This window comes from Bifidobacterium coryneforme, from assembly GCF_000737865.1.
Lineage (GTDB): Bacteria > Actinomycetota > Actinomycetes > Actinomycetales > Bifidobacteriaceae > Bombiscardovia > Bombiscardovia coryneformis.
This window is the reverse complement of sequence record NZ_CP007287.1, coordinates 1669861-1727531: the sequence shown is the minus strand read 5'-3', so window position 1 is coordinate 1727531 and position 57671 is coordinate 1669861. Positions and strand designations below refer to the sequence as shown.

Annotated in this window: 45 protein-coding genes and 1 riboswitch (2 of these 46 only partly in view); of the genes, 27 read left to right on the top strand and 18 right to left on the bottom strand. The window is 60.5% G+C overall.

Going from position 1 to position 57671, the window contains the following annotated elements; translation table 11 throughout:
• Positions 1-1546, bottom strand: partial view of a serine/threonine-protein kinase gene (locus bcor_RS06995; RefSeq protein WP_051875749.1) — the 5' portion only. 575 nt of this gene lie to the left of the window's left edge; the window shows 1546 of its 2121 coding nt (coding positions 1-1546); the start codon lies at positions 1544-1546; the stop codon falls past the left edge of the window.
• Between the two features lie 231 nt (positions 1547-1777).
• Here bcor_RS06995 and bcor_RS06990 point away from each other — a divergent pair, with 231 nt between their 5' ends.
• The 3 genes from bcor_RS06990 (at position 1778) to bcor_RS06980 (ending at position 5316) form a co-directional block, all read left to right on the top strand.
• Positions 1778-2176, top strand: coding sequence for a carboxymuconolactone decarboxylase family protein (locus bcor_RS06990; protein ID WP_033498470.1), 399 nt, complete (start codon positions 1778-1780; stop codon positions 2174-2176).
• 330 nt (positions 2177-2506) lie between these two features.
• Entirely contained in the window at positions 2507-3634 is a 1128-nt protein-coding gene (locus bcor_RS06985; protein ID WP_033491057.1) for an ABC transporter ATP-binding protein, read from the top strand.
• 200 nt (positions 3635-3834) lie between these two features.
• On the top strand, positions 3835-5316 hold the full coding sequence (locus bcor_RS06980; protein WP_081870425.1) for a DUF4032 domain-containing protein: 1482 nt from the start codon (positions 3835-3837) through the stop codon (positions 5314-5316).
• 78 nt (positions 5317-5394) lie between these two features.
• Here the strand turns inward: bcor_RS06980 and rlmB are convergent, their stop codons facing one another.
• The 4 genes from rlmB to bcor_RS06960 form a co-directional block, all read right to left on the bottom strand.
• A complete protein-coding gene (gene rlmB, locus bcor_RS06975) occupies positions 5395-6378 on the bottom strand; it encodes a 23S rRNA (guanosine(2251)-2'-O)-methyltransferase RlmB (RefSeq protein ID WP_033491245.1) in 984 nt (327 codons plus the stop codon).
• 217 nt (positions 6379-6595) lie between these two features.
• Positions 6596-7177, bottom strand: coding sequence for a dCTP deaminase (dcd, locus tag bcor_RS06970; protein ID WP_033491059.1), 582 nt, complete (start codon positions 7175-7177; stop codon positions 6596-6598).
• Positions 7178-7912: 735 nt separating this feature from the next.
• Entirely contained in the window at positions 7913-9316 is a 1404-nt protein-coding gene (locus bcor_RS06965) for an MFS transporter (RefSeq protein ID WP_033498469.1), read from the bottom strand.
• A gap of 11 nt (positions 9317-9327) precedes the next feature.
• Positions 9328-10320, bottom strand: coding sequence for a nucleoside hydrolase (locus tag bcor_RS06960; protein ID WP_033498467.1), 993 nt, complete (start codon positions 10318-10320; stop codon positions 9328-9330).
• Between the two features lie 318 nt (positions 10321-10638).
• On the opposite strand from bcor_RS06960, the gene fbaA reads away from it, so the two are divergent.
• The 4 genes from fbaA (at position 10639) to ilvC (ending at position 15737) form a co-directional block, all read left to right on the top strand.
• Entirely contained in the window at positions 10639-11700 is a 1062-nt protein-coding gene (fbaA, locus tag bcor_RS06955) for a class II fructose-bisphosphate aldolase (RefSeq protein WP_033491066.1), read from the top strand.
• A 258-nt stretch (positions 11701-11958) separates the two neighbouring features.
• Positions 11959-13257 (top strand): adenylosuccinate synthase, encoded by a 1299-nt coding sequence (locus bcor_RS06950; RefSeq protein ID WP_033498466.1) that lies wholly within the window; start codon positions 11959-11961, stop codon positions 13255-13257.
• Positions 13258-13348: 91 nt separating this feature from the next.
• The gene (locus tag bcor_RS06945) at positions 13349-14362 is read left to right on the top strand and encodes an FAD:protein FMN transferase (protein ID WP_051875747.1); all 1014 of its coding nucleotides are present in this window, start codon (positions 13349-13351) and stop codon (positions 14360-14362) included.
• A gap of 271 nt (positions 14363-14633) precedes the next feature.
• A complete protein-coding gene (gene ilvC / locus bcor_RS06940; protein WP_274518307.1) occupies positions 14634-15737 on the top strand; it encodes a ketol-acid reductoisomerase in 1104 nt (367 codons plus the stop codon).
• 122 nt (positions 15738-15859) lie between these two features.
• Here the strand turns inward: ilvC and bcor_RS06935 are convergent, their stop codons facing one another.
• The 3 genes from bcor_RS06935 to bcor_RS06925 all read right to left on the bottom strand — a co-directional run bounded on the left by bcor_RS06935 (position 15860) and on the right by bcor_RS06925 (position 20977).
• On the bottom strand, positions 15860-17332 hold the full coding sequence (locus bcor_RS06935; RefSeq protein WP_038459332.1) for an amino acid permease: 1473 nt from the start codon (positions 17330-17332) through the stop codon (positions 15860-15862).
• A gap of 272 nt (positions 17333-17604) precedes the next feature.
• Complete coding sequence (locus tag bcor_RS06930; RefSeq protein ID WP_038459329.1) at positions 17605-19119, bottom strand: amino acid permease; 1515 nt, start codon at positions 19117-19119, stop codon at positions 17605-17607.
• Between the two features lie 103 nt (positions 19120-19222).
• Positions 19223-19400, bottom strand: a riboswitch (Lysine riboswitch).
• 86 nt (positions 19401-19486) lie between these two features.
• Positions 19487-20977 carry an amino acid permease gene (locus bcor_RS06925; protein WP_033498435.1) on the bottom strand — a complete coding sequence of 497 codons (1491 nt, stop codon included), beginning with the start codon at positions 20975-20977 and terminating at the stop codon, positions 19487-19489.
• A 305-nt stretch (positions 20978-21282) separates the two neighbouring features.
• Between bcor_RS06925 and bcor_RS06920 the strand changes: the two genes are divergently transcribed.
• The 8 genes from bcor_RS06920 to bcor_RS06885 all read left to right on the top strand — a co-directional run bounded on the left by bcor_RS06920 (position 21283) and on the right by bcor_RS06885 (position 31247).
• Positions 21283-22806, top strand: coding sequence for an amino acid permease (locus bcor_RS06920; protein WP_238548549.1), 1524 nt, complete (start codon positions 21283-21285; stop codon positions 22804-22806).
• 232 nt (positions 22807-23038) lie between these two features.
• Entirely contained in the window at positions 23039-24757 is a 1719-nt protein-coding gene (locus bcor_RS06915; RefSeq protein ID WP_033498434.1) for an FTR1 family iron permease, read from the top strand.
• Positions 24758-24838: 81 nt separating this feature from the next.
• Positions 24839-25477, top strand: a complete 639-nt coding sequence (locus tag bcor_RS06910) for an iron transporter (protein WP_033498432.1) — start codon at positions 24839-24841, stop codon at positions 25475-25477.
• Between the two features lie 183 nt (positions 25478-25660).
• Complete coding sequence (locus bcor_RS06905; RefSeq protein WP_033498430.1) at positions 25661-26935, top strand: Fe-S-containing protein; 1275 nt, start codon at positions 25661-25663, stop codon at positions 26933-26935.
• Between the two features lie 15 nt (positions 26936-26950).
• On the top strand, positions 26951-28270 hold the full coding sequence (locus bcor_RS06900) for an ABC transporter permease (RefSeq protein WP_033498429.1): 1320 nt from the start codon (positions 26951-26953) through the stop codon (positions 28268-28270).
• A 61-nt stretch (positions 28271-28331) separates the two neighbouring features.
• Positions 28332-29756, top strand: coding sequence for an ABC transporter permease (locus bcor_RS06895; RefSeq protein WP_033498449.1), 1425 nt, complete (start codon positions 28332-28334; stop codon positions 29754-29756).
• Between the two features lie 44 nt (positions 29757-29800).
• Entirely contained in the window at positions 29801-30607 is an 807-nt protein-coding gene (locus tag bcor_RS06890; RefSeq protein WP_033498448.1) for an ABC transporter ATP-binding protein, read from the top strand.
• A 19-nt stretch (positions 30608-30626) separates the two neighbouring features.
• The gene (locus tag bcor_RS06885) at positions 30627-31247 is read left to right on the top strand and encodes an FMN-binding protein (RefSeq protein WP_238548548.1); all 621 of its coding nucleotides are present in this window, start codon (positions 30627-30629) and stop codon (positions 31245-31247) included.
• 133 nt (positions 31248-31380) lie between these two features.
• Here bcor_RS06885 and bcor_RS06880 read toward each other — a convergent pair whose 3' ends face one another.
• Positions 31381-32670 carry a class I SAM-dependent methyltransferase gene (locus bcor_RS06880; RefSeq protein ID WP_033491081.1) on the bottom strand — a complete coding sequence of 430 codons (1290 nt, stop codon included), beginning with the start codon at positions 32668-32670 and terminating at the stop codon, positions 31381-31383.
• A 245-nt stretch (positions 32671-32915) separates the two neighbouring features.
• Between bcor_RS06880 and bcor_RS06875 the strand changes: the two genes are divergently transcribed.
• A complete protein-coding gene (locus bcor_RS06875; protein WP_033498445.1) occupies positions 32916-33299 on the top strand; it encodes a DUF4186 domain-containing protein in 384 nt (127 codons plus the stop codon).
• A 68-nt stretch (positions 33300-33367) separates the two neighbouring features.
• On the opposite strand, the gene bcor_RS06870 is transcribed toward bcor_RS06875, so the two are convergent.
• The 3 genes from bcor_RS06870 to bcor_RS06860 form a co-directional block, all read right to left on the bottom strand.
• Positions 33368-35032, bottom strand: a complete 1665-nt coding sequence (locus tag bcor_RS06870; RefSeq protein ID WP_033498444.1) for an MFS transporter — start codon at positions 35030-35032, stop codon at positions 33368-33370.
• A gap of 250 nt (positions 35033-35282) precedes the next feature.
• Complete coding sequence (locus bcor_RS06865; RefSeq protein WP_237742939.1) at positions 35283-35678, bottom strand: VOC family protein; 396 nt, start codon at positions 35676-35678, stop codon at positions 35283-35285.
• Between the two features lie 120 nt (positions 35679-35798).
• Complete coding sequence (locus bcor_RS06860; RefSeq protein WP_033498427.1) at positions 35799-36827, bottom strand: zinc-dependent alcohol dehydrogenase family protein; 1029 nt, start codon at positions 36825-36827, stop codon at positions 35799-35801.
• A gap of 392 nt (positions 36828-37219) precedes the next feature.
• On the opposite strand from bcor_RS06860, the gene bcor_RS06855 reads away from it, so the two are divergent.
• The 3 genes from bcor_RS06855 to bcor_RS06845 all read left to right on the top strand — a co-directional run bounded on the left by bcor_RS06855 (position 37220) and on the right by bcor_RS06845 (position 40722).
• Positions 37220-38104: a helix-turn-helix domain-containing protein gene (locus tag bcor_RS06855; protein WP_033498425.1), complete on the top strand. Its 885-nt coding sequence runs from the start codon at positions 37220-37222 to the stop codon at positions 38102-38104.
• 403 nt (positions 38105-38507) lie between these two features.
• Positions 38508-40151, top strand: a complete 1644-nt coding sequence (locus bcor_RS06850) for an anthranilate synthase component I family protein (RefSeq protein ID WP_051875746.1) — start codon at positions 38508-38510, stop codon at positions 40149-40151.
• The gene (locus bcor_RS06845) at positions 40132-40722 is read left to right on the top strand and encodes an anthranilate synthase component II (RefSeq protein WP_033498423.1); all 591 of its coding nucleotides are present in this window, start codon (positions 40132-40134) and stop codon (positions 40720-40722) included. Before bcor_RS06850 ends, bcor_RS06845 begins: the two co-directional genes overlap by 20 nt.
• Positions 40723-40774: 52 nt before the next feature.
• Here bcor_RS06845 and bcor_RS06840 read toward each other — a convergent pair whose 3' ends face one another.
• The 5 genes from bcor_RS06840 to bcor_RS06820 all read right to left on the bottom strand — a co-directional run bounded on the left by bcor_RS06840 (position 40775) and on the right by bcor_RS06820 (position 46002).
• Positions 40775-41749 carry a siderophore-interacting protein gene (locus tag bcor_RS06840; protein WP_051875745.1) on the bottom strand — a complete coding sequence of 325 codons (975 nt, stop codon included), beginning with the start codon at positions 41747-41749 and terminating at the stop codon, positions 40775-40777.
• Between the two features lie 151 nt (positions 41750-41900).
• Positions 41901-42749: an ABC transporter ATP-binding protein gene (locus bcor_RS06835; protein ID WP_033498422.1), complete on the bottom strand. Its 849-nt coding sequence runs from the start codon at positions 42747-42749 to the stop codon at positions 41901-41903.
• A 5-nt stretch (positions 42750-42754) separates the two neighbouring features.
• On the bottom strand, positions 42755-43834 hold the full coding sequence (locus tag bcor_RS06830; RefSeq protein ID WP_051875744.1) for a FecCD family ABC transporter permease: 1080 nt from the start codon (positions 43832-43834) through the stop codon (positions 42755-42757).
• Between the two features lie 2 nt (positions 43835-43836).
• Positions 43837-44817 carry a FecCD family ABC transporter permease gene (locus bcor_RS06825; RefSeq protein WP_238548547.1) on the bottom strand — a complete coding sequence of 327 codons (981 nt, stop codon included), beginning with the start codon at positions 44815-44817 and terminating at the stop codon, positions 43837-43839.
• Between the two features lie 114 nt (positions 44818-44931).
• Positions 44932-46002, bottom strand: coding sequence for an iron-siderophore ABC transporter substrate-binding protein (locus bcor_RS06820; protein WP_051875743.1), 1071 nt, complete (start codon positions 46000-46002; stop codon positions 44932-44934).
• Positions 46003-46400: 398 nt separating this feature from the next.
• Between bcor_RS06820 and bcor_RS07720 the strand changes: the two genes are divergently transcribed.
• From bcor_RS07720 to bcor_RS06785, 8 genes are all read left to right on the top strand, one after another.
• On the top strand, positions 46401-46529 hold the full coding sequence (locus bcor_RS07720; RefSeq protein ID WP_274518300.1) for a hypothetical protein: 129 nt from the start codon (positions 46401-46403) through the stop codon (positions 46527-46529).
• A 27-nt stretch (positions 46530-46556) separates the two neighbouring features.
• Positions 46557-47465: an ABC transporter ATP-binding protein gene (locus bcor_RS06815; RefSeq protein ID WP_033498437.1), complete on the top strand. Its 909-nt coding sequence runs from the start codon at positions 46557-46559 to the stop codon at positions 47463-47465.
• Positions 47462-48193, top strand: coding sequence for an ABC transporter permease (locus bcor_RS06810; RefSeq protein ID WP_033498418.1), 732 nt, complete (start codon positions 47462-47464; stop codon positions 48191-48193). The genes bcor_RS06815 and bcor_RS06810 overlap by 4 nt, the downstream gene beginning before the upstream one ends.
• 204 nt (positions 48194-48397) lie before the next feature.
• Positions 48398-49138 (top strand): ABC transporter ATP-binding protein, encoded by a 741-nt coding sequence (locus bcor_RS06805; RefSeq protein WP_033498417.1) that lies wholly within the window; start codon positions 48398-48400, stop codon positions 49136-49138.
• A 119-nt stretch (positions 49139-49257) separates the two neighbouring features.
• Complete coding sequence (locus tag bcor_RS06800) at positions 49258-51159, top strand: ABC transporter permease (RefSeq protein WP_158332638.1); 1902 nt, start codon at positions 49258-49260, stop codon at positions 51157-51159.
• A 200-nt stretch (positions 51160-51359) separates the two neighbouring features.
• Positions 51360-54470 carry a cation-translocating P-type ATPase gene (locus bcor_RS06795; protein WP_033498413.1) on the top strand — a complete coding sequence of 1037 codons (3111 nt, stop codon included), beginning with the start codon at positions 51360-51362 and terminating at the stop codon, positions 54468-54470.
• A gap of 152 nt (positions 54471-54622) precedes the next feature.
• Positions 54623-54937 (top strand): ArsR/SmtB family transcription factor, encoded by a 315-nt coding sequence (locus bcor_RS06790; protein WP_033498411.1) that lies wholly within the window; start codon positions 54623-54625, stop codon positions 54935-54937.
• A 144-nt stretch (positions 54938-55081) separates the two neighbouring features.
• The gene (locus bcor_RS06785; protein ID WP_033498775.1) at positions 55082-56446 is read left to right on the top strand and encodes an MFS transporter; all 1365 of its coding nucleotides are present in this window, start codon (positions 55082-55084) and stop codon (positions 56444-56446) included.
• 207 nt (positions 56447-56653) lie between these two features.
• Here the strand turns inward: bcor_RS06785 and bcor_RS07345 are convergent, their stop codons facing one another.
• Positions 56654-57671: the 3' portion of an RCC1 domain-containing protein gene (locus tag bcor_RS07345; protein WP_051875742.1), read on the bottom strand. 2534 nt of this gene lie beyond the right edge of the window; only the last 1018 of its 3552 coding nucleotides appear in the window; its start codon lies beyond the right edge, outside the window — the gene reads right to left on this strand; its stop codon occupies positions 56654-56656.

Genomic DNA, 57671 nt, shown 5'->3' with positions numbered 1-57671 from the left:
CCCGCTTCAGCTCCCGATTGATCTGGCCCTGCAGACTCAGGCCGGCGGTACCCAGGAACCACATCAGCATCCACGCCAGGACCAGGGCGGAAATGGGGGCCACCAGAGCCATGAGGGCCGGAATGAAACCGATGATGACCAGTACCGCTGTGCCGGCATGGAGATAACGGGTCTGTCGGATCAGGGCTGGAGGCTCCTGAGCCGGGGGCTGATCGCCCAGCCAATGACCGGTGTCTTCCGGGGGGAGGGGGCTGGCGGCCGGCAGGGGCGGACCCTGGTAGCTCGTGGCCTGGGCGTCCTCCATATCGGACTGCGGTTGGCGGTCGTCCCATACCCCCTGGGGGAAGGCGTGGGTCTGCAGCATCTGGGTTCCGCCCAACCGGGTGGTTTCCTCGGGGTCGTCACGGCTGAGCGCATCCAGGGTGGCGGTGGCTTCATCGGCAGAGGACCAGGCCATACGGGGATTGCCCTGGGCCGGAATCACGGACGTTCCTGCTTCCAGGGTTCGGGTTTCGGGCTCCACTACCTGTGTGGCAGGTTCCACCACCTGGGTCGGTTCCTCCTGTCCCGAGTCATCCCTTGAAGAGCTTGCGCCAAAAGGGCGCACCCCCTCCTCCCGAGTGCCTTGATCCTGGGCCGGCTGATGTGTTGTGTTGTCTCCTGTGGCAATTCCGGAGCCCCCAGCGCCGGGGTCCATGGCATCCCTGGTGATGGCGCCCAGGAGGTCTTCGGGGCTGCAACGGGAATCGCGGTCAGGGGAGAGGGCCGCCCTGAAGGCCTTCATGGTGTCGAGGGGCAATCCGGACAGGTCGGCATTGCCCGAGGCCTCCCGCTCCAGGACCGCCATCATGGGTTTGCTGCCGAACACGGGCTTGCCGGTGGCGGCGAAGGCCAGGACCGCCGCTGTGCTCCACCAGTCCGTACCCTGGTCGGATTCGGCCCCGTCGATGATTTCAGGGGCGATGAATCCCGGGGTTCCCATGACCAGCCCCGTTCGGGTAACGTGGCTCTCCCCCTGGCCCATGGCGATGCCGAAGTCGACCAGGACCGGCCCCGAGGCCGAGATCATCACGTTGGTGGGCTTGATGTCACGGTGGACGATGCCCGCCCGGTGGACAGCCCTGACCGCATCGATCATCTTGCTGGTCAGCCGTTCGAGGTCATCGCCCGTATAGGGACCATTGGCCGCCACATCATCCCGGAGGTTCCGCCCCTCAATCAGCTCGGTCACGATGAATGCCAGGGCATCATCGAGCTCCATATCGACTATCTGGCAGACCCCGGGATGGTTGATTCGCTTCAGGGACAGGGCCTCGCGGCGCAGGCGCTCGCGGGCGGAGGCTCGGTCGCGGGCTTCGGGACTGTCGGGCCGGTCCTGGTCATCCTCCGTCAGGGACTCCCGCAGGATCTTCATGGCGTAGTCCTGGCCCCCGTCATCCCTGGCACGCCAGACGGACCCCATGGCACCGCCGCCAAGGGGTTCAATCAGGGTGTAGCCCCCAACCAGCCGACCCGGTTCCAGATTCAGCCCTTCAAGATCACTCATATCTCCATTGTGCCCCGACTTGGTGAAAATGACCTGATTCCGGGTTCCGTCGTTTCGTTCCCGCGTCGGGATGCCGTCCCCCTGCGCAAGAACTCGATGTCCGGTGAAGACGGTCCCCGAAAGGCCGGGTGGTCAGGTGCGCTGAGAAGGGGACGGATGATATCTGCAAACAGTCGCTGATACAATATTCTCGAAGGGGAAATCCTTACTACAAAAAGGAAAAGGAAGTTCATGGAAACTTCGCGTTTTGAACAAGGATCACAGGCTCTGGCAGCCATCGATGGCAAGGGAGGTCAGGATGTCATCGACTCCCTGCAGGATATAGCGCCCGACCTGGGTCGTTGGATTGTCGAATTCGCCTTTGGCGACATATACACCAGGGAGGGGCTCAGCCTGCAGCAGCGGGAGCTGGTCACCATAGGCAGCCTGGTCACACAGGGTGATACGGCCCCGCAGCTGGCTGTTCACATCCAGGGTGCCCTGAATGTTGGGCTGAGCAAGGAGTCCGTCATCGAAGCCATCCTCCAGTGTGTGCCCTACGTGGGCTTCCCGAGGGTCATTAATGCCATCAATGTGGCACGGAAGGTCTTCGCAAGTGCCGATGAGGATTCCGCCGAGTCCAAGGCCTGAGTAGGAACGACCACTTCGCACTTGCCTGAGTCGCACCGGCTTGGCAATCCCGCGAACGCAAATCCCCCAGTCGCTGTGATGCACCAGTGACTGGGGGATTTGAATAGTTCGGCTCCAAGGCCGATGAGAGCCGACAAATGGGCGCGAACCGAGATCGATCCTTGGTGTATAGTGATAAGTGGCTCGAGGGAGAGTTTCTCTTAACCGACAAATAAAAACCGTTGTGCGACACGGCCGAAGTTGGCTTGGTCTCAAGACGGAAACCACAGTGAAAAATCAACCCTTCACTACGGATCGTTCGGCACGTACCTGCCGATGAAAGGATGAACAATGGCAGAAGTGGTATTTGACCACGTCACTCGTATCTACCCGGGCAATGATGAGCCCTCGGTGAGTGACCTCAGTCTTGATATCAAGGACGGCGAGTTCCTGGTCCTGGTTGGCCCCTCCGGTTGCGGCAAGTCCACGACCCTGCGCATGCTGGCCGGCCTGGAGGAAGTCAACAAGGGGCGCATCCTCATCGGTGACACGGATGTCACGACCATGCAGCCCAAGGACCGTGACATCGCCATGGTCTTCCAGAACTACGCCCTCTACCCCCACATGACCGTTGCCGACAACATGGGCTTCGCCCTGAAGATTGCCGGGACGCCCAAGGACGAGATTCGCCAGCGGGTCGAGAAGGCGGCTGAGGTCCTCGACCTCACCGAGTACCTGGATCGCAAGCCCAAGGCACTGTCCGGTGGTCAGCGTCAGCGTGTGGCCATGGGTCGTGCAATCGTGCGCCAGCCCAAGGTCTTCCTGATGGATGAGCCTCTTTCCAACCTGGATGCCAAGCTCCGTGTGCAGACCCGTACACAGATTGCCGCCCTGCAGCGTCAGTTGAACGTCACCACCCTGTACGTGACCCACGATCAGACCGAGGCCCTCACCATGGGCGACAGGATTGCCGTCATCAAGCTGGGCATCCTGCAGCAGGTCGGTGCTCCCACCGAACTCTATGACCGCCCCGAGAACGTCTTCGTGGCCGGCTTCATCGGCTCTCCTTCGATGAACATCAACATCCACCCGGTCGTCAATGGTCAGGCCAAGATTGGTGAGGATACCGTCAGCCTGCCCCGCGAGGCTGTCGACAAGCTGACTCCCGAGGACGAGGGCAAGATCGTCGTGGGCTTCCGCCCCGAGGATGCCTCCCTGGCCGGCCCCTCCGAACCTGACGCCTTCTCCCTGAAGGTCGCCAATGTCGAGGATCTGGGTTCCGACGGATACATCTACGGCAACATTCTGACCGACGACAGTGCAGCCGAGCAGGCTACCGTTATGTCCGACCAGAACAAGCTGACTACAATCCGCGTCAGCCCGCGTGCCCTGCCGAAGGTCGGCGATGTGGTGAAGATCCATATCGATCCTGCGAAGATGCACCTCTTCTCTCCGGCCACCGAGCTGCGTCTGAACTGATTGCACCGGGATTCGTGCGGTCGGGTCCAAAGGATCGGATTCGTCCGCACGGTCCCTTTTCCTCTTCCCTTTCCTATTGGTCGGGTGACCAGGAGCCCTGTGCGACAGGTTCGCGCGGGGCTCTTCCCGTGTGGGAGGGGCGACGATTAGATTGGTGAAGCATGACCAGTGTGAATATCAACCGGGCCACCGCAGCCTCCATGGATCCCAGGGCCGTCCAGGCCACATCCATACAGGTGCCGGATTCCTCCCAGCCTGAACGGGAACCCGCCGCCCTGCACATCACCGCCTCAAGTTCCAATCCGAAGATGTTCACCCTCCCCTGGGAGGATCCACTGGCGACCTGGCCCCAGGAGCTTCTGGCCAATCTGCCCCGCGGCATCTCCAGGCACGTGGTCCGCTTCGTCCATGTGGGCGATGACGTATATGCCATGAAGGAGATTACCCAGCGGGTGGCCGAACGGGAGTATGAGCTGCTCCGTAAGCTCCAGAAGCTGGAGCTGCCCACGGTCAATCCGATTGCCGTGGTCACCGGGCGTCACACCCGGGATGGGCAGCCCCTGGAGGCCATGCTGGTCACACAGCATCTGAAGTTCTCCCTGCCCTACCGTGCACTCTTTGCGCGCAACCTCCGCCCCGATACGGCCGAGCGTCTGATTGATGCCCTGGCGGTCCTCTTGGTCAGGTTGCATCTTGGCGGTTTCTATTGGGGTGACGTATCCCTATCCAACGTGCTCTTCCTGCGTGACGCAGATGCCTTCTCGGCCTTCCTGGTCGATGCCGAGACCGGTGACCTCCATGCCAGCCTGACCGATGGTCAACGCGAGTACGATATCGATCTGGCCAGGACCAATATCATCGGCGAACTGATGGATCTCCACTCGGGCAATCTCCTCTCCGGCGATGTGGACGAGGTGGATGTGGGCAACCGTCTGGTCGACCGCTACCACTCCCTATGGAGCGCCCTGACCGACGTGGACAGCTTCGACCCTGACGAGATGTGGAAGATTGAACGCAGGGTCAACAAGCTCAACGACCTGGGCTTCGATGTGGATGAGCTTGAAATGAAGACCGAGGAGGACGGGAACCGTGTACTGGTGCGACCCAGGGTGGTCGATGCCGGGTACGCCTCCCGCAAGCTTCTGCGTCTGACCGGCCTGGATGTCCAGGAGAATCAGGCTCGTCGCCTCCTGAATGATTTGGATGCCTACAGGGCTTCGACCTGGCGGCAGGGCGAAGATCTGGAGATTGTGGCCACCGATTGGATGCGCGAGGTCTTCGAGCCCACCGTTCGGATGATACCGTCCGAGTACCGCAGCCAGATTGAGCCGGCCCAGTTCTTCCATGAGGTTCTGACCCATCGTTGGCGCCTGGCGGAAAAGGCCGGGCATGATGTACCCATGGCCGAGGCCGTGCAGAGCTACATCAAGGAGTCCCTGCCTGAGTACAGGTTGGACTCGGAGGACATGAAGACCATCAACGAAGAAGCCGACTCCGGTGTCGTGGATGATGAGATGCACTGGAAGCAGGGCGGAGACGGAGGGAGGGGTGAAACCGTCGGAAGTGATGACGACCGGAGCAACCCAGTCAATCCGGTCTTCGGGGGCGGACTCACCCCGGGAAGTCTGGAGGCCGCCGCTGACCAGGATGATCAGGATGCTGCGGTCTGGGCTTCCAGCTGATGAATCAGGTCTGATGACAATTCAGCCGACCACGGGGTTGAACGCCCGTGGTCGGCTGAATTGTTCTGACGGCCCTGCCTACTCGACGGACTTGCGGCGGGCCGTGGAGACGGCATAGAGGCTGATACCGGCCGCCACTGAGGCGTTAAGGGACTCGACCGAGCTGGAGATGGGGATGGAGGCCAGGGCATCACAGCTTTCACTGACCAGGCGGCTCAGCCCCTTGCCTTCGGAACCCAGAACCACGATCAGGGGGTCGGTTTCAAAGCCGGTCTCACCGACGATTGCCTGGCCTTCGCCTGCCAGACCAACGGCATAGTAGCCGCGCTCCTTGAGTCCCTGGATGGCCTTGGTCAGATTGACCACCCTGGCTACGGGCATATGGGCTGCCGCCCCGGCCGATACCTTCCAGGCGGCTGCGGTGACCGAGGCGCTGCGCCGTTCGGGCAGGATGACACCTGAAGCCCCGAAGGCGGCGGCAGATCGGATTACGGCTCCCAGGTTCTGGGGGTCTGTCACACCGTCCAGAGCGATGAAGAGCGGACGGGCGTTGACCCTTGCGGCTCCGCTGGCCTTGCTCAGGGCGGAGGCGTGCTTCTCGGCCCTGTCCACCAGCTCCTGCAGGGAGGAGTACTGGTAGGGCTGCACCTTGAGGACCACACCCTGGTGGTTGCTGGACCGGGCGATCCGGTTCATTTCAAGGCGATCGGCCTCAAGGAGGTTCAGGCCCTCCTGCCCGGCCAGGCGGACGATCTCCCGGGTTCGGTCGTCGTGTTCCATGCGCGCAGCCAGGTAGAGTTGGCTGGCCGGTACCCCTACACGCAGGGCCTCAAGTACGGCATTCCGGCCGATGACCAGGTCATCGGAATCCGAGGTGAATCGGTCGGCACGGCGCCGCGCTGCCAGGCGAGGGTCCGCAGCCTGGCGGCGCTGGGCCGCCTGCTTGGCCTTGTATGCCTTGTGATATACGCGATCCTCGGCCTTGGGGGTGGGCCCCTTGCCTCGAAGCTTGTTGCGGTGCTTGCCGCCCGAACCCTTGGTCGGGCCTTTCTTCATAGCCATGTTCTCCATATTAGGGGCAGGCTGGAACCTGCCGGTCCCGTGCAGAGTCTCAACCCAGGGCAGGGCCTCAGGGGTGCAGTGGTCACTTGTGCATCCTGAAGGCGAGTGCATGCTCCTCTGCATGCATACGCCTTCAAGTGGGCTTGAAGTCAAACGAGTGAGTCGAAAACGGGGAATCCGCCCCGCTCCTGGCACCTGGGAGGGTCAGGGATGGGAATCAGCTGGAGACGTCGGCCTTGTAGAAGTCGACATAGGAACGCGAGGGGGTGGGGCCCCGCTGACCCTGGTAGTGGGAGCCGTTGTGCTTTGACCCATAGGGGAATTCGCTGCCCGAAGTGAGCTCGAAGAAGCACATCTGTCCGATTTTCATCCCCGGCCACAGTTTCACCGGCAGGTTGCTGACGTTCGACAGCTCCAAGGTGATATGCCCCTCGAAGCCGGGATCGATGAAGCCGGCCGTGGAATGGGTGAGGATGCCGAGACGCCCCAGCGAACTCTTGCCTTCCAGGCGGGCGGCCAGGGTGGAGTCGATTTTTATGTACTCCCAGGTTGAGCCCAGTATGAACTCACCGGGGTGGAGAATCCAGGGATCGCCCTGGCGCACTTCGAACTGCTCGGTCAGTGCACCCTGGTCTTCGGCCGGATCCACATAGGTGTACTCGTGATTGTTGAAGACGCGGAAGTACTTATCGAGACGAACATCAATACTGGCAGGCTGGACCATTTGCGGTGTCCATGGGTCCAGGGCGAGGTGCCCTTCATCATGGGCTTTCAATATGTCACGGTCGCTGAGCAGCATGTGCCTGTTCTCCTTTTGCAATTCACTCTTAAGCCGATGCCTCTACAATACTGAGATGTTGCGAGATGCGTGAGCATGAGCCATGTATCAGTCTACAGTGCCGGGAGTTGGGTCTGATTCCTGGGGCGCTTTGGCGGTAACCTGCGTACTGCATGCCGGGGCTCGGTAGGCCCTGATTCCGGGTTGTCAGCACTTTTTCAGGTAATCCCATCGTCTTCCCAAGGTCTCCGGTGTTTACTGTAATTGTCGGCAGTTAGTACCGCCGATCGGATGTCATTACGACATTTGCATAACTGATTTCCCTTTCTTCTCTCTGACCCGGCGGACCCAACTCCCGCCGGGTCTCTCTTATATGCGGTCCGTCGTTCTAGCTGGGAAGTTCCATCCTGCCGATTATGCCCGTTTCCTGTCGGACACGTATCGTTGCCCCAATCCCTGCCTGCTCGTGGCGCGTTCGTTTTCCTCATGTCGGAAGGTATGAAAAAGGCCCCGTCCGTTATGGCAATGACGGGGCCTTTCAAAGGGGGAGGGGAGTGGCGGTTACGTCTCCGGCGGCTGAGGGAAGAGGGGGATATTACGATGCCGAAGGCATACCCACCGATGCTTCCTCCCCGGTATACATGGCCAACTCCGCGACAGGGGTTAGTGGGCGGTATTGGGGTACCGCCCACGTCCTGGTCGTGGCGCTGACCAAATCCTGATATTGGTGTTCGTGGGAAGTCTTGTTGTTCTTGGTTACTGGTTCTTGGGGGCCTTGGAAGACATGTTCCGATGGAAGATCAGAACAATGACCAGGGCCAGGGCCGCTGTCAGGCCCATTACCCAGAACATGTTGGCCGCCTGGGCCGGAGCGCCGGGCTCAACGCCAAGGAAGCCGCGTGAACCGAAGCTCTGGTTGGACATCAGCCCGCTGTATACGGCCATACCGATGGAGGCAGAGGTGTTCATCATCAGGTCGCCGATGCCGATGCCGCGTCCGTTCTGGTCCACCGGCAGGGTGGCCGAGAAGGAGTCGTAGAGCGGGGTGTACGACATGGTGATACCTGCGATGAAGACGCATGCCAGGGCGGTCAGGGTCCAGAAACCGGAGGAGATGAAGATGGCCGAGCCGATGCTGCCCACAATCATCAGTGCCGCCGAGAGGACCAGCATGGGGAGCCTGCCGATGGTCGAGAGAATCGAGCCGGACACGCAACCCACCAGGGTGGCCACCAGGTAGACGATGGTCAGGCAGATCGAGACCTGCTTCAGTGAGATCTGGTAGATCTGGTCACCGATCACGTTGTAGATCGGCACGCAGGCGAAGTTGAAGAAGTAGAAGACGAAGAGGGCCAGGAGCACCGACATGTAGGCCCCGTTGGTCACGAACTTCCGGCTCAGGAAGGGGTTGCTGCCCTTCCAGACATAGACCGCGAAGACGGCGATCAGGATGGCCAGCACAGCCAGCATCCAGGCGGCCGGGAAGGAGAAGTAGATGGCCACGAACCCGGCGATCAAGGCGAAGAGGGCGATGCCGAACGCATCGATCCGCTCTCCCTTGACGCTGGTGTCGGGGGTGTTCTTCAGGACCTGGGGAATGAGCAGGACGGAGATCAGGGGGACCAGGAAGAGGTACTTCCAGTCGATGGAGGTGATCAGGCCACCTGCGAAGATGCCCACGGCCGATGAGGCGTAGTAGACGGCGTTGAAAACACCCAGATAGAAGGCGCGCTCCTTGTCGCTCAGGTACTTCATGGCCATGACCAGGAAGACCGAGCCTGCCACCTGGCCGCCTGCGGTCTGGATCATGCGGGCCAGGACCACGGCCCAGAAGTTAGAGGCGCCAAAGAAGCCGAGGAGGCTGCCGATGATCAGGGCACCGACCCCGAAGAGGGTCATCTTTCGGGGGGAGATGTAATCGCAGAGTGTCCCGTAGAGCATGCAGACCACACCCAGGACGATGCCGGGCAGGGTGCTGATGAGGGAGGCATTCGCGGACATTCCAAGGGAGTCGCCTACGTTCTGGAAGACCAGGTTGAAGGCCTGGATCATCAGGGTGCCCAGGAGGAAGATGGTCAGGAGGGCGGGCAGGGCGCGCTTGGTCCTGACCCTGTTCTCATCGGCTTCGGTGGTGTTCACCGTTTCGGCTGTTTCGCTCATCGTTTCCCTTTTCATCGTTCGGTCGTCTGGCCGGTTGCCAAGGACATCAGTCGTTCCATGAACTGGCTGGTGAAGCGCTCGGCATCCACCGAGAGGGCCACCTTGGTGTTCTTGGTCTTGTCTGTGAGGCGGTTGGGGTCGCCGATGGTCCGGGCCCGCTGCGGCCCTTCGGTCTCCACCATCAGGTTGGTGGCGAAGGTGGTGACCAGGCTGGGGTCAATGGCGACGGCCGCGGCAAGAGGATCATGCAGGTTGCACCCGCCGAGGAAGACTCCCTCCTCCTGCTCGGTGATGTTGATGTAGTAGTCGGTCATGTCGGCCAGGAACCGCCCGATTGCGGTGCCTGTACCGCGCAGGGATTCGGTGTCTTCGCGGCTCATCTGCACCTGGGTGGTCACGTCCAATCCGACCATGGTGATGTCGGCCGTGGTGGCGAAGACCTTGTTGGCGGCCTCGGGGTCCTGGTTGATGTTGGCCTCGGCGAAGGGGCCTACGTTGCCGGGCTGGGTCAGGCTGCCGCCCATCAGGACGATTCTGATCTTATCGACGATGTCAGGGGCCTTTTCCAGAGCGGCGGCGATGGTGGTCAGGGCACCGGTGGGAACGATGGCCAGCTCCTCCTTGGGGTAGCGTCGGACCGATTCGATGATGAAGTCGACGGAGCTCTCCTCCTGGGCCTTCCGGTCGGAGTGTGCCGGGATTTCGATGTTGCCGGTTCCATTGGCGCCGTGGAAGATTTCGGAATCCGGGGGCACGGAGAAGGAATCCGCGGTGCTGGGGTGGTCTATGCCCTTGAAAACGGGGACGTCGTCGCGCCCGTACATGGCCAGTAGGTTCAGGTCGTTGGCTACACCCTGCTCGACGACCACGTTGCCGTAGGTGCCGGTGATGCCGATCAGCTCGGCCTCTGGCGATGCCAGCACATAAGAGAGTGCCAAGGTGTCGTCGATACCCGTATCAAGGTCCAGGATGATTTTCCTGGGCGTCTCTTTGGTTGCTGCCACGGTTGCTTCCTTCCGAGGCGGGCGGACCCAAGTCGTCCCCCCGCTTGTCCTCATTGCTCGACTTTCCTGGCTTGGCTTCCGTATGGTTCGCGCTAATAACCGCAAAAGGTATAACGTTTCACCAAAACTGCTTGTTGATAAACTACTAGGGGTCGAAACTCTTGTCAATCTCGGGGCCTGTACGTTCGCCCAAAGGAATGAATCGTAACGCTTCCGGGCAGGTGAGGGCGGTTTGGCAACGGGGCCGGGAAAAACGCTCTTCATCATGCCGTCTGGTCGACGAGGTTTGAAGTTCCGGGATACTGGGATAATGCAACCATGACTCTTGCAACCCCCGAACGGTATGCGCAGATGCTGGATGCGGCCAGAAGCGGTTCCTACGCCTATCCGGCCATCAACGTGACCAGTACCCAGACCCTCAATGCTGCCTTGGAGGGGTTTGCCGAGGCGGAGTCGGATGGCATCATCCAGGTTTCGGTCGGCGGCGCGTCCTACCTGTCGGGGCGAAACCTTGCCGATCGGGTGGTCGGCTCGATTGCCTTTGCCAGATTCGCCAAGGAGGTGATCGACCAGTACCCCGGTATCACCGTGGCGCTTCACACCGATCACTGTGCCCCTCAATACCTGGACGAGTGGGTCCGTCCCCTCCTCGCCTACGAAAAGGACCAGGTGGCTCGCGGTCAGGATCCGCTCTTCCAGTCGCATATGTGGGACGGTTCATCCTTGCCCCTGGGGCAGAACCTGAACATCGCCAAGGAGCTGTTGGAGGACTCCCGGGCCGCCCATACGATTCTGGAAATAGAGGTGGGTACCGTCGGTGGTGAGGAGGACGGTCACTCCGCGGCAATTGACGAGCGTCTCTATTCCTCTCCTGACGACGGGCTGAGAGTGGTCGACGAGTTGGGGCTGGGTGAGCGGGGTCGGTACATGGTGGCCTTCACCTTCGGCAATGTGCATGGGGCCTACAAGCCTGGCGTGGTCAAGCTCCGACCCGACCTGTTGGGAGAGATCCAGAACCGCACCGCCCGTGCCGTCGGTGCCGGTCGGGTCCCTTCTCCGGGCCCCGGGGTTCCCGGTGACAAGCCCTTCCTTCTGGTCTTCCACGGTGGTTCCGGGTCCGAGCCTGCTGACATCGCCAGGGCTGTCTCCTATGGAGTGGTCAAGATGAATATCGACACCGATACCCAGTACGCCTTCACCAGGGCCATCGCCGGGCATATGTTTGCCAACTACGACAAGGTCCTCAAGATCGATGGTGAGGTCGGTGCCAAGAACGAGTACGACCCCCGGTCCTGGGGCCGGGAGGGCGAAGACCGCATGGCGGCCCGCGTGGTCGAGGCCTGTCGGAGGCTGGGCAGCGCCGGCCGTGCCCTGAAGTAGTCGAGAGGGTTCCCTGCAAACACTCGGATGATGTGGGCCGGAGAGAGTTGGCTCACGGATGATGCCCGCTTGGCAGAGTAGGAACCCCCGTGGGAGACACCCGTCCCACTGTTGCACTCAGGGTTGTGGCCCTTGATGAATTTCCCTGTGGGGCCAGGCTTTGACACTGTCCGGTCAGCTCCATACGTCGGGATAGGCTCGTGTGTGGATGGTCCGCCCTTGCTCCTGAGGGAGGCCGCTGGAAAAGGAGCGTGTCGTATGCCTGGAATCGTGATTGTCGGAGCCCAGTGGGGTGACGAGGGCAAAGGCAAGGCAACGGATCTCATTGGCGAACGCATGGACTATGTCGCCAGGTTCAACGGCGGCAACAACGCTGGTCACACCGTGGTCGTGGGTGATCAGGAGTATGACCTCCACCTCCTCCCCTCCGGTATCATCCACCCTTCCATCACGCCGGTCATCGGCAACGGGGTGGTCGTGGATCCCAAGGCCCTCTTCGAGGAGGTTGACGGGCTGGAATCGCGTGGAGTGGACTGCAGCCGCCTTCGTGTCAGCGAGTCCGCCCATGTCATCGCCCCCTATGACCGTACTTTGGACAAGGTGACCGAGCGATTCCTGGGCAAACGCAGAATCGGCACCACCGGTCGCGGCATAGGCCCGACCTATGCCGACAAGATCAACCGTGTGGGCATTCGCGTCCATGACCTCTTCAATCCGGACCACCTGCGCGACAAGGTCGAGGCCAGCCTCCACCAGAAGAACCAGATGCTGGTCAAGCTCTACAACCGGCGGGCCATCGATATCGATGCCACCGTGGATGAGCTGAGCGGGTACGCTGAACGCCTGCGTCCTTACGTGGCCAATATCTCGCTGATCCTCAACAAGGCCCTGGATGAGGGTAGGAACGTGCTGTTCGAGGGTGGGCAGGCCACCATGCTGGATGTGGACCATGGCACCTATCCCTTCGTCACCTCTTCCAACTGCACGGCCGGGGGCGCCTGCACCGGCACCGGTGTCGGTCCCACCAGGATCGACCGGGTGGTCGGTGTGGCCAAGGCCTATGTGACCCGTGTGGGCGAGGGTCCCTTCCCCACCGAACTCGACAATGAACAGGGCGAGTGGCTGCGTAGGCAGGGTCACGAGTTCGGGGTCACCACTGGCCGCCCGCGCCGCTGCGGCTGGTTCGATGCCCTGGTCTCCCGCTATGCGGTTCAGATCAACGGTTTGACTGACATCGTGCTGACCAAGCTGGATGTCCTCTCCGGTCTGGAGACCATTCCCGTCTGCGTCGGATATGACGTGACCCGGGCCGATGGCTCTCGGGTCCGTGTCGACGAGATGCCCACCGACCAGGCCGAGTTCCAGTCCGCGCAGCCGGTCTATGAGGAGCTTCCGGGTTGGCGGGAGGATATTTCCGGAGCCCGCAGCTTCGATGACTTCCCCACCAGGGCCAAGGACTATGTCCGCCATCTTGAGGACCTTTCCGGTTGCCGCATCTCGGCCATCGGTTCGGGTCCCGGTCGCGACCAGATCGTACAGATTCACTCCCTGTGCTGACATGACGCCGGGATACGGCAGGTCGCCGGAGTCCGCAGATTGCGGAGGGGGTTGCGGGATGCACCCGAGTCCAGGAACGGGACCTGCCTCCATGCCCTATTCGACAGCCTTTCCCGAAGCGCTGGGAACCGGCATCATCATCAATACCTCCAAGCCGGTCGGGTCTGAGCTCCGTGCCGGACTGGGGCGGCTGATTGACACCTATGAATCATCCCTGTCCAGGTTTCGGGATGATTCCATCCTGGCGGACATGGCCCGAGCGAAGCGGGGCGGCAATTTCCGGTTCCCCGAATACTGCCAGGGCCTGTTCGACCTCTACGATTGCCTGTACCTCGCCACGGGGGGTGCTCTGGACCCGGCTGTTGGAGCTGATCTTGCGCGGTTGGGATATGGAAGGGATATGACCTTCCGCTTGAGCGCTGATGCGGTCGACCATCTCGGGCGAATCAAGGGCAGGTCCACCTGGGGGGATGATGTTGAGCGCGATGGTGTGATTCTGCGGACCAGGGGGCCGGTTCAGCTGGACTTTGGAGCCCTGGGCAAGGGGTACCTGGTGGACCTCCTGGCTGATGTGCTCAACCGGACCGACGATGCCGAAGGTGTGGGAGACTACCTGATTGATGCCGGGGGTGATATGCGTATCCAGGCCCCTGGAGCGGTCTCCATTGCCATGGAGGATCCCGATGACCTGACCAGGGCGGTCGGAGTCATCAGGATGACAACCGGTTCTCTTGGCGCCTCGGCCCCCAGCAGGCGGAAATGGACCGTCCCCCGAGGGGGCGATGAGGAGGAGGGGCTGATGGCCCTCCACCATATCCTCAACGCTGTCGATGGTATGCCTGTCCGCCGTGTCAAGGCCACCTGGGTGGTGGTGGTGGGGCAGGAGGACCGTTCGGGGAATCAAGGTCAGGAACTGGGCGACCCCCGGGATAATCGCCTGGCGAAACTGTATCCGACCGCGCTGGCGGACGGTTTATCCACGGCCCTCTTCCTGGTTGGACCCAATGGTCTGGCTGAACGGTTCCCTTTTGCCTGTGCCGGGCTCGATGATTCCCGTCATGCCGTGGTTTCCAAAGGATTCCCAGGCGCATTTTTCGTGGGGTGAGCTGCGGCTAGGGATGTACTCATGCCAGTGGGTAAACCGATTCCGGCGCTTCGTGCGGGCGTGAGCGGTTTCCGTTCCGCATTTGATAGTCGATATTTATCGATGTCCAAACAATGAGTCGCATGGTGCTCGCCCGGCCACGCCGCGAGTAAGGTGGACGCAAAAGATGTATTAGTCGGTTGACCCTGGCGAAGGACAAAATCCGGAGTCGGAGCCAATGAGCAATGTCCGCTGAATAAGAACTAATCAAGTAGTCAAGTAATGTTTCGCGATCCCTGGCCGCAATGGGTGGACCAGAAGGACCGTTTATAAAGGAGTAAAGCTAATGGCAGCACAGATCTGGTATGAGAAGGATGGGGATCTCTCGGTTCTGGAAGGCAAGAAGGTGGCCATCATCGGCTACGGTTCTCAGGGACATGCTCACGCGCTGAACCTGCGCGACTCCGGCGTCGACGTGGTTGTAGGCCTGCGTCCCAACTCCAAGTCGGTTGAGTTCGCCAAGGAGCAGGGTCTGGAAGTCAAGACCGTGGCGGATGCCACCAAGGAAGCCGACATCATCATGATCCTGGCTCCTGATCAGTACCAGCGCACCATCTGGAGCGAGGAGATCGAGCCCAACATCAAGGAGGGTGCGGCCGTCGGCTTCGCCCACGGGTTCAACATCCACTACGGGTATATCAAGCCAACCGCCGACCATCCCGTCTTCATGGTCGCCCCCAAGGGCCCGGGCCACATGGTCCGTCGCGAGTACGTGGCCGGCCGTGGCGTGCCGGTGGTGGTGGCCGTGGAGCAGGATCCCCGCGGTGACGGCTGGGATATCACCCTGGCCTACGCCAAGGCCATGGGCGCCCTGCGTGCAGGTGCCATCAAGACCACCTTCAAGGAGGAGACCGAGACCGATCTCTTCGGTGAGCAGGATGTGCTCATGGGTGGCGTCAACCACCTGGTCGAGACCGGTTTCGAAGTGCTGACCGAGGCCGGCTACCAGCCTGAAATCGCCTACTTCGAGGTCTGCCACGAATTGAAGATGCTGGTCGATCTGATGAACGAGGGTGGTCTGAACAAGGCACGTTGGTCCTGCTCCGACACCGCCCAGTATGGCGACTTCACCTCGACCGTGGTCGACGAGTCCACCAAGGATCGCATGCGGTACCAGCTCAAGCGCATCCAGGACGGCTCCTTCGCCAAGGAGTTCATTGACGACCAGGATGCCGGGGCACCCAAGTTCAAGGAGCTGCAGGAGAAGTTCTCCCACGAGAAGATCGAGGAGGTCGGTCCCAAGCTGCGCGCCATGTTCTCCTGGAACAAGGACGTCAAGGATGCCGACGAGGCCCAGTCCTTCACCGGCAAGATCGCCCGTTCCCAGGTTCAGTGATCCTGCGGGCCTGAGGGCCCCGAATCACGACCGGACAGGAACCGCCCCACGAATGAGCTTCTGCTCAACGTGGGGCGGTTCCATTTGCGTAAGGCGCGCTCGCGACCCTGCGCAGGAGGGGGTCAGTCGGCGGATCCGGCCCCTGAAAGGTCCATGTCCGCCAGCTTGACGATTTTGGTGTGGTTGATGAACTTGTAGCCCAGGTAGAGCGCAAGGACCAGAACCACACTGAAGTAGGTCATGCCCAGGTGCGACCAGTCCAGGCTGGCCATGGAGGGGATGTCCTGCCCGGCAATGACGACCAGGCAGAGCACCATTGCCAGGATGGGACCCAGAGGGTAGAGCTTGGAGTGGTACTTGAGCTCGCTCAAATCATGCCCTTGCAGTTTGAACGCCCGGCGGAAGCGGTAGTGGCTCAGGGCTATGCCGATCCAGGCGATGAATCCGGTCAGGCCCGTTGCCGTCACCAGCCACATATAGAAGGTCTGCCCGAAGATGCTGGAGGCGAAGGTGGCCAGGGACATGCAGACGGTGGCCACAAGGGCGGCCATGGGAATGCCCCGCCTGGTGGTCCTGGCAAAGATCCTGGGGGCGTAGTGGTCCTTGGCCAGTCCGTAGAGCATGCGGCTTGAGGCATAGGCGCCCGTGTTGACGGCCGAGAGGATGGAGGTCAGGACCACGGCGTTCATGATGCTGGCTGCTGAGGCGAGTCCTGCCCGTTGGAAGACCAGGGTGAAGGGTGACATGGCGATGTTGCCTTCTGATGCTCCGAGGAGGTGGGGGCTGGTGTAGGGGATCAGGGACGCGATGACGAAGATGGAGAGGATATAGAAGAGGAGAATCCGCCAGAACACCTCGTTTATGGCCTTGGGAACAGCCTTGCCGGGGTCCTCCGATTCGCCGGCGGTGACCCCCACCACCTCGGTGCCCTGGAAAGAGTATCCGGCTATCAGGAAGACGCCCATGATCGCGGGGAAGCCGCCCACGAAGGGGGCATCCTTGTAGGTGAAGTTGTGCAGGCCCACAGCAGGCTGGAACATGATGCCGAGAATCATGGCGAAGCCGATGACCAGGAAGACGATGATGGTGGCGACCTTGATCAGGGAGAGCCAGAATTCCGTCTCCCCGAAGGCCGAGACGGCCAGGGCGTTGATGAGGAAGACGACGACCAGGACCAGGAGGCTCCAGATCCAGCCCGGTGTATCGGGCAGCCAGTACTGAATCAGGAGCGCGGCGGTCGAAATGTCAACAGCTCCGGAGATGGTCCAGTTCAGCCAGTAGTCCCAGCCCATGGCGAAGCCTAGGGCGGGGTCCACATACCGGGCGCTATAGGTGGCGAAGGAGCCGGAGACGGGCATGTGGGTGGCCAGTTCGCCGAGGCTGGTCATCAGGAAGTAGACCATGAGGCCCATGGCTGCGTAGGCGACCAGTCCGCCGCCTGGTCCTGCCTTGGAGATGGTGGATCCGGAGGTCATGAAGAGCCCGGTGCCGATACAGCCACCCAGGGCAATCATCGATATATGGCGGGTCTTCAGATTGCGCTTGACCATGCCCTGGGACTGTCCGGTCCCCTTGCCCTTATCATCTGAAGACATTCCGTCTCCCTTTCGGGTCTATAGGCCGCATGCCCGTAAACCGAGTGCTGATTATTCTGCGCCCACCCTTCCCGCTCGCCGTCGGGGAGGGTTCAGGCTGGTCGGATTATCCGTCTGGCCGGTCCCTGATATGGATGTCACCCGCGCCCTTCCGAATCGCTCGCCTTGTGGGCACTATGGAATCGGTGGGGATGCTGATGGGGGTGGTTGCCCCAATGATCCATCAGTCTACTAGGCAGTGTGTCCCGGTCGCTGTCGTGGGTGGTCGGGAATCAGGCCCCCGTTCGGGATTCGAACTCGGGTGAAGAGGAGGTCAGGTCCATCTGGTCCAGGGGCACAATCTTGGTGTGGTGCTTGATTTTGTATCCCAGGTAGAGCGCCAGGACCAGGGGGATGCTGATGTAGGTGACTCCGATTTCCTGCCAGTTCCATGTGACGAAGGCCTCGATGTTCTGCCCCCCGATGACCACAAGGCAGAGCACCAAGGCGAGGATGGGCCCTAGGGGGAAGAGCTTGGCGTGATATTTGAGTTCACTGACCTTGTGCCCTTGGACCACCCAGGCCCTGCGGAAGCGGTAGTGGCTCAGGGCTATGCCGATCCAGGCGATGAATCCGGTCAGACCGGAGGCCGCCACCAGCCACATGTAGATGCGCTGGCCGAAGATGCTTGAGGCGAAGGTCGCCAGGGAGACCACCGTTGTGGCAGCCAGGGCCATCAGGGGAATGCCGTGACGGGTCGTCCTGCCGAATATGCGCGGTGCATAGTGCTCGTGCGCCAGGGCATAGAGCATACGGGTCGCTGCGTATGCCCCGGAGTTGGCTGCGGAGAGCACGGAGGTCAGCACGATGGCGTTCATGATGCTGGCTGCTGAGGCGAGTCCTGCCCGTTGGAAGACCAGGGTGAAGGGTGACATGGCGATGTTGCCTTCTGATGCTCCGAGGAGGTGGGGGCTGGTGTAGGGGATCAGGGCCGCGATGACGAAGATGGAGAGGATATAGAAGAGGAGAATCCGCCAGAACACATCCCGGATGGCCTTGGGGACGGCATGGCTGGGATCTTCGGACTCGCCGGCGGTGACCCCGATCAGCTCGGTGCCCTGGAAGGAGAAGCCCGCAACCAGGAAAACGCTGAGTATGGCCGGGAATCCCCCGACGAAGGGGGCGTCCTTGTAGGTGAAGTTGTGCAGTCCTGCGGCCGGGCGGTACATGATGCCGAGAATCATGGCGAAGCCGATGACCAGGAAGACGATGACCGTAAGGACCTTGATCAGGGAGAGCCAGAACTCCGTTTCCCCGAACGTCGATACGGTGAGGGCATTGATCAGGAAGATGACCACCAGCACCAGGAGGCTCCAAACCCAGCCCGGGGTGTCCGGTAGCCAGTACTGGATCAGCAAGGCCGCGGTGGAGATGTCCACAGCCACGGTGATGGCCCAGTTCAGCCAGTAGTTCCATCCCATGGCAAATCCCAGGGCGGGGTCCACGTACTTGGCGTCGTAGGTGGCGAAGGAGCCGGAGACGGGCATGTGGGTGGCCAGTTCGCCGAGGCTGGTCATCAGGAAGTAGACCATGAGGCCCATGGCTGCGTAGGCGACCAGTCCGCCGCCTGGTCCTGCCTTGGAGATGGTGGATCCGGAGGTCATGAAGAGCCCGGTGCCGATACAGCCACCCAGGGCAATCATGGAAACGTGCCGTGTCTTCAGGTTGCGCTGTACCTGATTCCCTTTGCCCTGTGCAGCTTTACGCTTCGTGGACGGGCTCTCGTGCCCGACCCTGCTGGTCGCCATAGCCTTATCTCTCCTCGACATGGTCTGAGGGCGCCATGGCGATGGCTTCCGTATGGTTCCGCAATCGTTCCGGCGGAATCTCATGAGGCAATCAGCCTGTAACAAGGTCCATAGCGCTCCGCAGCATCAAGCTGCGACAGTCCCGGGCTTCTTCAACCCGGACCCAGCGAGCCGGTCGTGTAGGACCGGGCCGCTTCGGCCGAGCCTCCTTTCGCCGAGGGTCGTCGACACCACACTGTCTGACCTCGGTTACTGTTAGGCTCGGCACCTCTTCAGTGACTTGTGATTACAGGACAGCCTAGAGCACTTCTCTGACAAGAGTCCGTACCCCCCTTATCCGGCCTCGGATCTTTACGGGACCGATACCTCACCTGTGTTGGTGCCGATGGGTCAGCTGGTAGGCCGCCAGGAGTATGGCCAGCCAGATGGGGCCGGCGATGACCGCTGGTCGGTAGCTGGGCGAGAAGCACATGAGCACCACCACGAGCGCCATGAAAGCCAAGACCATCCAGGGGGTCACCCGGGCCCAGGGGAGCTTGAAATGGAGGGCATCCAGGGCGTCTTTCCCGGTCCTGCCGGCAAGTTCGCCCGGTCCGCACCCTTCGGCGACGGCCTTACGGAAGTGCATCTCGGTCAGCATGATGATGGCCCAGTTGAGCATGGCGGCGATGGTGGCCACGCTCATCAGGTAGTTGAAGGCGAACCGGGGCCAGAGGAAGACCACCACAACGGCCAGGGCGATGACGCAGGCCGAGGTCAGAACGCCGGCATAGGGCACCCCGCCCTTGGAGAGCCGGCCCAGATATCGTGGTGCATTGCCCTGCTTCGCCAGGGAGTAAAGCATGCGGGAGTTGGAGTATAGGGCCGAGTTGTAGACGCTCATGACGGCCGTCAGGCAGACGAAGTTCAGGATACCGGCAGCGGCGTGGATGCCCACCGAATCGAAGATCTGCACAAAGGGGCTGACTACCATTCCTTGAGCGTTGGGCTTGCCGATGGCGTTCCAGGGAACGACGGCCATGATGACGCCGAGAGTAAGGATGTAGAAGACCAGTATTCTCCAAACGACGGCGTTTGTGGCCCTGGGGATGGTCTTGCGGGGGTCCGCCGTTTCTCCGGCGGTGATGCCGAGCAGCTCGGTGCCGCCGAAACTGAACATGACCACGGCCAGGGCCATGAGAAGGCCGGTCCATTGCCCGTCGGACCCCCGCTGCATCAGTCCGTTGGGGAGGAATCCTCCACCGACGGTGAACCAGTTCGAGAAGGATGCCTTGAGACCGCCTGCTGTGGGCAGGGCCAGGATGACCACGGCCAGGCCGCCGACAATCATGGCGATGATGGCCGCGATCTTGATGATGGCGAACCAGAACTCGAACTCGCCGAACTTGCTGACCCCCATCAGGTTGGCGGCCGTGATGACCACCAGGAAGAAGGCGGCGGAAACCCAGGCGGGGATGGACGGGAACCAGAAGTTGACGAAGGAACCCACCACGGAGAGCTCCACCATGGAAACCAGGACGTAGTTCAGCCAGTAGTTCCACCCCGATATGAATCCGGCCCTCTTGGACCAGTAACGGGTGGCATAGTAACTGAAGGCGCCGGATTTGGGGTCCTCCACGCTCATCTCGCTCAGGGCTCGGACGATCATGAAGATGGCCCAACCGCCAATCAGATAGGCGATGATGATGGCCGGGCCTGCCAGGGATATGGATTCTCCCGAACCATAGAAGAGTCCGGTGCCGATGGCCCCGCCCAGCGATATGAGTTGAATATGGCGGTTTTTCAGGGTTCTGCGCAGGGCTCCCTCCTGCGGGGTTGCCGGCGTATCCGTCTGCGCTGGGGGTGGGGTCTGAGTCATGTCTGGTCGCCGTTCCTTAGCTATGAAGCCATTGGTAGCCGTCAGCGTACCGGTGCTTACTGACGCGCCCACCGTATATGTCGAGGGTTGCCCCGGTCGGTGCTGTGTTTGCATAGTGGAACGGAAGGCTTGTGATTTGTGGTCATGCCGTTCACTGGTAAGCAATCGGCGCGCAACAATACCGGTATGTGTGTGCAAGGATGCGGTCCACGTTGGGCGCTCGATTCGAATGCCGGAAGTGATTCTCAACGCTGCACCTGCGGTACCGATAAGGACCGACGCGCTGATGTTCGGCGATGTGGTCGATGAAGAAGGAAGAGGAGGTGGAACCGATGGGGCAAGCCGGGAATACGCAGACCTCCGGTACCGAACAGGGTGCGGACGGATCCCGCGATCCATCCAATCAGATGGAGCGTGGATTGAGCAACCGCCATGTGCAGTTCATCGCCATTGGCGGCACAATCGGAACGGGTCTCTTTCTCGGGTCGGGTAAGTCCATCGCCCTGACCGGCCCTTCGATCATCCTGGTCTATATCGGCGTGGGCCTGGTCATGTATCTGCTCATGCGGGCCATTGGCGAACTCATGTATCGCAGCCCCAACCAACACACCTTCATCGCCTTCATCACCCGCTACCTGGGCAAGGGCTGGGGGTCCTTCGCCGGTTGGTCCTACTGGATCGTGCTGATTCTGATAGGCATGTCGGAACTGACGGCCGTGGGTACGTACTTCGTGACCTTCTTCGGCACCTTCGGTATCAACCTTGAGGCCTGGCGCGGCCTGATCGAGGTCTGCTTCCTGGCGGCCATGGTCTCCGTCAACCTGATTGCCGTCAAGGTCTTCGGCGAGACCGAGTTCTGGTTCTCAATGATCAAGATCACCCTGATTCTTGCCATGATTGTCACCGCCGTGGTCATGGTCATCGTCGGATTCCGCTACCCGGCCGTGCAGATGCCCGGTCTGGACCAGGTCAGCCCCGCAGGCCACGCCGGTCTGGATAACATACTCAACGGGCTCTCCCTGGCACCAAATGGGTGGTTGGCCTTCTTCATGAGTTTCCAGATGGTCTTCTTCGCCTACGAGATGATCGAGTTCGTGGGAGTTACGGTCTCCGAGACCCAGAACCCGCGCAAGGTCCTTCCCAAGGCCATCAACCAGATCATCATCCGCGTTCTCATCTTCTACGTCGGCGCCCTGATGGCCATCATGATGATCGTGCCCTGGCGCTCCTTCAAGCCCAACGCCGACGGGACCTTCGCCTCGCCTTTCGTCATGGTCTTCAGATACGCGGGCGTGGACTGGGCGGCGGGCCTGGTCTTCTTCGTGGTTATCACGGCAGCCTGCTCCTCCCTGAATTCCCTGCTCTATTCTGCCGGGCGTAACCTGTTCCAGCTGGCGGCAGGAGGCGGATCGCCTCTCATGCGGAGCCTGTACACAATCTCCCGCCGGGGCAGGGTGCCAGCCAGGGCCATCATCCTCTCCGGCGTCCTGATCCTGCTCTCGCCAATCCTCCACGCCCTGCCCGGTTTTGAGAACACCTTCGTCCTCTTCACTTCGGCATCCAGCGCGGTCATCATCTTCATCTACATCCTGACCCTCCTGGCCCATCACAGGTATCGAGCCAGCGACGACTTCATGCCCGACGGGTTCCTCATGCCCGCCTACAAGGTGACCGGCCCCATAGCCATCATCTTCTTCCTGGTGATCTACGTCTCCCTCTTCTTTGCCCCCGATACCCGAATCCCCGCCATCTTCGGCCTATGCTGGCTGGCGGTCTTTGGCGGCATCTGCCTGTGGAAGCATCGGAACGCGGTCGGGGTCGCAGGCTGAAACCCAGGGGTGACCGGTTGGGTCGGAGCCGCGCCGACGGCCCCGCCCGGGCAGAGGACAGGAAGAGCCCTATTGGCTGGTCCCGGCGTTGCTTAGTAGGGAAACTCATAAAAATCAAGTCTGTTTTTTCAGGCTGCCGTGCACTAGATTTGCTCTTTGATACCAAGAGAGCGCAGCGGTTTGCAGACATGGCGTGATGTACGCCGGGGGACTGTTGAGGGAGGGACCTGTTATGCGTCTTAAAGCCATGGCAAAACAAGCCTTGGCAGTAACGGGTTCCCTCCTGGCCTGCCTGCTGACTGTCCTGGCCGTATCCGCTTCCGGCCTTCTTCCTGTTCACACAGCTCTTGCCGCCGACAAGGCCTCTGGCTATGACACCTGGACCGATGTGTCCACAGCCATGGCCGAGGAACTGGATTCCGGACGTGAAGCCTACGCCCGTGGTGATAATGCGGGTGCAGCCTCGGACTTCATGGCGGCCTACAACTCTGTGTATGTGGCTTCCAATTTTGTAACGGCCACGGCCTCCACATTGGGGCAGGACCGTCGTTCCAATCTGGATCAGCGGTTCCAATCCCTCCAGTCACAGGCCTATGCACCAGGCAACCAAGGGCGGATCGATCAGGATACGCAGGCCCTGAAAGCCGATTTGGCCGATACTGCCGCCCAGCTCGACGCCAATGGTTCGCTGGCCAAGCCGAGGCAGTATGCCAAGGCCCAGGAGGAGCAGATCAAGGCGGACCGGAAACGTCTGGATGCCGCCAAGAAGCACAAGAACAAGGGCAAGGGCGACAAGACCTGGACCCAGGTGGCCGGTGAGATGACTCCCATCCTGGACCAGGCCTACAGGGCAGCGGCCGATGGCAGGGGTCAGGAGGGCTCCGATCTGGTCAACAAGGCCTACTACCAGTATTACGAAAAGCTGGGCTTCGAGAAGAACGTCATGAACGCCATCGGCGGTAGCCGGGTCTCGCAGGTGGAGTACCAGTTCAAGGAAACCCGCATGGCCATGGTCGGCGGGGAGTCACCGAAGAAGGTCAAGGGGTTGGTTGACGACCTCAAGGGAATGCTGGTCACTGATGCGGGCATCCTGGATGGAGGGGCGGCCGACAGCGTCAACAAATGGACCACCTTCCTGACCTCGGCCTTCGGTCAGGCCTTCATTGTTCTCCTCCGTGAGGGTCTTGAGGCCATCCTGGTTGTGGCCGCCATCATCGCCTACCTGGTCAAGTCCGGTTACAAGAGCAAGATTCGATACATATACTGGGGCATCCTTGCCGGTCTGGCCGGGAGCGGCCTGGTGGCCATCCTCTTCACCCTCCTCTTCAACGGAAACGGTCCTGAGCAGGAGATTCTGGAAGGCGTGGTCGCCCTGGTTGCCATGGTCATGCTGCTCTATACCAGCAACTGGATGCTCTCCAAATCCTCGGTGGACTCCTGGAACAGGTACATCAAGAACAAGACCGTGACCGCCATATCCCAGGGCAGTGTCATATCCCTGGCCCTTCTCTCCTTCCTGGCCGTCTTCAGGGAGGGAGCTGAAACGGTCATGTTCTACCAGGCCATCTTCGCCATGGCTCCCAGCGGCAGCAAGGAGATATGGACCGGATTTGCAGCTGCTGCTGTGGTGCTGGTCATCATCTTTGTCCTGATTCGGTTCACCTCGGTCAAGATACCCATCAGGCCCTTCTTCGTCATCACCAGTGCCTTGATGGCCATCATGGTGGTCATCTTCGCGGGCGGCGGTGTCCACGCCCTGATTGAGGGCGATCTGGTGCCGGCCACCTACCTGCCGGGCGTGCCGACCAGCGACTGGATAGGGCTTTATCCCTATGTGCAGTCCATCGGTGCCCAGGTCCTGGCACTGGTTGTGGTCATTGTCTTCGCCGTCATTTCGATTATCAGGAAGAACCGGAAGGAGTCGGTCCGGCAGTCCGATCAGGACGACTGAGGCCCTTGCCGCGACCTGCCCGGCACATACAAGACTCATGCCAATGAGACAGTCAGAAACCGAACGAACAAAGGAAAGAAAATGAAGAAGAGGAAATTCGCAGCCCTGGCTGCCCTGGTGCTCTCCGGAACACTGGTCCTGGCCGGTTGCGGTGGGGGCAAGAACGAGGGGGCCAAGGAAGCCCCCGCCCCCGATACAACCGCCAATTCCAAGTCGGAAGGCGACAAGGAAGACAGCAAGGGCGCAGGATTTGAAGAGATTCCGATTCCGCCCGATGATCAGCAGAAGGGACCGCTGAACATCGGCACCGTCTTCTTCCAGCCCATCGATATGGAGCCTGCCTCCATGGGCCTCAAGGCAGCGGATGCCAGCCTTCACCTGGAAGCCGATATCCATGCCCTGGCCGACAACAACCTGGGCTATGCCAAGGGTGAGTTCGTTCCCGACCTGACCGTCAACTACACGATTGAGAACAAGAACGACCCCAACGACAAGCAGTCCGGCACCTTCATGCAGATGAATGCCTCGGACGGCCCTCACTACGGTGCCAACATCAAGATGGACAAGGCTGGATCCTACAAGCTGACCTACTCCATCGAGTCCCCCGAAAAGAAGGGGTGGATGCTCCACGTCGATCCCGAGACCGGGGTCAAGGACCACTTCTGGACCGAGCCCATCGTGGTCAGCTGGGATTGGGACTACACGCCTCACCAGTGGTGATATGAGGGCTGGGTCGATCTGAGCCCCGGCAATGGGGTGCAGTTCGACCGGCCTGAAAAGCGGAAGGCGGCATACGGGCGCAGCGAGGATTGATTGGGCCCTGTATGCCGCTTCGTGCGATTAGCATGGTCGGGTGGGTGCTGGTCACCGCCATGCGCAGAATGTACGTGAAAGGCAGGCAAGATGCTTGAGCAATTCGTCGCGGTCCTGCCGGGAACGCTCGGGCCGGCCCTCCTGGTCATGGTCCTCAGCGTGCTACTGACCGTTGGTGAGGGGCGAGACAAGCCCCTGTCGTCCTCCTGGCGTCTGGTCGGGCTGGGTGTGGGCACCCTGGCGGCCATCGTATTTGCGGCACTCAGGGCCACCGCGGTCATCAACCGACGCAGTATGGTCAATTTCCCCACCCTGATAGCCTGTGTCATAGCCGATCTGGCCCTGATCTGGGTGGTGCTGGCAGCCGGGAGGCTGACCAGTGATTGGCATGACCACAGGGCCTCTCTGAACCTGGCCAACGGCCTGGCTGCCCTTGCCATCGCCCTCAGTGTCTTCAGGGCCTTGCCTGATGTGATTCTCCAACTGACGGCTTTTGTGGAGCCCAATTCTCCCGTATTCACCTCCGAAATGCTGCTTCGGGCGCTCGGTTTCGTCCTGGCCATAGCAACAGTCGTCATCGTGGCGGCCATCTTCCGATCCATGCATCGGACCTGTTCCCATAAGGCGTTTTCACTGGCTGCCCTTCTTGTGGTCGTGCTGACCCTGATTCAACATGGCACCGGGTTGCTGGCCCTGTTGCAGAACACCGGAGAGCTCATCCTGCATGGTCTCCCCTTCAGGATTATGGCCCTGCTCTATAACGCCAACCAGGCCATGGTCATCGTCCAGGTCTGTGTCTTCGTGATTCCCGCCGTAGTCTGCATGGTTGCGGGATTCCGCATGCCTGTGGAGGGGCAGACCGCATCAGTGAGCAGGCAGCACAAGGCCTTCCGTCGGCGAGCCCTGGCCTCATCCGTCTGGAGCCTGGTGGCGATGATCTTCGTTACCCTGGCCCTGACCGTGGGCACGGCCCAGGCCCACAAGGTGCCTGTGCTTTCGCCGCCCGAGGATTACTCCCTATCCAAGGAGACGGCGACCATCAAGTTCTCCCAGGTCAGCGATGGGCACCTGCACCGCTTCCAGTACAAGGCCAAGGACGGCACGGTCATGCGGTTCATCATCATCAAGAAGAACGGGGCGGCTTACGGAATCGGGCTGGATGCCTGCGAGAACTGCGGTGATGCCGGGTATTACGAAAAGGATGGCAAGATCATCTGCAAGAAGTGCGATGTGGCCATCAACCTGGCCACCATCGGCTTCAAGGGTGGGTGCAATCCGATTCCATTGCCCTATACCACCGGGCACGGCAGCATTCTGATCCAGACCGCCGATCTGGATGCCCTGTCCTCACACTTCAAGAGCTGAGGAGGTGCTGTCGGCATGTTTCTGATTCGAATGATTGTCAGGTCCTTCAGCCGCCAGTTCGGCAGAAGAATCCTCATAGCCGTGACCGTCTGCCTTTCCGCCTGCGTGGCCGTCGCCATGCTGGGGGTCGTCTTCGACGTGGGCGACAAGCTTAATGCCGAACTCTCCACCTATGGGTCCAACATCATCGTGCAGCCCAAGTCCGATGCGGTGGTCTCCGACCTATACGGTTCCCAGGCGAACCAGGCGAGTCAGGAGCAGTCCTCCCGCCCCGCCTCATACCTGAAGGAATCCGACGTACCGAAGATCAAGACCATCTTCTGGGCCTACAACATCACCGACTTTGCCCCGCAGCTCGACATCAAGGCGGGTGTGGACGGGGTCGAGGCCCCCGTGGTGGGGACCTGGTTCAGAAAGGACATCCACCTGGACAGCGGCGAGAGCACCACGGTCGGAGTCAGGGGACTCCGGTCCTGGTGGAAGGTTGAGGGTTCGTGGCCCGAGGACGGGCGTGACTCCTTGACCGGGGACCCGGCTCAGGGCATGATTGGCAAGGATCTGGCGGCCCGGTTGGGCGGTAAGCGGATTGGCGATACCGTTGGCTTGAAGATGGATGGACAGACCCAACAGGTCAGGATTGTCGGCATCTTCGATTCAGGCGATTCCGACTCCTCAGCCCTGTACGTGCCGACTTGGGCCTTGCAGAAGGTCTCCGGACTGCCCGACCAGGTGGACAGGGTGGAGGTCAAGGCCCTGACGACCCCCGAGAATGACCTGGCAAGGAAGGCCGCCCGTAATCCGGCCGCCCTCTCCCAGGACGAGTGGGAGACCTGGTACTGCACGGCCTATCCGTCGGCCATCGCCTACCAGATTGAGGAGGCCATACCGGGGGCTGTGGCCAAACAGGTTCGCCAGGTGGCGGCCCTCCAGGGTGACGTACTCCAGAAGACCCAGGCCGTCATGATTCTGATGACCATCCTGAGCCTCCTGGCTGCTGCCATCGCCGTGGCCAATCTGATGGCCGCCTCCATTTCCGAGCGATCATCGGAGTTTGCCCTGCTCAAGGTCCTGGGGGCCACCGACGGTGCTGTCTCACGGCTGGTCCTGGCCGAGACGGCCCTGATCAGCCTGATCGGAGCCGTGGTCGGCGCCCTGCTGGGGTCCGGGGTCGCGCAGATTGTCGGTCACGTCGTCTTTGGTTCGGGCATCACCATGCGGCCCATGGTCTTTGTCCTGGTCTTCGTTCTTCTGGCCCTGACCGTGCTGGTGGCATCCATTTCATCCATACGTTCCATTCTGAGACTTCGACCGGCGGAGGTGCTCCATGGCAGATGATTCCAAGCAGGGGGGTGGAATGACAGACCAATCAGGTAGGTCGGCCCACCGTCACGCACCAATGACCAACACCCGTATGTTCCTGACCATGCTCTTCGGGGCGGTGTTCCGGCGGCGCAGCAGGGCATCCATGGCGGTGGTGGCCTCCATGGTCGGGGCGGCCACCCTGTTCTGCCTGGCGGCCGTCTGCCTGGAGGTTCCCAGGCAGATGAATCAGGAAATGCGGGCCTACGGAGCCAACCTGGTGGTGACTCCCATCCAGCAGGCAGGCCAGTCTCGGCAGGGCATCGAGCCGGGCATGGTCAGCCACACCACGGAGATGGTCACGGCCAAGGCGCCGGCCAGGCATGCCACCTACCGGTACGAATCGGTCAGGGTCAACGCTGGATCGCACATGATGGCAGGGATTGATGCCGAGCAGGTGCGCCAGCTCAACCACCACTGGAATGTGGACGGGGAGTGGCCCAAGGTCGGTTCCGTCATGGTGGGGCGTGATCTGGCGGATGCACTGGGACTGAAACCGGGCAGCAGGATTACCGTCAGCTACAGGGCTTCGGACAACACCGATGATGCTCCCGTCGCGGGCACTGCCTCCGGGGCTGAACAGTCCGATGCCCAGCAGACTGCCGACGCGCAGGCGGAGATCCATTCCGCCTCAGGAGCTTCTTCCGGCGGGTCCGGGCACATGCACGGCATGGCCGGGATGCCCGACAATTCGGGTCAATCGAATGAGCAGGCCCAGGCGGGGAATTCTCCCGGCAATAGGGAGGCCCAGGCCCAGAGCCTGGCGCAGCAGGGGTCTCAAGCCCCGGTTGACGAGTCCATCGCCAAGGATGCCCAAGAGTCGGGTATGGAACTTCGGGTGGGCGGCATCGTTGATACCGGCGGTTCCGAGGATCAGATCATCTACGCCAGTCTGCATGACATGGAAGCGCTGACCGGAGCCAAACGAGGGTCCGATGTCATCGAGTACTCGGTCGATGCCATGGGGCCGGATCTGTCGGCAATAGCCAAGAGCATCAATGAAATGACCAGCATGGGGGTTACGGCACGGACGGTGGCCAGAATCACCTCCGGCGACACCCACACCATCACCATGCTCCAGACCCTCTTCTGGCTGGTCTCAATCGTCGTCCTGGTGCTGACCTTCGTGGGGGTAGGCACCACCATGGCCTCCATCGTCTCCCAGAGACGCAGTGAAATCGGTCTGCGCAAGGCCCTGGGAGCCTCATCAGGCAGCATTGGGGCGGAGTTCTACGCAGAGTCCGCCCTGTATGGGTTCCTGGGCGGGCTGATCGGTACCGCACTGGGATACCTGTTCGCCCGGCTGCTCTGCACCTCCGTCTTCCAGCGCTCGCTGGGCTTCAGCTGGTGGCTGGCCCTGACCTCGGTCCTGCTCAGCATCGTCATATCGGTAGTCGCATCCATCCGGCCTGTGCACAGGGCGTCACGCATCGACCCGGCACTGGTTCTCAGGGAGGAATAATCATGAAGGAACAAGAAGAGGTCCGGCAGGGAAAAGGCGGAAGCATGCTCCTCGATCTGGACCACGTATCCAAGATCTATGGCGACCTGCACGCGCTGGATGACCTGAACCTGAGTATCCCCCAGGGGCAATGGCTGGCCGTCGTGGGGTCGTCAGGATCAGGCAAGACCACCCTGATGAACATCCTGGGATGCATGGATACCCCTTCTGCGGGGTCGGTCCGGTTGGAGGGGCGCCCTCTGGAGGACCTGAACCCTTCCCAATTGGCGGATGTGCGTAAGAACGTGATTGGGTTGGTCTTCCAGAAGTTCTATCTGGTGCCTCACCTGACGGCCGTCGAGAACGTGATGGTGGCCCAGTACTACCACTCGGTGGTTGACGAGGACCAGGCCATGCAGGCCCTGGACCGGGTCGGTCTGGCCGACAGGGCTAAGCACCTACCCGGTCAGCTTTCAGGCGGGGAACAACAGCGCGTCTGCGTGGCCCGCGCTCTGATCAACGAGCCCAAGCTGATTCTGGCCGACGAGCCGACCGGTAACCTGGACGAGGCCAACGAGAAGATCGTGCTGGATCTGTTCCGGCAGCTGCATGACCAGGGGACCTCCCTGGTTGTCGTGACCCACGATGCCCTGGTGGCTTCCTGTGCGCAACGTGAGATTATGCTCAACCATGGTGTTCTGGTGGGTGAACAATGGAACGACGAGGATGCCCGACGGGCCTATGAGGAGATTGGCGGCAGGCCGGCTTTCAGTGGCAGTGCCGACAAGGAGGCTCAGTCGGGTGACGTTCCTGTCGGATTTCGGGATCCGACCAAGGCGGCCAAGACCGGCGGCGGGAATCGGATCGACTGAGCAGATGATGGAGGTCCCCATGAAGGATGATAAGCGGGATGGAATCAACAGGGAATCCCGGGCCGCGGACGATGCAACCGGATTCACCGGGGCCCAGGCCGGATCTTCCAGGTCACATGGGCTGACCGGGATTTCGGCCACCCTGGTGGGTCTGGTCGCGGCCGCCTCCCTCCTGGGTGGGTGCGGCCAGACCGATACCAAGCCCATGGACGATGAGTATGCGGGCAATGAGTCCAGCAGCGCTCCCGGTAACGGAGAGGCACAGGGACCTCAGGCCGGTGAGGGTGTGCCCAGTGCATCTTCGCGGGATGGAAGGCAGCCTGCCGCTTCCGATACCGGGCAGTATCAGGACGGGTCATATGCCTTGACGGGCCATTACGGCAAGGATGGTTCCGACAGCATCGATGTCGACCTGGATGTGTCGGGCGGCACCGTGCAATCGGTCAGGGTCTCCGGGAAGTCCGATTCCCCGGTCTCCAAAAAGCACATCGATGAGTTCGCCAAGGCCGTGCCCGGGGTGGTCGAGGGCAGACCCCTCAAGGATCTCAAGGTCAGCAAGGTGGCTGGTGCCAGCTGGACCTCGGATGCCTTCAACAAGGCTCTGGACCTGGCCCGGCAGGAGGCCTCGATTTCCCAGTAGCCTTGGGCGACGGTCGGTGATCCCATGTGCGGAATGCGAAGGGTGCCCGACACGGAACCAATCCGTGCCGGGCACCCTTCGCCTTGCCGGGGGATGATCGGTCGGCCGACTACTTCCCCGGATTCACTCGAAACTAGCGATCCCACCAGGGACGGAGCGGGTAGGAGTACGTGCCGGTCGCGGGGTCGGGCTTGATGCACTGGAACTGGTGCACCTGGATATTGTTGATTTCGAAGTTCAGGCGTGACCCGGCCATGTAGAGACCCCAGAGACGGGCCTTGGGCTCGCCGACCATGGTCTTGGCCTGCTCCCAGTTGTCCTGGAGGTTTTCGGTCCAGTGCTGCAGGGTCAGGGCGTAGTGCTGACGGAGGTTCTCCTGGGTCATGACCTCAAAACCGGTGTCCTGGATGGCCAGTTCGATTTCGGCCGGGCTGGCCAGCTCGCCATCGGGGAAGATATACCGGTCGATGAAGCCGCCGGCCCTCTTGTTGTCGTGGGAGTTGGTCCGGGTGATCTGGTGGTTGAGGAGGATGCCGCCGGGGCGGAGTTTGTCCATCATTTCCTTGAAGTAGGAGGGGTACTGCTTATATCCCACATGCTCCATCATGCCGATTGAGCAGATGCCGTCGAAGCCTGACTCGGGTACATCGCGATAATCCATCAGGCGGACCTCGGCCAGGTCGCCCAGGCCCTCCTTCCTGATCCACTCCTGGGCCCATTCCACCTGTTCCTCGGCCAGGGTGACACCGATGACATGGATGCCACGCTTGGCGGCGGCCACCTCCATCGAGCCCCATCCGCAGCCCACGTCAAGGAGCCGGTCGCCCTTCTTCAGGTTCATCTTGTCGAGGACCATGTTGAGCTTGTGCTCCTGGGCTGCCTCCAAGGTATCGGTCGGCTTCTCGAAGACGGCGCAGGTGTAGGTCATGGAGGACCCCAGGAAGAGGCGGTAGAAGTCGTTGGACTGGTCGTAATGGTAGCTGACCGTGGCCGCATCGCCCTTGCGGGTGTGGGGGCGCAGGCCCTCGGTCAGACGCTTGGCCAGGGAGGGGCCCTCGATTGCAGGAGGCTCGGGGATGCGAATCCCGTGCGAGAAGATGGCGGCGGCCATGCGGGCCAGATCGGCCTTGCCGGGCTTCTTGACGTACTTCTTCAGGGCCACCAGGTCCTTGAAGACCTGATAGGGATTGCCTGGCTGCAGGTCCGGCGAATCCAGGTCGCCCTGCAGGTAGGCCCGGGCCAGACCCAGGTCGTTCGGGTTCTCGGCGATGTAGTATATTGCGCGCGAGTTCTTGATCTCCAGATGGAGCGGTGCGGCCGAATCTCCGAAGTGCGATCCGTCGAAGGCGGTTATCTGAACCGGCGCGGCAGGGTCCAAAAAGAGCCCGATCATTTCCGCGACCGTCATATTGCTTCTGGCCATGAAGCCCCCTTTTCTGACGTCCTGATTGCGAATAAGCATGACAAATCAGGCCGCCTGTGGTTGTTTTCTGGACCCAACCGTACTCCTCGTACTGGCCTGTGCCGGTATTCTCTGAGCTGATGTGTGCCTTGTCGAATCCCCTTTTCGCTGGTAATGCTGGTGCTGAAAGTGAGGCGACCGTGATTGGTGAGGATAACCAGGAAGGGTTGATTTCGAATCCCGACAATGCCTCTTCACCGGGGAACCTGCGGGAAGAGGAGGTGCCCGCCTGGGTCGGTCGAACGCTGGTCCGGCTGGGGCACTCGAATTTTCGTGCCGGATTCAGTCTATCGGCCAGGGACCGCTCCTATGCCAGGGCCAGGGGGAAGGCAACCATCAACCGCCATGCCCACGAAATGCTGGTCAAAAGGGTCGGACCGGCCCATCCCTTGAAGGATGGGAAACAGACACCGTACAGAGGTCATCCTGTCTTCACGGCCCAGCATGCCACCGGTACCTGTTGCCGTGGATGCATCCAACGTTGGCACCATATTCCCAAGGGCCGCCCTCTGACCGACCGTGAGATCGATCGGTTGGCCGCCCTGGTCATGGGGTGGATCGAGCGCGATTTGATGCATCATCCAGCCTGATACCGGTCGGATGATGCACCGTGGCAGGGCCTTATCGGGGATGCTCGTTGGATGGGGGTTGACTGGCCCTATGCCTTTGCGGGTTTGGTTGAGCGGTCCGCACCTGCCGACTGCTTGGTCCCAAGCGCCTTCCTGGCTTCGGCCTTGAGCATTTCGGGGGTCTTCCGGGTGCCGTTTTTCTCGGCGTCCTTGATGATGGCCTTGACGTCCAGGTCCGGGTTCTGGTCCTGCGTGGCCACCAGGTCGCGGGCCTCCTGGCGGTTGAGGACCGTAGGCAGGGTGCCGGGCATGGGCTTGCGGGCTGTTTCGGCCAGGAAGAGGACGGTCACCAGGCCGCAGACCGAGGTGAACATGATCCAGTATGCCGGGGCCAGGCCCTTGCCTGTGGCTGTCACCAGGCCTTCCATGATGACCGGTGCCGTACCGCCGAAGACGGCCACGGCCAGGTTGTAGGAAAGTCCCATACCGCCGTAGCGCGAGGCGGTGGGGAAGAGGGCGGGCAGGGTCGAGGCCAGATTGGCCACAAAGAAGATGACCGGTATGGCCAGGAGGACCAGGCCGGCGAAGACCGCGCCCGTGGTGCTCTGTTCCAGAATCCTGAAGGCCGGAAGGGAGAGGCACAGTCCGGTGAAGGCGCCCATGAAGAGTACCTTTTTGCGACCGAACCTGTCGGAGAGGGCACCGGTGATGGGGATGCAGAAGGCCACCAGGAGGAGGACGGGCAGGGATAGCAGGTTGGCCTGGGCCGTGTTGTAGTGGAGGGTGCCTGTCAGATAGGTGGGCATGTAGGCCGTCAGGGTGTAGCTGAGGGTGTTGGCCGCGGCCACCAGGATGAAGGCCATGAGCAGTTCCTTCCAGTACCCTCGGATTAGGTCGCCCAGGCCCTTGTGTTCGCTCTTGGTCTTCTCGTCCGTAACGGCTTGCGCCTGCTCAAAGGCCGGGGTGTCCTGGACCTTCGCCCTGAAGTAGACGGCGATGCCTGCCAGGGGAAGGGCGATGATGAAGGGGATGCGCCAGCCCCAGGCAAGCATGGCCTCGGGTGAGAGCTGGAACTCCAGGAGTGAGACCAGACCGGCCCCGAAGGCATAACCCAGGTAGGAACCCACGTCCAAAAGGGAAGCAAAGAAGCCGCGATGCCGGTCGGGGGCATACTCGGTGACCATGGTCGATGCACCGGCATATTCTCCACCGGTCGAGAATCCCTGGACCAGCTTGAGCAGGATCAGAAGGATGGGGGCCAGCGGGCCCACGGCCGCGTACCCTGGTAGGACTCCGATCAGCAGTGTGGCTGCCGACATGCTCAGGAGGGTGAAAGCCAGGATTCGTTGCCGGCCCAGCTTGTCGCCGAGCTGGCCCAGCACCACACCGCCCAGGGGTCGGGCGATGAAGGTTACCGCGAACACACCCAAAGAGAAGAGACGCTGAATGGCATCCGAAGCGTCGGAGAGGAAGACCCGGCCGATGGTCACGGCCAGGTAGCCGTAGACTCCCACGTCGTACCACTCCATGAAGTTGCCGACCACGGTGCCGGCGATGGCCCGTTTCAGTGTCGACGCATCGACCACGTTGATGTCAGTGAGATGCAGGCGCTGGTTCCAGCTTCGGTGGGGATGCTGGTTGCGCTTCCTGGTCCTGCCTTTGGCAGCGGGCCCAGTCTTTCCGCCCCGCCCATGACCCTGCTTCGAATTGAGATTATTTCCGTCGGTTGAACTTGATTCCTCTTGTGCCATCATTCCTTCTTCGGCCCCCTGGCCGTACTGCATTTTGAGTGTTTTGGTATCCCTCAGTGGTCTCCTATCAGGTGGTTTTTAGGAAAATGCCATGAAAATACACTGTAACACTCGGGTCTTGGCGAGGGCCGGATATGAAAGGAGCCCCGCTATTGCGGGGCATACTGACACCGCGGCATAGAGCCTGATGCCGAATCCTGTCGCTTGCGGGGCAGAAGAGCGGTGTAGGCGAATGCCGCTGGTTACGGTCGGTTCAGAGAATCTGACAGAATTCGATGGTCTCCCTGTTGGGTCCGTAAACGTTGAAGTAGCGGATGCCGCGATCCCAGAAGGTGGGGATGGACTGGATGCCGTCTTCCTTGATCTCCAACCCCAGATCCCTGGCATTCTGATAGGCGGCTTCGATATCCGGGGTATCCAGGGCCCAATGATTGATGGCTCCAGTGGTCAACGGGGCCTCTTCGCCTTCCCAGGTCTCGATGGTCAGGTGACCATAACGCATGAAGGCGCAACGGTTCTCTCCGTTGGGGAAGACTCCCACCAGCTCGAAACCGAGCTTGGCGGTATAGAAGTCAACGGTCTCATCCAGGTTATGGGCAATCATGCCTGAGTGCTGGAGGTCTGTGGTGAATGCCGACATTGGCTGCATGGATAACTCCTTTGTTGTGGCGAGCACCGTATTCTGACGTATGGCCGATACGTGCTGCTGGAACCATGGTATGCGATGCTCGGTACGGAACCTCTGGTGCCGGTTGCGCTTGCGCGGTCCTCAGTCCCCGAAGGCGACCACCGCCTTGATGACACCGCCGATCGATCCGGACATCAGGTCGGGCACTTGTTCGAGGCTCAATATGTGGGTGACCAGACCTGCGATATCCAGGCGAGCGGAGGCAAGGAGGCTGATGGCGTCGCCGAATGAACACGGGTTGCTGAAGGACCCCTTGATGGTCAGCTCCTTGCGGTAGATGTCATAGGCGTTCATCGTGAATCGGGCATCAGGGCGGCCAACACCGAACATGAGCACCTGGGCCCCACGGCGGCAGGCCTTGATGGCCATGGTCTCGGCGGCGGGAACCCCGACGGCTTCGATCACCAGGTCATAGTGGTCCCGGGGCGGTGTCTGTCTCCGCTTGTCCGACCTGTAGACGGCATGAAGGTTGTTCAGCGCCTTCCCTCTGGCCAGTTTCGTCTCGCTCAATCCGACCATGTCGATCTGAAAGATGCCCTGAATCCTGAGGAGCTGGGCAAAGAGCTGTGCCATGAATCCATCCCCAACAATCAGGGCACGCTGGTTGGGCCGCAGATCCAGGCATCGGATGCCATGCAAGGCGCAGGATAGGGGACCGATGGCAGTGGACTCCAGAAACTCCAATCGATCGGGCAGCCGGTAGACCACCTCGGCCGGGGCGGAGAAGTACTCGGCCATCCCGCCTCCGCGGGTCACACCGATGACCGCCAGGTGTCGGCAGAGTTCGGGTCTGCCGTTTCGGCAGTAATCGCAACGATGACAGGTGATGTTAGGGTCCACGGCCACCCTGTCCCCCTCGGCCGCCTGGTCTCCGTCAGCCAGGGTGACCGACCGGGTGCCGATGGCCGCCACAGTTCCGCAGCTCTCGTGCCCCAGGATAATCGGGAGATTGGCCTCAATCGAACCCTGTGCTCCCTGGTAGATGCCGCGATCTGTGCTGGATATGCCTGTAAAGGCGGTGCGGATGAGAACCTCTCCTGCCTTGGGCCGAGGAACCGGAACCTGCCTCATGTGCAGGCCGCGTGTTCTGTCCAATACCAGTGCCCTCATGATGGTTTCCCTCCGCCGGCCGCGGTGCAGGTTTGCTCGTCGCTGTGCTTACTGCTCTTCCGGTATTTCGGCTTGGACCTTGTGCATACCTATAGGGTGAATCGTCTTCGGACTGATACCCCTCATCTGATTGAGGGGTTGGGTGCCGGAGTTCTCGACTGCCTGGTTTCATCCTAGGGTCGCCAGGATTTGGAATCCGGTGCTTTTCTGCCGAATATCGGTATTATTTTGCCCTTTTCTTGGATAGGATGGGTAGTCTCGCCCTGGCAGTGACAGGGTTGGCAAAGGTGCCGTTGAGGCTCTCTCCCTGTGTGCGATCAGTTGTGCTGAGCGTGACCGATTGGGTCAAGAGCAACAGGCCGTTTCCCCGCACATATCGGAGGTGGGTGAGCATGGGCAGTCATGTCGATGGGCGGGCGGATTTGGAGGTGGTCCTGCCTCGGAGCGGCGAGAGCATCCGCTGGGTGGAGCACGGGTACCCTTCGGCTCTGGCCCGGTGGCATCACCACATCGAAATTGAGATCCATCTGATCCGCAAGGGTAGGGGAATGATGATGGCCGGGGATGGGATGGTGCCTTTTGATTCGGGGCAGGTTTCCCTCCTGGGGAGCGATGTTCCCCATAATTGGATTTCGGAATTGAACCCGGGTGAGGTGTCCATTCCCAAGCGGGATGTGGCCTGCCAGGTTCATCCCGAGCGCATCCGAGCCCTGGCGCGGATTTTTCCCGAGGCCGGGAGGATACTGACCCTGTTGAGACGGGGTGGGCAGGCCCTTGTCCTGTCAGGCGCATCCGCGCGCCGAGCGGCCACCATCCTGATTGGTATGGGGGCGCATCATGATCTTGATCGACTGATTGACCTCCTGACGATTTTCCGTATCTTCATCCAGGCCCCTCGCCGGGAGTGGACGACAGTGGTCACACCGGGTTACGTGGCGGAGGCGCCCGACGGTATGACGGAACGGGTCAACCAGGTCCTGGCGTATATCACGGCACATATCGCAGACCGGATTACCTTGGAGGAGGTCGCTGCCCAGGCGGTCATGAGTCCCTCAGCGTTCTCCCGTTTCTTCAAGGAGGCGGCGGGAATCAACTTTTCCGCCTTGGTCTCCCGGCTGCGGACTGCACGCGCCTCCCTCCTCCTGGTCACCACCGATCTGCCCATCGCCAGGATTCAGTCCATGAGCGGGTTCGGTAATGCCGCCAACTTCAACCGTCGCTTCAAGATGGAGACTGGCACGACTCCGCGTGCCTACCGCCGGACGTATCGGCGCTGAGGCCGTTGATTCCTCTTCAAGTAATGAAGTAAGCAAATGGACGAACTATGTCCGAATGATGGATGCTGTTTGGGGGGATACGCACGGGTGCTCTAGCATCGTCCCCATGAGGAAAATGACATCACGGCAGTCCTGGTTGCCCATGGGTGTCTTTTTCTATGTCGATGCCCGATGGCGTTGATGTCCTTCGCCTGATGGGCCAGAACCGGCTCGGTTCTTCTTCTGATTCATATATCCGCCTCGGTGTTTGAGGTCTCTTTTTCCATTGTTGACGGGTGTGGGGCCATCGGATGGCTTGGATTCATGCCGTATTGGATACCTGCCTCGACCCGGGTGCACTCGCACCATGAGAGGTTCATCCCCCGTCTTTCCAATCGCAGCATCCGACCAAGGGAGTGCCGGTATGACCATCAATGCAACCATGGAATCCCACCAATTCGTCAGCGACCTTGACGCCCTGTCCATATACAGGCGCTTGCGCACCAGGTATCGGGAGGATCAGCTCTTCCTCCTGGAGTCCCTGAGTGGTCCCGATCCGGACAGGAACCGTTCGGTGATTGGATTCGAGCCCATGTTGACCCTGAGTGTGACGGACCACGTTATGACCATTGATCCGCTGGGTAACGTACAGCTGGCAGGTCTGTTGGAGGTCTTCGGCCGGATTGAGCAGGGGGTGGTTCGCCATCCGGTCCCCGACATCCAGGAGGTGTTCGCGGTGCTGAGGGGGATTGAGTCCTCCTTCGCCATCAGCGGCGGCCATGAAGGCCCCTTCGGGATGGGATGGTTCGGCTACTTCGGGTATGACACCATTTTCATGATTGAGGACCTGGAAGAACGCATTCCCAGGGATGCGGCCCTGCCGGTCATCTCGCTGACCCTCTACCGGGGAATCATCACCCTGGACCTGAAGGCTGGCGGCCACTGCGCCACGCTGATCCATCTGAGCGGCGACCCTGGCGGGTACGACATCCGGGATGGTCGGGGAAGCAGGGAAAGCGACAGTCCGGTAGGGCAGGAAGACGCCGGTGGCATTGCGTACAGCAGGCTTGACGGGCAGCCGGATGGGAAGAGCGTTGGGCATGAGTCCGACCGGTTTGCGGAAATGCTGGGCCTGCTGCAATCTGACGCACCCCTTGCGGAAGACCTTGCCCGGACCGGTGCAGGGCCTGAGGATGCCGGATCGGACTTCCCCTACAGCGCCCACGACACGATTGACCGGGACCTCTTCTATCGGTGGTTTGCCAAGGGTAAGGAGCACATAGCCCAGGGAGATGTGTACCAGCTCCAGCTCGGGCATGAGATTCAGGTGGACTCCAGGATTCCGCCCTTCCAGGTCTACCAGCGGCTGCGCCGGCAGGACCCGTCCCCCTATATGTACTATTTCGTGACTCCCCAAGGGGTGCATGTCATCGGCGCCAGCCCCGAGCTCTTCATCGGGCTGACCCCTGATGGTGACATAACCCTGAGGCCCATCGCAGGAACTGTCGGCAATCCCGGAGATGATGAGGCCCGCCAGGCGGCCATCAGGCAGCTGACCGGCGACCCCAAGGAACGGGCCGAGCACCTGATGCTGGTGGATTTGGGGCGCAACGACGTAGCCAGGTGCTGCACACCCGAATCCTTGGAGGTGGACCGGCTGATGACCACCGAGGTTTACTCCCACGTCATTCATATGGTCTCGGATGTGGTCGGTCGAATCCGGCCTGGCCTGGACAAGTACGACGTCTTCTCGGCCGCCTTCCCCGCCGGCACCATGACAGGAACCCCCAAGGTACGCGCCGTGGAGATCATCGAGGAGACCGAGGTCAGTTCGCGCGGGGTATATGCCGGAGCGGTGGGCTTCCTCGGATTTGACGGTCAGGTCCTGACGGCGCTGTGCATAAGGACGGCTTCTTACCATTCGGGCAGATACCACCTGCGCGCCTCGGCCGGAATCGTCGAGGATTCTCAGCCGGAAAGCGAATGGCAGGAAACCATGAAGAAGATGAGTTCTGCCTATCTGGCCATCACCGGAAAGGAGCTGGCCCATGAGAGTCTTGCTGGTTGATGCCTTCGACAGTTTCGTCTATGTGGTCAAGAACTACGTGGACCTGTTGGGCGCCGATACGACCATTGTCCGGGTGAACCACCTGGCCGAGGTGGATCCGCTCACCTTCGATGCGGTCATCTTGGGCCCTGGACCGGGCCATCCGGAGGACTGCGGCTACCTGGAGCTCCTTGACCGGGTTGCAGGACGGAAGCCGGTATTCGGCATCTGCCTGGGCATGCAGGCCATCGCAGTACATGCCGGAGCCCAGGTGGTCAGGGCCTCCAGCCGTCAGCACGGTAAGGTGAGCCGGATAAGAAACGACGGGAGGGGCTGCTTCACAGGGTTACCCGACACCTTTGAGGTGACCAGGTACCATTCCCTGGTTGCCGATGAGACTTCGGTCGGGCAGGTCGCCGATCTGGAGATCAGTGCGCGCTCGCTTCTGGACGGGTATGTGATGGGCCTGAGACGTGGTCGATCGCTCATGGAGGGTGTCCAATTCCACCCCGAGAGCATCGGCAGCCAGTATGGTCACCAGGTGATTGGCAACTTCTTCCGGGAGTACTGCGGCCCGTCTGCTGGGAACTGACCCGTTGCGGTCGGCTGTCGGTAATGGGGGCCGACCGCACCCGAAGTCCGTATCAGGACATCTCGCTACGGCCCTGGCGCCAGTATCCCATGAAGGAGACACTGCGTCGGTCCATTCCGTGGTCTCTGACCAGCATGCGCCTCAGGTCACGGACGGTGGCTGCCTCGCCGGCAATCCAGGCATACAGGTCATCGGTTTGGATGACGGTATCCGCCTCGGCGGAATCGGATGTCTCCCAGAGCAGCTCGCGGTCGATATCGATTTCCTTGAATTCCTTGGAGGATTGAGCGGCCTCGTCCGAGTCGGAATGGACCGGCAGGTCATCCAGGAGGTTGTGCATGGCCTCGGTAAGGGCATGGCCGTGGCCGGACTCGTCGCGCACCGTCCAGATGACGCGAATGCCCTCGGGTGTTTGTAGGGGGAGGCGGTCCTCTTCGGTCGGGACTTCAATCACCACCACCCCATCGCCATGCCACTGGTCGCGAACCAGGCTTTCCATTATGGCGGCGATGGCCGGGAGTGCCGTTTCATCACCCGCCAGGAGGATATGCCTGGATTGGCCCGGGTGAAAATCAAGTCCTGGAACCTGTCCTCCGACCCTTCCATCGGGGCCGATGATGACGGCTTTGTCGCCTGGCTTGGCCTGCTCCGCGAAGGTTCCGGCAGGTCCGGAAGGATCGTGGATGACGAAGTCCACATCCATTTCCCCGATTTCGGGCCTGAGAGCGCGAACCGTGTAGGTACGCATCGGGTTGCGGCGTTCCGTGGGGAGGGCCCTCCATTCCTGTAGCCAACCAAGCGGAACGTCTGGGGCAACCTCAAAGAAGGAGGGGTCAGGCACTGATCCGTCCGGAAGGGGAAGGATGATTTTGATCCTCTCGTCGTATCCCGCATCGGCGAAGATCTTCAGGTCGGGGCTCTTGAAGACGATGCGACGGAAGTGGGGCGAGAGCGTTTCCGTTTTGGCCACGGTGACGTGGAAGGGAATCAGGGATACGGGGTGGTTGGCGGGAAGTTCCATGGTCATCTCTCTTTCGGTTGGGTTTTATGGCCTGCCCTCGGATTCAGGCCTGTTGGGTGGGTGCCCGGATTGCCGAGAATCAGGACACCGGGTTTGGTGTCATAGGGCTGGGTTGTTGTGTTTCGGATTATCGGATGCCGAATCATGGGGATGTACATTACCGGGGCCTAACGGAGTGGGCTCCGAGGCTATGGAGGGGAGCAGGTGTCATCAGTGGAGTGCCGGTGGACTCATCCTTCACCACGGTGGACGCGATGTCGAATACTTCCGTGACCAGGCTCTCGGTCATGACCTCGTCGGGAGCGCCCAGGGCGACCCTTTTGCCATCCTTGATGGCCAGGATCCAATCCGAGTACCTGGCGGCCATGTTCAGGTCGTGGAGAACCATGACTACCGTGACGCCCTCCTGTCTGTTCAGGGTGCTCAGCAGGTCAAGCACCTCAAGCTGGTAGGCGATGTCCAGGTAAGTGGTCGGCTCGTCAAGAAGGAGTATGTCGGTCTGCTGGGCGAGGGTCAGGGCAATCCAGGCGCGCTGGCGCTGGCCTCCGGACAGGCGGTCGATTGGACACCCCGCCATATCGGTCAGTCCGGTCAGGGCAAGGGCCCGTTCCACCGCCTTTTCGTCCTTGGTCGTCCACCGTTCGACGAAGTGGTGGTGGGGGTATCGGCCGCGAGCGACCAGGTCGGCGATGGTGATGCCGGCGGGGGCTGACGGGTTCTGTGGCAGCAGCCCCAGAATCGTTGCAACCTTGCGGGTGGGGATGCTGGTGATGGGCTCTCCATCCAGCATGACGGCCCCCGAGGCCGGTTTCAGTATCCTGGCCATGGCCTTGAGGAAGGTTGATTTTCCGCACCCGTTGGGTCCGATGATGGACCCCATCGTGTGTGGGGGTATATCCAGACTCAGGTCCTCGATGACCGTACGCCCGCCATAGGTGAGGCGAAGGTGCGAGGCAGTCAGCTTATGCGCGCTGCTCCAGGAGTCGTGTGCCAGGGGTGACGTCATGATGTTCAGAGCTCCTGTCTGCGGGTCATGAGGACCATGATCAGGATGAGGACGGGGCCGCCCACAATGCTGGTGATGATGCCGACCGGCACCTGGGTTGTGGGCAGATGTTGAGCGACGATGTCCGACCCCAGAACCAGGCAACCTCCCACCAGGCCCGACTGGATAAGGGCCGATGTTCCCCGACCAACCAGGACTGCGGCGATGGGGCCGGAGAGGAACGAAACGAAGGAGATGGGACCGGTGGTCGCCGTTGCGACAGCCAGGAGCAGCACACCCACGATAATCACCTCGAACTGGACACGGCTTACCCTGACTCCCAGTCCGGCGGCCATCTCCGGTCCCAGCTGCAGTGTGCTGACATTCCTGTCGAGTGCCAGCAGGAGCATGGCGCCGACGAGGGTTGTTGTTGCCAGTATGGGTAGATCGGACCACTGGGCATCGGCCAGGCTGCCCGTCAGCCACCGGGTTGCTGCCTGGATGTCCCATTGGTTGCTGCGAATCATCAGCCAGGAACCCAGAGCATTGAACCCTGCGGCCACTCCGATTCCGATCAGTATCAGCCGGGTCGGGTCGAACGAACCGCGCCAGGCCAGGGCCATGACCAGGAGGGCTGTCAGGAGACCGCCCATGACCGCCAGGCAGGCCAAGGGCATGCCCGACAGGCCCAATACGACAATGCCGAAGATGGCGGCCGTGTTGGCTCCTGCCGTGATGCCGATGATATCCGGGCTGGCCATCATGTTGCGCAGGAGGTGTTGGAAACCAATTCCGGCCATGCCGAATGCGATGCCGGCGGCGCAGCCGATCAGTGCCCTGGGCATGCGGAGTTGGAGAATCACGAATCTGGTCCCTTCGTCTCCCTGCCCCAGGAGTGCTCCAATCAGGTCGCTCATGGAGTATGTGCGATGTCCCAGAGCCAGGTCGGACAGCGCGAGAGCAACCAGGAGTATCACAAGCAGGATGGTGACTGCCAGTGAACGAACGGTATGGGTCCGTCGTATCCGTTGCAGGTCGGTCATCGCATCGGGTCTATGCGATTTCTGAAGGGCGGGGTTATCGCCACGAACGGGAGGAGCGACCATGCCTATACCTCCGCGGTTCTTCTGCGCCCGGCCAGAATCACGAATACGGGAGCCCCAATCAGTGCCGTGACGATGCCGACCTCCACATCGGATGGACGGGTGATTATCCTGCCCACCACGTCGGCGCCAACCACCAGAAGGGGGCCGATGAGGATGCTCAAGGCCATGATTCGTCTGTAGTCGGGTCCTATAAGCAGTCGTGCCACATGGGGGACCACCAGTCCGACGAAGCCAATCGGACCCGCCAGTGCCGTACAGGAGGCGCAGAGGAGTATCGCCGCAAGCCAGGCCAGGCTGCGGACACGTCCGACGTGCATGCCCAGTCCTTCGGCCATCTGATCACCCAGGGTCAAGGCGTTGATTCCGGGCGTCAGGCAGAAGGCGAGTATCAGTCCAAGAGCGAGAAGAGGCAGGACCGGCATCATGAGGTCGAACCGGGCGCCCGAGATTCCGCCAACCTGCCAGAAGCGATATGAGCTGATGACATTGATGCGCGGCAGAAGAATGGCGGAGGTAAGAGACCCCAGTACCGAACTGATCACGACGCCGGCCAGGGTCAGTCGCAGCGGCGATGGGCCGGATGGCCCCAGGGAGCCTATGGCCCAGACGACCAGTGCGGTCGTCGCACTGCCCAGCAGCCCCACCCAGACATACTGGGCCGGGGTCGATAGGGAGAAGAAGGCCATGGAGCAGGCGATCGCCAGGGCCGCCCCCGTATTGAAACCCAGAATCGACGGGTCCGCCAGTGGATTGCGAGATATGCCCTGCATCAGGGTCCCGGCCACCCCGAGCCCGGCACCGACCAGGAGGCCGAGGACGGTGCGGGGGATTCTCAGGCGGATGGCCGAGGTTGCGATGTCATCCGAGGAGGCGGACAGGGCGTGGAGGATGTCGGAGGGGCTGACGGAGCGGGAGCCGAAAACCAGGGACAGGGCGCAGACCATGACCAGGCAGACCGCCAGAATCAGCCCGGACAGGACCATGGGTCCGTTTCCGTTGCGATGCATGGCTACCCGCCGGGTGCCTGGGTGCGAAGTCACTCCCGACCGCATATATGTGCCACCTCCCCCTCTTTCATCCCCTTACCTGCGGCCTGATCAGACCTTGGCGGCAGCCTCGCCCAGAAGTTGCGCGTAGGTGTTGGTCGTCTTTTGGATGGACAGGGCCGAGGGGTCAAGGGCATTGGCCATCTCGCTGTCATTGTCGATGACCACGACGGATCCGCGCTCAACTGCGGGAATCTTGGAGAGGAGGGGGTCCTTGCGCATCGCTTCAAGCAGGTCCGGGGTGCCGTAGGTAACGATGATGTCGACATCCTTGTACCTGTCGGCATGCTCGGAGGAGATCTCCTTGTAGAAGTTCTTGGTGCTCTTGGAGTCCTCCTTGATGGACTCCGGAGTCTCCATACCGAGGTCGTTCAGGAACTGAGGCCGGGCGTCGGAGGTGGTGTAGACGCTGAACTTAGAGAGCTTGGAAGCATCGAAATACATAACTGCCGCGGTCTTGCCCTTGATGGCCGGTTGGGTCTCTCCGGCCTTTGAGATGCGCTCCTCCAGGTCGGATATCAGCTGCTTGCCCTTTTCGGGTTCTCCGATGGCTTTGGCTGTGGACGTGATGACCTTGCGCCAGGGGTCGCCCCAGGCAACCTCTTGATAGGCGATTGTCGGCGCAATCTTGCTCAAGGTGTCATACTGCTTCTTGGTCATGCCGGAGAGCAGGCCGATGATTAGATCGGGCTTGGACGCGGCGATGGCCTCGACATCGATGCCGTCCGATTCGTCATGCAGCTTGGGCATATCCGCCTTGGCCACATGCATCTCATCCAGGGCATCCTTGGTCCAGGGCAGATACCCTCCATCCACGGTCTTGCCGAAGGAGTTCTTCTGGATGCTGACCGGCACGACCCCCAAGGCGATGAGGTTGTCGGGAGTGGCCCATCCGACGGTGGCGATGCGCTTGGGCTTGGAAGGGATCGAGGTGGTGCCGTAAACATGATCGATCTTGACGGGGAAGGAATCCTGCTGCCCGGAGGTTGTAGTCTCGCTGGACGTGGCTGTCTGCGAATTCTGCCCGCAGGCGCCTAGAAAGAGCGTGGAGCTCGCCAGTACAGTGACGATCGCGATGGCGCGTTTGAGTCGAGTCAGGGGAAGGGATGTTCGAGTATGCATGTGGTTCCTTTGATTGTGCTGTGAAATTGGCATGGCGCACCAGAGCCAGATACCAGATTTAGCATCGGGGCGACAGGAAGAAAAGAGTTGATTTCCTTAGCCGCTTGTGTTAGACGGAGCGCTTGTATTTGGGGGTGTGCAATTGGAAATGCCCTGCCGGAACGTTCATGTTTCGTATAGCCTGATGATGCGCAATACACGCTTCTGTGCGTTGCTTTGACGTCAAAATCTCAACATACAAATAAAACAGAGATAGGCAATACAGTCGGCTTTACAGTGAAGGTAAAGCCAAATTCATGTGGTTGCATAGACAGGACAATGTAGTAACTCTAAAGGGGAACAAAAGTGTGACCAGTGATATAGCCGAGTGGTGACTGAACAATCTGAAGGGGAATTCGATGGAAATCGAACCGCCTCTTCATCGTCTTGTTTCTCAACCCGTACCCGCCATCCTCCTGCGCAGCGGCCTGAAATGGGCTATTGACAATCAGACCCTGGTGGAGCGCCACCCCTTACGACCTGCTTGATGAATAATGACACCGAAAGGCTCCGGAATGGGCAATATCGAATTGAGCGTATCGAATCTAACTGTTCGGATAAAGAACAAGACGATTCTCTCTCATCTCTCATTGGAGGTTGAAGAAGGGGCCTTCCACGGGGTCATCGGGCCCAATGGTGCGGGAAAGACAACGCTGTTCACTGTCTTGCAGGGATTGCAAAAGCCGACCGAGGGAACGGTATCGGTTCTGGGCAAGGCACCCTATCCGCGGAACCTGGCCTTGCTTCGTCAAATAGGTATCCAGCCGCAGCAGTCCTCCTTCTTCCCCAAAACAACGCTCGTTGAGCACCTTACTGCGGTGGCGGATATCTACCAGGTGCCCCGGTCTCGTGTGGACGATCTGGTTGATGCGCTGAAACTGAATCATGTGGCATCCAACAAGGTTGAATCACTATCCGGCGGTGAACGGCAGAGATTGGCTATCGCCACGGCTGTCATCCATCGTCCTCGTCTGCTCTTTTTGGATGAGCCGACTGCCGCCCTCGACCCCGAGTCACGCCACGATCTTGTGGGCCTGCTCAAATCGAATCAGCAATTGGCCGCCACGGTTCTTTACACGACGCACCATCTGGATGAGGCGGAGCGGTTGTGCAGCATGGTCTCGATCTTGGCTGATAAGCATATTCTCGTGACGGCCAGTCCCAGCAGGCTTATTGCGCAAGCGGAGATGGAGTCAACCATCCTTCTTCCAAATGCCTTGGATCAGGCCGATCATGTGGTTCACCTCGTAGGAAGTGACTATGTAAAGGTCACACCCGACGGTTTATCAGTGCGTACCCGGGATACTGGAGTTACCTTCGCGAAATTGGTTGATTCCGGAATCAATACAAGCCAGGCGCAAGTCAAGGATGGGCGTCTTGAGGATGTCTATCTTCGCCTGCTCGAAAAGGAGAACGTCGAATGAACAGCTTCAGAACCCTATTCAAGTTGATGTTCCACTATGATCTTCGCGACTGGTCCACGATGGTTTTCACCTTCCTCTTCCCTGTAGCATTGCTATTGGTTTTGGTCCTGTCTTTTAAGAGCTTCGTTCATGGAGTTGATATCGTCAGTCAAATCAGCGCCAATGTCATTGCATTTGGCGCAGCCTACGTGGGTATTTTCTCGGGTGCTTCGCACATTGCTACCTGGCACGAGAATGGCATGCTTCGGACGGTCCGCAATTTCCCCCTATCCTCGAATGTGATTATCTTCTCCCAGGCCGTGGTGGGTATCGTCGTCCTGCTGGCCCAGGCTGTGGTGCTTGTAATCATGGGAATGATCATGGGGATGGCGCTGAAACCGACGTTTTTGTCGGGATTGCTCCCTCTGGTTCTTGGCTACCTCCTGTTCTTTTTCTTGGGCGTCATCATCGCCCTGATAATTCCCTCCATTGCAGGCGTATCCATCTTTGCGAACATCATTATTCTGCCCCTGGGCTTTATCGGCGGAGCCATGATGCCTGTATGGATGTTGCCGTCTTGGGTGCAGACCATTGCACCGTATACGCCCTTGTATCACATGAGGGAGGCACTGTCGATGATGCTGATCGGGTCGGGCACCTGGACTCATGCCTGGATCGGACTCCTGTACCTCGCCGTGGGTTGCATTCCATTGGGGCTCATCTCTGTGTACGGTTTCCGCTGGAAATAAGGACGCGCGGAAGTGTGCTCGTGACGCTGCCATTCCAGCGCCATCAACCTCAGTGAGGCTCCTGTCTTGTCTCACGACACGGGTTTGGACGGTATCCGGTATCGCTCAGCATGTGAAAATCCGTCAATTACCGTTCCCTGTTGCCCTATAGTGGAGAGAAGGTCCAATCGACAATGGCGTATCGAAAAGACAGGATATCTGTATATGGATGAAACTCCGCTGACCCTCGATAATGTTTCTTTTCACTATGCCTCGGGCGGTCTTGGCATTAACGATGTGTCTCTGGCCTGCAGGACTGGTTCGTGGACGGCTTTGATGGGTCCATCAGGGGCAGGGAAATCGACTTTCCTTTACTGCGCTTCCGGCCTGTTGCCGATAGAAAGTGGAGTGGTTTCAATTGCTGGCAGGAATCTGTCCGGCATGCGTGAATCCGATCTGACGCGGATGCGGCGGGACCATATCGGATTCGTGTTCCAGGACTACAACCTGGTTGATGCTTTTACCTGCTTGCAGAATGTCATGTTGACAGCACTGTTTGGTGGCCCGTCCATTAAGAAGGAGAATGCTCTTCGAGCCTTATCGCTGGTAGGGCTGGGTGATTTTGCTGACTCGTATCCCGCAGACATTTCGGGTGGGCAGCGTCAGCGTGTGGCAATTGCCCGGGCTTTGGCTTCACAGCCGGACATTATTTTTGCTGACGAACCTACTGGAGCCCTGGACAGTCGAAGCGCCTCATTGGTCCTCGACTCTTTCGAGGCCGTGGTGGAACAAGGGCGTACCGTCCTGATGGTTACGCATGACCCTAACGTGGCGGCCAGGGCCCACCGTGTCGTCTTTTTAAAAGACGGCCAAGTGGATTCAATCTGCGAGGGGTACGATGCCGAACGTCTGGCCATGCACTTGGCTGATATGACATCCACAACGGCCGGGAGGCAAGTGCAATGAAGCGACATGGTCCCAACGGTCCGGCTCATCAAGCCTCCTCGCACCTCTCGTCGAAGAGGGTCTCACTCGCAGCGCTTGTCTGGTCTCTGGTCAAGGCTCATAGCGCCTCGTATATCGTCATGTCCGTGACAGTGTGCCTGACCTCTCTTCTGTTCTGCTCGACCTTGCAGGTTTATATGGCGGGCAGAATGCAGGACGGCATCGGGAAAATGGAATCCATGCATACCCTGCGCCGTCTCATGGCAGAAACGCCATATCGGAATGTCGTTATGATATCCACGGTGTCTGTGCTGTGCATAGGATTGATTTCCATCTTCCTCGTTCTTGCCTCAGTCTCCTTCCTGGTGCAGGACCGTAGGCGAGAGTTCGGAATGATGCGGCTTAATGGGGCCAGTCGGACAAGAATCATGGTGATGGAGCTGTGTGAATTCGCCTTGCCTTTGGCCCTTGCGAACATTGTAGGGTCCTTGCTCGGGTCTGTCCTGGCTGTTCCTATGGGAAAGGCGTTTTCGGGCCCTTCGGAGTTTCCTGGCTCGGGAGTGAGCTTTGATTTGAGGGTTCGTCCGTCAGTTACTGTTCTGTCCTTTGCTTTCATGATGGTCGTCTGCCTGCTGGGAGTGTGGCTGGCAATACGAAAGCTGAATAAAGTGTCACCGCTCGGGCTGATGGCGCAAGAGTCTGCCAAGGGCGCCAAAAAGATGGGCAAGCTTCGAATTGTCATTTCCTGCCCACTGGTTCTGCTTTCCTTGTTCGTCGGTTTCGCTCCGATCTCCTTGCCTCTTGATATGCGCTGTATGCTGCTGGTCATCTTGGTAATCTGCACTGTTTATGCAGCTTCCCCTCTTCTTGTGGCTGGTTCGGTTTCGCTGCTCGGTTTGATTCCGGAAAAGCTGGCCAGTGGGCCGGGGATTTTGGCTCGTCAGCGGGCCAGAAGGGAGACGGCCGGTTCTACGGCAGTCGCCTTGCCTGTCATGATGGTTTTGACGATCGTGATTTCTTTCCTGGCGGTCTTCCAGGCCGGTTCCATAGGAGGAAACATGTTAAACCTGCAGCCGCTTAAAGCGGATGTGATCGTAAGCTCTGACACCGAAGAAAGCTTCGACGAGCTGTCATCGACCATACGGGACCTGGGTGGTGAAGTCCGTGGAGCCGATATCTATACAACCCAAACCTGGGCCGTGGAGAATCCCTCAGGAGCATTCCAGGTGGCCTGGCAGAACGGTACGGATGGGCTGGTCGGAGACGGTGCGAGGAGGGCTACCGCCCCCGAGGCGGTCGAAGGAAGCCTGTCTGACCTGGGCCCCGGAAAAATTGCCGTGTCGAACCAAAACACCGATTACCGGCTGGGTGACAAGGTTACCTTGATTGATCGCAGTGATAAACGTTATCAATTGACCGTGGCTGCCATCGTCAGGCCGCCCGAGGGTACGCCCCCTCTGCCTATGGACTTCCTGTCCTCAGCTGACGGACTACCTCATGCCGGCGAGGAGGAGCAGGTCTTAGCGCTTATCTCCGCGTCCTCGCCATCGGCAATCAGTGATATAACCAAAGCAATTCGTGGTGCCGGAATCAAGGGAATGTCGGTGGAAACCCGATCTGCTTTTATAGATCGGTTCTTACAGCATGGCGTCTCAAGTCAGCACGCGCTGTCCGTTATGATTGTCGGCGGTACAGCACTCGCAATCATCTTCCTGCTTCAGTCGATAGCCATAGCCCTCTCCGAGCGGCAGGGGCAAAATCGGAGACTCTATCAAATTGGGGTATCACGGCAGTCCATCGTTTGGTCGGCTGTCCTGGAGACAGGCGTGAACATCCTTGCCGGTGCTTTAATCGCTGTGGTTGCTATATGCGTGGTTGTGGCGGCGGTAGCCTTGGCCTTTAGCGGTATAGGCCTGTCTGTTGCTTATACGCCAATTCCTCTAGGGCCGTTCTGCCTGGTCGGATTCCTGCTGCTGGTCATCGGCGTCGCCGCGACTCTCATGGTCTCATATGGCACCTTGAAATCCGCTGGGGCAAATTAGTGGAGTACAAGAGCATGCTCCGATTGCTTGACTAGCCGCACTCCTCGGAGCGGCAGCCTTGACGGTTTTGGCCGAGCCTGTGTATATTGTGATATCTACTTGGTAAACAACCACGCAGCGTTTTGGTCTGGCCGTTTTTTGATTTCCTTCAATGGGCCCCTGAGGCGTTGACTACTCCGTGGCATAAGCAGGAGAGTGGCATGACTGGGTTGACCAGCGGCTCCAAGCAAGAACAATCAACTGATACCGGGATGGCTCCGACTGCAGGGCAGGACTCTGAGCTGAGGCGCACCGCGAATGACCCCATTCTCAAGGATCCCTCCACGGCGGATGCCGAACAGGTGGCCCTTGCGCTGAATGTGGATCCTGACCGGGGCCTGGACGAGGCTGAGGCGGCACGTCGGTTGGAGGCATTCGGCCCCAATGAACTGGCTGGGGCGCCTCCTGTACCCGCATGGCGGAAGTTCCTTCAGCAGTTCAAGGACCCCCTGGTTTACCTGCTGCTGGTGGCCACGGCTATTTCGCTGGTGGCCTGGGTGGTGGAGCGTTCGCATCCGGCTGCCGGTGGGGGCGAGCCCCTGCCCTTTGATGCCATTGTCATCATGATCATCCTCATCCTTAACGCCGCCCTGGGATACGCCCAGGAAGCCAAGGCCGAGCGGGCTGTGGATGCCTTGGCGAGTATGACGGCTCCGCGTGCCTCAGTTCTGCGCGACGGTCAGGTGGTCAGCCTGGAGACCAGTCGGATTGTGCCCGGTGATGTCGTGGTCCTCTCCGAGGGGGACTCGGTCGGAGCCGACGGGAGACTGTTCAAGGCCGCAGGCCTGCGCGTGGCTGAGGCATCGCTGACCGGCGAGTCATTGCCGGTGGGCAAGAGGCCCGGTCGGCTTGACCGGCCCAAGGCCTTGGGCGACAGGGCAAACATGGTCTTCAACGGCACCGCAGTGACCCAGGGCACCGGTCGCATGATTGTCACCTCCACCGGCATGGACACCCAGGTCGGGAGGATTGCCGGCATGTTGGCCGATACCCAGGAGGAGCCCACGCCCCTCCAGAAGGAGATGGCAAGGGTCTCCAAGCTCCTTGGACTGGCCGTCTGCCTGATTGCCGTCCTGGTTCTGGCCGCCCTGGCCCTGATGGAGGGCTTCCAGACGACTCAGGACCTGATCGACTCCCTGCTCATGGCCGTTTCCCTGGCCGTGGCCGCCGTACCCGAGGGGTTGACGGCCATCCTGACCGTGGTCCTTGCCCTGGGTGTGCAGCGCATGGCCAAGCACCATGCCATCGTCAAGAAGCTCAGCTCGGTTGAGACGCTCGGGTCGGCATCGGTCATCTGCTCCGACAAGACAGGGACGCTGACCCGCAATGAAATGACCGTTGAGCGGGTGGTTGTCCCCTCGGGGCAGGTCCGGCTCACCGGTACCGGGTACACCCCGGAGGGAGCCATGCAGCCGGTCGCGTCCGCAGGGGCCGACGATCAGCTGACCGACCCCATCGATTCATCCCTGGCTGCGGAGGTTGAAGAGACCCTGATGGTCGGAGCCGTCGCCAACGACGGAGGCCTTCACTGGCAGGGGGGCGATGTCGAGTCGGATTCCGAGGCCCAGTCCGGTTCCGACCAGGGGCACTGGCAGATAGTCGGCGACCCCACGGAGGTTTCGCTGATTGTCGCCGCCCGCAAGGTGGGAGTCGATTCCAGAGCTGATGGCTATCGTCGTCTTGCCGAGATTCCCTTTACGTCCGAACGCAAGCTCATGTCGGTTCTGGCTGCTCCGAGAACCGGTGACGAGGGGAAGACGCGTCTCTTCTGCAAGGGCGCTCCCGATGTGCTGCTTGATCGATGCGACAGGATTCTTGAAGGCGGTCAGGTCAGGACCATGACCAGCGCCGATCGGGAGGGGATACTTGCCCAGGTAAGCAACCTCTCGGCGGATGCCTACAGGACCCTGGGGCAGGCCTTCCGGCCTGTGTCCGGCCAGGAGCTGTCATCATTGGCCGAAACCGACGCAGGGGAGGGGCCGTCAGCGGCGGTCGGAACGGACCAGCCGTCTCAGTATGCCGCGGCGGTCACCTTGTCCGCTGACACGGTGATTCAGGAAAGCGCCCATCTGGAGAGCAACCTGATCTGGACGGGCATGGTCGGGATCATCGACCCGCCCCGCACCGAGGTCCGCCAGGCGGTGGACCAGGCTCACAAGGCCGGAGTCAGAACAATCATGATTACCGGCGACCATCCGCTCACAGCAGCCAGAATCGCAGGGGATCTGGGTATCATCGAACCCGGGCAGCCCGCCTGCACCGGCGAGCAACTGGATGCCATGGATGCGGACCAGCTGCGGGAGACCACCTCCAAGGTCTCCGTCTACGCCCGCGTGGCCCCTGAGCACAAGCTGAAGATTGTCGAGTCCCTTCAGGACCAGGGCAAGGTCGTGGCCATGACCGGCGACGGCGTCAATGACGCCCCTGCCGTCAAGGCTGCCGACATTGGCGTAGCCATGGGCATCACCGGGACCGAGGTCACCAAGGAATCGGCCAAGATGATTCTGGCGGATGATAATTTCGCCACTATCGTCCAGGCTGTACGAGAAGGCCGGGGCATATTCGACAACATACGCAAGTTCCTGCGCTACCTGCTCAGTTCCAATATGGGTGAGGTCTTCACGGTCTTCGGTGGTGTGGTCTTCGCCGGTCTTCTGGGTATATCGCAGCCTGGTACGGCCGGTGTGACCGTACCCCTCCTGGCCACCCAGCTGCTCTGGATCAACCTCCTGACCGATGCGGCACCCGCGCTGGCCATGGGAGTGGATCCCCAGACCGACGATCTGATGGACCGCCCGCCCCGATCCGTCAGCGACAGGGTGATCGATCGGGACATGTGGTTCGACATCGTCTATATAGGCCTGGTCATGGCTGCGGTCACCCTGATCGGCATGGACATGCACCTGAGCGGCGGCCTCTTCACCGACAGGTCTGTCCAGATGATTGGTCACGAGGCGCAGATCAGGGAGGCGCGGACCATGGGCTTCACCATCCTGGTCTTCGCCCAGCTGTTCAACGCCTTGGCCTCGCGTTCGTCCCGGAAGTCGGCCTTCCATGGGCTCTTCAGCAACCTCTGGCTCTGGGGTGCCATAGGGATCTCGATCCTGCTTCAGCTTCTGGTTATCTATGTGCCCTTCCTGGGCGAGGCCTTCGGCACCGTTCCCCTCCAGCCCCAGGCCTGGCTTGAGTGCATCGCTCTGGCCTCCCTCGTGCTGGTGGCCTCGGAGCTGCGCAAACTGGTCACCTGGGTGTTCAGGCGGATTCGAGCGTAACCCCCCCCCCCTTCAGGAGGGGTGCCGGAGAGGTCGTGCGGGCCTGGCTCTCGGAGTGTTTGCAATATCTCCCCGGGGTCCAGGTTCGGGTGTTTTGATTGGGACTCATCGGCAATCCTCATGGAGGGGAGCGCGGTCGCTACAATACTTGTATGAGTATTGAAACGACGGGTGATGGGTCCTCTCTTGCAGCAGAAGATGATGAGGCACGGGTCAGGGTGCTCAAGGCACTCGCCGATCCGACCCGCCTGCAGATTGTGCGCTACCTCAAAAGGGTGTGCAGAGGTGTGACCTGCGGGGAAATCGCGCAAATGGTGCAGATGAGTCCCTCTGCTGGCTCGTATCATTTCAGGACCCTGCGTGAGGCTGGTCTTACGGTGGACGAGCGGCGTTCGCGCGAGAAGTATGTCTCCCTTAACGAGGAGACCTTCCGCCGGTACGCCCCCGGATTCCTTGCGGCCCTGTAAGGCTGTTCTCCTGATGCGGGAATCGGTCCACCGGCTCTTCCGATTCGGTGTCCGGGTGCTTGTTGAGAGTGGTCTATGTCGTGCTACTATTTAATAGTTCATGAACTATTAAATAGTTAAAAGTCGCAGAAAGTCAACTCTCCTATGCGTAAACACAAGCCGACCAGTTCATTTTGGATTCTGGGTCTCACCTCCTTGGGCTTCTTCATGTCGATGATGGACTCGATGATCGTTACCACCGCCTCCACTGCCATTCGTCATGACTTCGGTATTTCAATCACCTCACTGCAGTGGGCGCTCAATGCCTACAATGTGACAATCGCTGCGGTCCTCCTGGTCGGCGTGGCCCTGGGGAACCGATTCGGGCACCGCACTGTATATATGGCTGGCATGGCAGTATTCGTCCTGGGGTCCCTCATGGCCGCCCTCTCAGGCTCCATTGCCGTGCTCATTGCCGCCCGTGTGGTGCAGGGTGTGGGCGCCTCCGTGCTGACGCCCATGTCGATGACCATTCTGGCCTCCGGAACACCACCTGAGCGCAGGGGCAAAGCACTGGGCATATATTCCGGAATCGGCGGTCTGGGCTTGATTGTCGGTCCGGCCCTGGGCGGTCTTATCGTCTCCCAGTTGAGCTGGCAGTGGATTTTCTGGATTAACATCCCGATTGGTCTGGTCGGTATCTGGCTGAGCCACAAGTACCTACCCGAAGATACGCCAGGAAACGGGCGCATCAACCTGGTGGATGCAGTGCTGGTCATTATCGCTTCCGTGGCTCTGATACTTGGGCTGTCCGACAAGAGCTGGAGCCGCTTCTCCATAGCGCTCGGCTTGGCCGGTATCGCGCTGTGGGCCGTGCTCATGCTGCGCCAACGCGGCCAGTCGAATCCTATGATTCCCTTGAGCTTCTTCCGATCCCCCTCCTTCGATGGAGGTAACCTCGCCACCTTCCTTCTGTACGCATCCATGTACGGGGTGGTTTTCTTCCTGCCTCAGCAGCTACAGGTGGTAGGCGGTGCGAAAGCCCTGGTAGCCGGTCTCGAGCTTCTTCCCTGGACGGGAACCCTGGTTGTCGTCGCACCCCTGGCCGGGAAGTGGGTGGACAGGTTCGGCGAACGTATGGTTGCCGCACTCGGGTTGTTCCTGCAGGGGCTGGGATATGTCTGGATTGGTCTGGTGACCGGTGGCGAGTTCACCTATGCGGCCCTGGTTCTGCCCCTGATCATCTCCGGTGCCGGCTTGTCGATGGCCGGCCCCGCCTTGCAGAAGGCGGTGCTGGGAGCGGTGCCGGCTGCCGATAGCGGCAAAGCGTCCGGTATCTATAACATGTCCCGTCTTCTCGGCGGAGCGGTGGGCGTTGCTGTTTCAGTGCTTGTCTTTTATGCCAGGGGCAGCGCTTCTTCGCCGGCTGCCTTCACCTCCGGTTTCAAAGCCGCCATGTTGACTGCTGCCGTGCTCTCCTTGCTGGGATTGCCGGCCGCTGCCGCCATAGGTAGACCTGAAAGCAAGTAGATCCGCTGTTGGTTGGTTTTGGCTGCCAGATGGTCGGCTATTCATTCCGGGCTATGTTTCGGTCTACAATCGGTACCGCGCGCATTAGTTGTTTGATGATGCGATGATATTAATGAGACCCGGGAGCATCGACCAGTTGGGGATGGTCATTGATGCTCCCGGGCCTTTCCCCGGTGCTGTCGAGTCGGGTGGGCCGACTCGACAGCCTTACTCAAGCGAAGTATCTAGTTGTCTCGATTGCCTGTGATGGCGCTGCGCCGCGATGCCGCACATGGCGACGACGCCGGTAAGCAGCGTGAGCATCATGCCGGCCCCTCCTGCGTTGGGAAGGAGGGTGCCTGCGGGCAGGTACAGGTACGATAGCGACGTATCCGGCATCTGTCGTACGTTTTCCAGCGTGTAGTCGACGGTGACCGTCACCATCCCGGGCTGATGCGCGGGAGTGATCACGGTGGCACTGTGGCCGTCACTGTTGATGGTCAGGCTTGTTGCGGGGCTCCGGTCGAACCTGACTCTGGTGATCACCGGCCGCTTGTTAAACAATACCGGTACAGGAGTCGAGGTCTGCGAGAAGATACCGTCGTTGCCGAGCTGTCCAAAGATGTTGTCTCCCCATGCTTGGGCATCTCCGTCCGGGCCGATTGCCATCGTGTGTTCATAACCTGCGCTTATATGGACAGCGCTGAGTATCTTGACAGGCACACAGTTTGGGCTATTCCCTGTTTTTTTGCCGTCGCCGAGCTGTCCATGCCAGTTCCATCCCCATGCCCAGGCGGTTCCAGCCGAGTCAATTGCGAACGAGTCGTTGGGGCCGGCAATCACTTGCGTCGCGTTCAGGTTTCCGTTGCCCCAAGGGGAGCAAACAAGAACGGGGATACAGGCGTTATCGATGCTGTTGTTGCCGAGCTGGCCATACTGGCCCTGCCCCCATGCCCAGGTTTTCCCATCAGTGCCGACGGCAAGTGCGTGCCAGCCTCCGGCACTGACCTGGACCGCTTTAAAGCCGCAGGATGCGTCCATGGGGCAGGTTGGATCGCGAACGCGTGTGGGGGTCGGATAAAAGACGGTGGAATTTGGACCATCGAGGCGATTGTTGCCGAGCTGGCCGAAATTGTTGTACCCCCAGGCGTACACGTAACCGTCCGTTCCGATGGCCAGGTTGAAGGACCAGTTGGTGCTGATCTGTACGGCGCGGAAACTGTTGGATGAATTCGCGGGGTCCTTG

Excerpts from the sequence above, each read along its gene's own strand:
- bcor_RS06990 (WP_033498470.1), top strand. The coding sequence starts at position 1,778 with ATGGAAACTTCGCGTTTTGAACAAGGATCACAGGCTCTGGCAGCCATC.
- bcor_RS06985 (WP_033491057.1), top strand. The coding sequence starts at position 2,507 with ATGGCAGAAGTGGTATTTGACCACGTCACTCGTATCTACCCGGGCAAT.
- bcor_RS06980 (WP_081870425.1), top strand. The coding sequence starts at position 3,835 with ATGGATCCCAGGGCCGTCCAGGCCACATCCATACAGGTGCCGGATTCC.
- rlmB (WP_033491245.1), bottom strand. The coding sequence starts at position 6,378 with ATGGCTATGAAGAAAGGCCCGACCAAGGGTTCGGGCGGCAAGCACCGC.
- dcd (WP_033491059.1), bottom strand. The coding sequence starts at position 7,177 with ATGCTGCTCAGCGACCGTGACATATTGAAAGCCCATGATGAAGGGCAC.
- bcor_RS06965 (WP_033498469.1), bottom strand. The coding sequence starts at position 9,316 with ATGAGCGAAACAGCCGAAACGGTGAACACCACCGAAGCCGATGAGAAC.
- fbaA (WP_033491066.1), top strand. The coding sequence starts at position 10,639 with ATGACTCTTGCAACCCCCGAACGGTATGCGCAGATGCTGGATGCGGCC.
- bcor_RS06950 (WP_033498466.1), top strand. The coding sequence starts at position 11,959 with ATGCCTGGAATCGTGATTGTCGGAGCCCAGTGGGGTGACGAGGGCAAA.
- bcor_RS06945 (WP_051875747.1), top strand. The coding sequence starts at position 13,349 with ATGCCCTATTCGACAGCCTTTCCCGAAGCGCTGGGAACCGGCATCATC.
- bcor_RS06935 (WP_038459332.1), bottom strand. The coding sequence starts at position 17,332 with ATGTCTTCAGATGATAAGGGCAAGGGGACCGGACAGTCCCAGGGCATG.
- bcor_RS06930 (WP_038459329.1), bottom strand. The coding sequence starts at position 19,119 with ATGGCGACCAGCAGGGTCGGGCACGAGAGCCCGTCCACGAAGCGTAAA.
- bcor_RS06925 (WP_033498435.1), bottom strand. The coding sequence starts at position 20,977 with ATGACTCAGACCCCACCCCCAGCGCAGACGGATACGCCGGCAACCCCG.
- bcor_RS06920 (WP_238548549.1), top strand. The coding sequence starts at position 21,283 with ATGAAGAAGGAAGAGGAGGTGGAACCGATGGGGCAAGCCGGGAATACG.
- bcor_RS06915 (WP_033498434.1), top strand. The coding sequence starts at position 23,039 with ATGCGTCTTAAAGCCATGGCAAAACAAGCCTTGGCAGTAACGGGTTCC.
- bcor_RS06910 (WP_033498432.1), top strand. The coding sequence starts at position 24,839 with ATGAAGAAGAGGAAATTCGCAGCCCTGGCTGCCCTGGTGCTCTCCGGA.
- bcor_RS06905 (WP_033498430.1), top strand. The coding sequence starts at position 25,661 with ATGCTTGAGCAATTCGTCGCGGTCCTGCCGGGAACGCTCGGGCCGGCC.
- bcor_RS06900 (WP_033498429.1), top strand. The coding sequence starts at position 26,951 with ATGTTTCTGATTCGAATGATTGTCAGGTCCTTCAGCCGCCAGTTCGGC.
- bcor_RS06895 (WP_033498449.1), top strand. The coding sequence starts at position 28,332 with ATGACCAACACCCGTATGTTCCTGACCATGCTCTTCGGGGCGGTGTTC.
- bcor_RS06890 (WP_033498448.1), top strand. The coding sequence starts at position 29,801 with ATGCTCCTCGATCTGGACCACGTATCCAAGATCTATGGCGACCTGCAC.
- bcor_RS06885 (WP_238548548.1), top strand. The coding sequence starts at position 30,627 with ATGAAGGATGATAAGCGGGATGGAATCAACAGGGAATCCCGGGCCGCG.
- bcor_RS06880 (WP_033491081.1), bottom strand. The coding sequence starts at position 32,670 with ATGGCCAGAAGCAATATGACGGTCGCGGAAATGATCGGGCTCTTTTTG.
- bcor_RS06870 (WP_033498444.1), bottom strand. The coding sequence starts at position 35,032 with ATGATGGCACAAGAGGAATCAAGTTCAACCGACGGAAATAATCTCAAT.
- bcor_RS06865 (WP_237742939.1), bottom strand. The coding sequence starts at position 35,678 with ATGCAGCCAATGTCGGCATTCACCACAGACCTCCAGCACTCAGGCATG.
- bcor_RS06860 (WP_033498427.1), bottom strand. The coding sequence starts at position 36,827 with ATGAGGGCACTGGTATTGGACAGAACACGCGGCCTGCACATGAGGCAG.
- bcor_RS06855 (WP_033498425.1), top strand. The coding sequence starts at position 37,220 with ATGGGCAGTCATGTCGATGGGCGGGCGGATTTGGAGGTGGTCCTGCCT.
- bcor_RS06850 (WP_051875746.1), top strand. The coding sequence starts at position 38,508 with ATGACCATCAATGCAACCATGGAATCCCACCAATTCGTCAGCGACCTT.
- bcor_RS06845 (WP_033498423.1), top strand. The coding sequence starts at position 40,132 with ATGAGAGTCTTGCTGGTTGATGCCTTCGACAGTTTCGTCTATGTGGTC.
- bcor_RS06840 (WP_051875745.1), bottom strand. The coding sequence starts at position 41,749 with ATGACCATGGAACTTCCCGCCAACCACCCCGTATCCCTGATTCCCTTC.
- bcor_RS06835 (WP_033498422.1), bottom strand. The coding sequence starts at position 42,749 with ATGACGTCACCCCTGGCACACGACTCCTGGAGCAGCGCGCATAAGCTG.
- bcor_RS06830 (WP_051875744.1), bottom strand. The coding sequence starts at position 43,834 with ATGGTCGCTCCTCCCGTTCGTGGCGATAACCCCGCCCTTCAGAAATCG.
- bcor_RS06825 (WP_238548547.1), bottom strand. The coding sequence starts at position 44,817 with ATGGTCCTGTCCGGGCTGATTCTGGCGGTCTGCCTGGTCATGGTCTGC.
- bcor_RS06820 (WP_051875743.1), bottom strand. The coding sequence starts at position 46,002 with ATGCATACTCGAACATCCCTTCCCCTGACTCGACTCAAACGCGCCATC.
- bcor_RS07720 (WP_274518300.1), top strand. The coding sequence starts at position 46,401 with ATGGAAATCGAACCGCCTCTTCATCGTCTTGTTTCTCAACCCGTACCC.
- bcor_RS06815 (WP_033498437.1), top strand. The coding sequence starts at position 46,557 with ATGGGCAATATCGAATTGAGCGTATCGAATCTAACTGTTCGGATAAAG.
- bcor_RS06810 (WP_033498418.1), top strand. The coding sequence starts at position 47,462 with ATGAACAGCTTCAGAACCCTATTCAAGTTGATGTTCCACTATGATCTT.
- bcor_RS06805 (WP_033498417.1), top strand. The coding sequence starts at position 48,398 with ATGGATGAAACTCCGCTGACCCTCGATAATGTTTCTTTTCACTATGCC.
- bcor_RS06800 (WP_158332638.1), top strand. The coding sequence starts at position 49,258 with ATGTCCGTGACAGTGTGCCTGACCTCTCTTCTGTTCTGCTCGACCTTG.
- bcor_RS06795 (WP_033498413.1), top strand. The coding sequence starts at position 51,360 with ATGACTGGGTTGACCAGCGGCTCCAAGCAAGAACAATCAACTGATACC.
- bcor_RS06790 (WP_033498411.1), top strand. The coding sequence starts at position 54,623 with ATGAGTATTGAAACGACGGGTGATGGGTCCTCTCTTGCAGCAGAAGAT.
- bcor_RS06785 (WP_033498775.1), top strand. The coding sequence starts at position 55,082 with ATGCGTAAACACAAGCCGACCAGTTCATTTTGGATTCTGGGTCTCACC.